The organism is Deltaproteobacteria bacterium HGW-Deltaproteobacteria-2, from assembly GCA_002840505.1.
Taxonomy (GTDB): Bacteria; Desulfobacterota; Syntrophia; order Syntrophales; family Smithellaceae; genus Smithella.
On sequence record PHBC01000001.1, the window covers coordinates 721928 to 779598 of the forward strand.

50 protein-coding genes (2 of these 50 running past the window's edge) are annotated in these 57671 nt (G+C 44.2%); 27 read left to right on the forward strand and 23 right to left on the reverse strand.

Annotated elements, in window-relative coordinates:
* The 8 genes from CVU62_03340 to CVU62_03375 all read right to left on the reverse strand — a co-directional run.
* On the reverse strand, positions 1-221 hold the 5' end (the start) of the coding sequence (locus CVU62_03340; GenBank protein ID PKN39240.1) for a hypothetical protein. Its footprint begins 772 nt before the window's first position; only the first 221 of its 993 coding nucleotides appear in the window; the start codon lies at positions 219-221; its stop codon lies off the left edge, out of view.
* Between the two features lie 184 nt (positions 222-405).
* Positions 406-1527 carry an ABC transporter permease gene (locus tag CVU62_03345; protein ID PKN39241.1) on the reverse strand — a complete coding sequence of 374 codons (1122 nt, stop codon included), beginning with the start codon at positions 1525-1527 and terminating at the stop codon, positions 406-408.
* Positions 1524-2678, reverse strand: coding sequence for a hypothetical protein (locus CVU62_03350; GenBank protein PKN39242.1), 1155 nt, complete (start codon positions 2676-2678; stop codon positions 1524-1526). Before CVU62_03350 ends, CVU62_03345 begins: the two co-directional genes overlap by 4 nt.
* Positions 2654-3409 (reverse strand): ABC transporter ATP-binding protein, encoded by a 756-nt coding sequence (locus tag CVU62_03355; GenBank protein ID PKN39243.1) that lies wholly within the window; start codon positions 3407-3409, stop codon positions 2654-2656. The genes CVU62_03350 and CVU62_03355 overlap by 25 nt, the downstream gene beginning before the upstream one ends.
* Positions 3390-4163 carry an ABC transporter ATP-binding protein gene (locus CVU62_03360; GenBank protein PKN39244.1) on the reverse strand — a complete coding sequence of 258 codons (774 nt, stop codon included), beginning with the start codon at positions 4161-4163 and terminating at the stop codon, positions 3390-3392. Before CVU62_03360 ends, CVU62_03355 begins: the two co-directional genes overlap by 20 nt.
* Before the next feature lie 11 nt (positions 4164-4174).
* Complete coding sequence (locus CVU62_03365) at positions 4175-5188, reverse strand: hypothetical protein (protein PKN39245.1); 1014 nt, start codon at positions 5186-5188, stop codon at positions 4175-4177.
* An 82-nt stretch (positions 5189-5270) separates the two neighbouring features.
* Entirely contained in the window at positions 5271-5918 is a 648-nt protein-coding gene (locus CVU62_03370) for a hypothetical protein (protein ID PKN39246.1), read from the reverse strand.
* A gap of 388 nt (positions 5919-6306) precedes the next feature.
* Complete coding sequence (locus CVU62_03375) at positions 6307-7212, reverse strand: acyltransferase (GenBank protein ID PKN39247.1); 906 nt, start codon at positions 7210-7212, stop codon at positions 6307-6309.
* Positions 7213-7581: 369 nt separating this feature from the next.
* Between CVU62_03375 and typA the strand changes: the two genes are divergently transcribed.
* The 6 genes from typA to CVU62_03405 all read left to right on the forward strand — a co-directional run bounded on the left by typA (position 7582) and on the right by CVU62_03405 (position 16018).
* Complete coding sequence (gene typA / locus CVU62_03380) at positions 7582-9399, forward strand: translational GTPase TypA (GenBank protein PKN39248.1); 1818 nt, start codon at positions 7582-7584, stop codon at positions 9397-9399.
* A 190-nt stretch (positions 9400-9589) separates the two neighbouring features.
* Positions 9590-10558, forward strand: coding sequence for a hypothetical protein (locus tag CVU62_03385; GenBank protein PKN39249.1), 969 nt, complete (start codon positions 9590-9592; stop codon positions 10556-10558).
* A 78-nt stretch (positions 10559-10636) separates the two neighbouring features.
* Positions 10637-12223 carry a peptide chain release factor 3 gene (locus tag CVU62_03390; protein ID PKN39250.1) on the forward strand — a complete coding sequence of 529 codons (1587 nt, stop codon included), beginning with the start codon at positions 10637-10639 and terminating at the stop codon, positions 12221-12223.
* Positions 12224-12367: 144 nt separating this feature from the next.
* Positions 12368-13765 (forward strand): hypothetical protein, encoded by a 1398-nt coding sequence (locus CVU62_03395; GenBank protein ID PKN39251.1) that lies wholly within the window; start codon positions 12368-12370, stop codon positions 13763-13765.
* 93 nt (positions 13766-13858) lie between these two features.
* Positions 13859-15481: a hypothetical protein gene (locus CVU62_03400; GenBank protein PKN39252.1), complete on the forward strand. Its 1623-nt coding sequence runs from the start codon at positions 13859-13861 to the stop codon at positions 15479-15481.
* Between the two features lie 195 nt (positions 15482-15676).
* Positions 15677-16018, forward strand: coding sequence for a hypothetical protein (locus tag CVU62_03405; GenBank protein ID PKN39253.1), 342 nt, complete (start codon positions 15677-15679; stop codon positions 16016-16018).
* 158 nt (positions 16019-16176) lie between these two features.
* Here the strand turns inward: CVU62_03405 and CVU62_03410 are convergent, their stop codons facing one another.
* The gene (locus CVU62_03410) at positions 16177-16359 is read right to left on the reverse strand and encodes a hypothetical protein (GenBank protein ID PKN39254.1); all 183 of its coding nucleotides are present in this window, start codon (positions 16357-16359) and stop codon (positions 16177-16179) included.
* 144 nt (positions 16360-16503) lie between these two features.
* Between CVU62_03410 and CVU62_03415 the strand changes: the two genes are divergently transcribed.
* The 4 genes from CVU62_03415 to CVU62_03430 all read left to right on the forward strand — a co-directional run bounded on the left by CVU62_03415 (position 16504) and on the right by CVU62_03430 (position 22355).
* Positions 16504-16908: an NADPH-dependent 7-cyano-7-deazaguanine reductase QueF gene (locus tag CVU62_03415; protein ID PKN39255.1), complete on the forward strand. Its 405-nt coding sequence runs from the start codon at positions 16504-16506 to the stop codon at positions 16906-16908.
* A gap of 24 nt (positions 16909-16932) precedes the next feature.
* Entirely contained in the window at positions 16933-20133 is a 3201-nt protein-coding gene (locus CVU62_03420) for a carbamoyl phosphate synthase large subunit (GenBank protein PKN39256.1), read from the forward strand.
* A 186-nt stretch (positions 20134-20319) separates the two neighbouring features.
* The gene (locus CVU62_03425) at positions 20320-21345 is read left to right on the forward strand and encodes a hypothetical protein (protein PKN39257.1); all 1026 of its coding nucleotides are present in this window, start codon (positions 20320-20322) and stop codon (positions 21343-21345) included.
* Positions 21345-22355: a pyruvate dehydrogenase gene (locus CVU62_03430; protein PKN39258.1), complete on the forward strand. Its 1011-nt coding sequence runs from the start codon at positions 21345-21347 to the stop codon at positions 22353-22355. Before CVU62_03425 ends, CVU62_03430 begins: the two co-directional genes overlap by 1 nt.
* A 42-nt stretch (positions 22356-22397) precedes the next feature.
* Here CVU62_03430 and CVU62_03435 read toward each other — a convergent pair whose 3' ends face one another.
* The 5 genes from CVU62_03435 to CVU62_03455 all read right to left on the reverse strand — a co-directional run bounded on the left by CVU62_03435 (position 22398) and on the right by CVU62_03455 (position 25535).
* Positions 22398-22727 (reverse strand): hypothetical protein, encoded by a 330-nt coding sequence (locus CVU62_03435; protein PKN39259.1) that lies wholly within the window; start codon positions 22725-22727, stop codon positions 22398-22400.
* Between the two features lie 25 nt (positions 22728-22752).
* Complete coding sequence (locus tag CVU62_03440) at positions 22753-23283, reverse strand: C50 carotenoid epsilon cyclase (GenBank protein ID PKN39260.1); 531 nt, start codon at positions 23281-23283, stop codon at positions 22753-22755.
* Between the two features lie 27 nt (positions 23284-23310).
* Positions 23311-24120 (reverse strand): hypothetical protein, encoded by an 810-nt coding sequence (locus CVU62_03445; GenBank protein PKN39261.1) that lies wholly within the window; start codon positions 24118-24120, stop codon positions 23311-23313.
* 107 nt (positions 24121-24227) lie between these two features.
* Positions 24228-24641 (reverse strand): hypothetical protein, encoded by a 414-nt coding sequence (locus CVU62_03450; GenBank protein PKN39262.1) that lies wholly within the window; start codon positions 24639-24641, stop codon positions 24228-24230.
* 108 nt (positions 24642-24749) lie between these two features.
* Positions 24750-25535 (reverse strand): hypothetical protein, encoded by a 786-nt coding sequence (locus tag CVU62_03455; protein ID PKN39263.1) that lies wholly within the window; start codon positions 25533-25535, stop codon positions 24750-24752.
* A 181-nt stretch (positions 25536-25716) separates the two neighbouring features.
* Between CVU62_03455 and CVU62_03460 the strand changes: the two genes are divergently transcribed.
* Complete coding sequence (locus CVU62_03460; GenBank protein PKN39264.1) at positions 25717-26169, forward strand: YbhB/YbcL family Raf kinase inhibitor-like protein; 453 nt, start codon at positions 25717-25719, stop codon at positions 26167-26169.
* A 234-nt stretch (positions 26170-26403) separates the two neighbouring features.
* Here the strand turns inward: CVU62_03460 and CVU62_03465 are convergent, their stop codons facing one another.
* The 5 genes from CVU62_03465 to CVU62_03485 all read right to left on the reverse strand — a co-directional run bounded on the left by CVU62_03465 (position 26404) and on the right by CVU62_03485 (position 35112).
* Positions 26404-27786 (reverse strand): hypothetical protein, encoded by a 1383-nt coding sequence (locus CVU62_03465; GenBank protein ID PKN39265.1) that lies wholly within the window; start codon positions 27784-27786, stop codon positions 26404-26406.
* A gap of 25 nt (positions 27787-27811) precedes the next feature.
* Positions 27812-29167, reverse strand: a complete 1356-nt coding sequence (locus tag CVU62_03470) for a B12-binding domain-containing radical SAM protein (protein ID PKN39266.1) — start codon at positions 29165-29167, stop codon at positions 27812-27814.
* Between the two features lie 146 nt (positions 29168-29313).
* Positions 29314-31659 (reverse strand): hypothetical protein, encoded by a 2346-nt coding sequence (locus CVU62_03475; GenBank protein ID PKN39267.1) that lies wholly within the window; start codon positions 31657-31659, stop codon positions 29314-29316.
* 63 nt (positions 31660-31722) lie between these two features.
* Positions 31723-33792 carry a hypothetical protein gene (locus CVU62_03480; protein ID PKN39268.1) on the reverse strand — a complete coding sequence of 690 codons (2070 nt, stop codon included), beginning with the start codon at positions 33790-33792 and terminating at the stop codon, positions 31723-31725.
* A gap of 102 nt (positions 33793-33894) precedes the next feature.
* Positions 33895-35112, reverse strand: coding sequence for a hypothetical protein (locus CVU62_03485; protein PKN39269.1), 1218 nt, complete (start codon positions 35110-35112; stop codon positions 33895-33897).
* Positions 35113-35409: 297 nt separating this feature from the next.
* Here CVU62_03485 and CVU62_03490 point away from each other — a divergent pair, with 297 nt between their 5' ends.
* The 16 genes from CVU62_03490 to CVU62_03565 all read left to right on the forward strand — a co-directional run bounded on the left by CVU62_03490 (position 35410) and on the right by CVU62_03565 (position 51752).
* A complete protein-coding gene (locus CVU62_03490; GenBank protein PKN39270.1) occupies positions 35410-35850 on the forward strand; it encodes a hypothetical protein in 441 nt (146 codons plus the stop codon).
* Between the two features lie 16 nt (positions 35851-35866).
* Entirely contained in the window at positions 35867-36595 is a 729-nt protein-coding gene (locus CVU62_03495) for a 3-oxoacyl-ACP reductase FabG (protein PKN39271.1), read from the forward strand.
* A complete protein-coding gene (locus tag CVU62_03500; GenBank protein PKN39272.1) occupies positions 36589-37230 on the forward strand; it encodes a hypothetical protein in 642 nt (213 codons plus the stop codon). Before CVU62_03495 ends, CVU62_03500 begins: the two co-directional genes overlap by 7 nt.
* Entirely contained in the window at positions 37227-37916 is a 690-nt protein-coding gene (locus CVU62_03505; GenBank protein PKN39273.1) for a hypothetical protein, read from the forward strand. Before CVU62_03500 ends, CVU62_03505 begins: the two co-directional genes overlap by 4 nt.
* Positions 37913-39397 carry a hypothetical protein gene (locus CVU62_03510; GenBank protein PKN39274.1) on the forward strand — a complete coding sequence of 495 codons (1485 nt, stop codon included), beginning with the start codon at positions 37913-37915 and terminating at the stop codon, positions 39395-39397. Before CVU62_03505 ends, CVU62_03510 begins: the two co-directional genes overlap by 4 nt.
* A gap of 68 nt (positions 39398-39465) precedes the next feature.
* Positions 39466-39735: an acyl carrier protein gene (locus CVU62_03515; GenBank protein PKN39460.1), complete on the forward strand. Its 270-nt coding sequence runs from the start codon at positions 39466-39468 to the stop codon at positions 39733-39735.
* 7 nt (positions 39736-39742) lie between these two features.
* Positions 39743-40981 (forward strand): 3-oxoacyl-ACP synthase, encoded by a 1239-nt coding sequence (locus CVU62_03520; protein PKN39275.1) that lies wholly within the window; start codon positions 39743-39745, stop codon positions 40979-40981.
* 7 nt (positions 40982-40988) lie between these two features.
* Positions 40989-41780 carry a 1-acyl-sn-glycerol-3-phosphate acyltransferase gene (locus tag CVU62_03525; GenBank protein ID PKN39276.1) on the forward strand — a complete coding sequence of 264 codons (792 nt, stop codon included), beginning with the start codon at positions 40989-40991 and terminating at the stop codon, positions 41778-41780.
* A 3-nt stretch (positions 41781-41783) separates the two neighbouring features.
* Positions 41784-42341, forward strand: coding sequence for a nitroreductase (locus CVU62_03530; protein PKN39277.1), 558 nt, complete (start codon positions 41784-41786; stop codon positions 42339-42341).
* 178 nt (positions 42342-42519) lie between these two features.
* The gene (locus tag CVU62_03535) at positions 42520-43125 is read left to right on the forward strand and encodes a hypothetical protein (protein PKN39278.1); all 606 of its coding nucleotides are present in this window, start codon (positions 42520-42522) and stop codon (positions 43123-43125) included.
* Between the two features lie 86 nt (positions 43126-43211).
* Positions 43212-44210 carry an oxidoreductase gene (locus tag CVU62_03540; protein PKN39279.1) on the forward strand — a complete coding sequence of 333 codons (999 nt, stop codon included), beginning with the start codon at positions 43212-43214 and terminating at the stop codon, positions 44208-44210.
* Between the two features lie 166 nt (positions 44211-44376).
* A complete protein-coding gene (locus tag CVU62_03545; protein PKN39280.1) occupies positions 44377-45534 on the forward strand; it encodes a hypothetical protein in 1158 nt (385 codons plus the stop codon).
* 133 nt (positions 45535-45667) lie between these two features.
* Positions 45668-45952: a hypothetical protein gene (locus tag CVU62_03550; GenBank protein PKN39281.1), complete on the forward strand. Its 285-nt coding sequence runs from the start codon at positions 45668-45670 to the stop codon at positions 45950-45952.
* A 226-nt stretch (positions 45953-46178) separates the two neighbouring features.
* On the forward strand, positions 46179-47846 hold the full coding sequence (locus CVU62_03555) for a hypothetical protein (protein ID PKN39282.1): 1668 nt from the start codon (positions 46179-46181) through the stop codon (positions 47844-47846).
* 86 nt (positions 47847-47932) lie between these two features.
* Positions 47933-49252: a hypothetical protein gene (locus CVU62_03560; GenBank protein PKN39283.1), complete on the forward strand. Its 1320-nt coding sequence runs from the start codon at positions 47933-47935 to the stop codon at positions 49250-49252.
* 121 nt (positions 49253-49373) lie between these two features.
* The gene (locus CVU62_03565) at positions 49374-51752 is read left to right on the forward strand and encodes a hypothetical protein (protein ID PKN39284.1); all 2379 of its coding nucleotides are present in this window, start codon (positions 49374-49376) and stop codon (positions 51750-51752) included.
* A 43-nt stretch (positions 51753-51795) separates the two neighbouring features.
* Here the strand turns inward: CVU62_03565 and CVU62_03570 are convergent, their stop codons facing one another.
* From CVU62_03570 to CVU62_03585, 4 genes are all read right to left on the reverse strand, one after another.
* Entirely contained in the window at positions 51796-54972 is a 3177-nt protein-coding gene (locus CVU62_03570) for a CusA/CzcA family heavy metal efflux RND transporter (GenBank protein PKN39285.1), read from the reverse strand.
* Between the two features lie 200 nt (positions 54973-55172).
* Positions 55173-56384 (reverse strand): efflux RND transporter periplasmic adaptor subunit, encoded by a 1212-nt coding sequence (locus tag CVU62_03575; GenBank protein ID PKN39286.1) that lies wholly within the window; start codon positions 56382-56384, stop codon positions 55173-55175.
* On the reverse strand, positions 56381-57661 hold the full coding sequence (locus tag CVU62_03580) for a hypothetical protein (protein ID PKN39287.1): 1281 nt from the start codon (positions 57659-57661) through the stop codon (positions 56381-56383). The genes CVU62_03575 and CVU62_03580 overlap by 4 nt, the downstream gene beginning before the upstream one ends.
* Positions 57645-57671: the 3' end of a hypothetical protein gene (locus CVU62_03585; protein ID PKN39288.1), read on the reverse strand. Its footprint extends 363 nt past the window's final position; the window shows 27 of its 390 coding nt (coding positions 364-390); its start codon lies beyond the right edge, outside the window; the stop codon is at positions 57645-57647. Before CVU62_03585 ends, CVU62_03580 begins: the two co-directional genes overlap by 17 nt.

Here is a 57671-nt window from a genome sequence, read left to right on the forward strand (position 1 = left end):
GGCTTCCCTATGCCAAACGCGTTCCAGTAACGCACTTCCTTTATAGTTTTAGAAAATTTCCAGATGTCCAATTCTTTTGACCAGAGAACTTTCGCAGAAAAACCTGCCCCCTGATGGCCTAATTTTACTTTTATCTCTTCATCAATAAAGGGCTTAAACTTTTTATTGAATTGTCCGGCGTATTTTTTTATGGCCGGTTGATCCGCTATGACTTTAAGCATAAATAAGCTTCCTGAAATGTTATTCCAATTCTAACTCTCTGTGTCATTTCGAAGTCCCGCATGCGCTGGATCATACTCCGCGAGAAATCTTGATTTTAAGATTCCTCATCCCGATAAATCGGGATTCGGAATGACATTGTTTATTTGTTTCATTGCCGGGGTAATATTATATGAAAAAATGCCACTAATCCAGCCGTTTTTTAGAGCGACTGATGGCGCCGGTAAAAACGATTGTCCCCAGTATGGTCAGCGCAAGGTATTGCGGCCAGAGCACATCAAATCCAACTCCTTTAAGGAAAATATCCCTAATGATTACCAGAAAAAATCTCAGCGGATTAAAATACGTAAGCCATTGCACAATTTCGGGCATGTTGGCGATGGGGAATATAAAACCGCTGAGCATGAAAAACGGCAAAACGAAAAAGAAGGCCGTCATCATGGCCTGCTGTTTGGTTGCCGCTATGGTTGATATAAAAAGTCCGATACCCATAGTGCTTAGCATAAAGAGGCAGGTGGCGATAAAAAGCAACAGGAGGCTTCCTTTAAAAGGTATTTCAAACCAGTAAACGGCAACCGCGGTAACGGCAAAAAGTTGAAAAAGAGATAAAAGAATGTAAGGAATTGTTTTACCGATGATAAATTCATACGATTTTAAAGGCGTGACAATAAGTTGCTCCATTGTACCGTCCTCTTTTTCCCTGATTATGGCGATGGATGTCAGGATAAAAGAGGTAAGCATAACCAGAAAAGCGACAATCCCTGGAACAAAGAAGTATCGGCTATTGAGGTTGGGATTGTACCATGTTCTGATGCGCGCATCCACCTTACCGTAACTCATGTTCATCGGATAAAGTTCACGCAAAGTTTCGCGGTTAAATCTATCCAAAATTGACGCTGTGTATGCCACTCTCATGGAAGCCATGTTGCTCATCGAACCGTCAACAAGGATCTGAACAGGGGCTGTTTGTCCCTTTCTGATAATGGAGGCAAAATCTTCATCTATTTTTATACCCATATCTACCTTTCCCCTAAGCAGTAGTTCCGTCATCTGACGTTCATCAGTTGTGTTATATGTGATATGGAAAATATTGCTTCCGGTAAAGTTATCAAGAAGCCTGCGACTTTCATGTGTTTTCGAATAATCCAGGACAGCCATCTGAATATTGCTGATATCGTAATTGACAACATAACCGAAAATCAGCATTTGAATAAAGGGAAAAATAAACATCAAAGCGCGATTCCGCCTGTCGCTGAGAAGCTGAATGAATTCCTTGCGTACCAGTTCTTTGATTCGAAGCCAGCTCATAGACCTTCCTTCTTCAACAAACGGAAATTAAAAATACTTAGCATGACAAACATAACCAGCAGAACCAGCATGCTCGGCCATAGATAAGCAAGGCCGAGATTGCGCAGATAGATACCCGATAAAATATCAATGAAATATCTTGCCGGAACTATCAGCGTTATATATTGAATAACTGTTGGCATGTTTATTATCGGAAAAACAAAATTGGAAAGAAGCAGCGACGGTAGATAAGTCGTCAGAATAGCAATCTGATTGGCCATCAATTGCGATTTGGTAAGGATGGAAATCAGCAAGCCCAGCGATAAGGCAACTCCCAGGTAAAGCGAAGCGGAAATTATCATCAACCAGAAATTTCCTTTCATCACTATGCCGAAAAGCAATTGTCCCAGCAAAATTGCTATTAAAACATCCGCCAGCCCGATAAAAAAATAGGGAATAGCTTTACCCAAAAGCAATTCGGCAGCCCTAACCGGCATGGACTTGATGGTTTCCATCGTGCCATTTTCGTATTCACGGGCGATAACCAGCGAAGTAAGAATAGCGCCAACAATCATAATAATGACGGCGATGATCCCCGGAATAATAAAATTGCGGCTCTCCAGATCTTCATTAAACCAGATACGTATGCGTCCGTCGACGGGTTGATTTAATTTGTCGCGCCCCTCCCTGTTGAGAAAATCTACCAGGATTTGCTGATTGTACTGTTTGATGAAGGAGGTAATATAACCGCGGATTATGTTTCCCGAAGTGGGATCGCTGGCATCAATAATAACCTGTAGTTGAATTTCCCGGTCAGCCGTGATGCTCTTCATAAAATCGGCTGGAATAACTATTACCACTTTTGCCTTATCATGATCGAGATAATCAACGGCATCTCTTGTCCGGGGAAGGTTTTCCGTGACATTAAAATAGGTTGACGCATCCAGCTTGCGAATAAAATCACGGCTGAGTTCGGTCCTGTCATGATCGACGAATACCGTTCCCACATTGTCTACATCAAGGCTCAGTGCATAACCAAACAAAATAATCAGTATCAGCGGAATAGCAAATGCCAGATACAGACTGCGGTAATCGCGAATCAGGTGATAGAATTCCTTGCGGACAATAGCTTTGAGTCTGATGAATCTCAATTGCTGTCCCTCGTCATCAATTTTATGAAAGCGTCATTCAGATCGGCATCCGGCTTATCCGGACAGGCGTTGTTGATAATCTCCGCCGGAGTTCCAGAAGCCACAATACGGCCTTCGTTAATCATCACGATTCTTTCACAGAAACGCGCTTCATCCATGTAGTGTGTGGTAACAAAAACGGTCATTCCAGCTGCGGCAAGCTGCTTGATGAAATTCCAGAAATGACCTCTGGTGACAGGATCAACTCCCGACGTAGGTTCATCCAGAAACAAAATGTCCGGTTTATGCAGGAGCGAACATCCCAAAGCCAGTCGTTGACGCCAGCCCTGAGGCAAATCTTTGGTTTTGCGGTTGCGCACGTCCTGCAGTTGCGCCATATTCAAAACCCAGTCGATGCGCTCCGTCCACTGCTTCCGGGGAACATTGTATATCCCCAGGTAAAATCGCAGATTCTCAAAGGGAGTCAAATCTTCATAAAGTGAGAATTTCTGCGACATGTAACCGATTGACTGTTTGATTTCTTCCGCTTCTTTTATTATGTCGTGCCCGGCTACTATTCCGCCGCCGGATGTGGGTGTAATTATGCCGCAAAGCATACGGATTGTTGTGGATTTGCCGGAGCCATTCGCACCCAGAAATCCAAATATCTCTCCTTTTTTTACTGAAAAAGTGATTCTGTTGACGGCAACAAACTGGCCGAATTTTTTCTCCAGATTATTGACAGTTATGGAATCAGAGCCGGAATGAGTCATTGGCAATATCCTTATCCACTTCGATGATGCGTGCAATTATTGATTGTTCCAGATCGGCATATTGTCCGCGCATTTTTGCCGGTGTCTCCGACGCCAGAATAACAGAACTGTGCATCAGCATCAGCCGGTCGCATTTTTCTCCTTCATCGAGGTAGGCCGTGGAGACAAGAATGGTCATGCCTTCTTCTTTCATACCGCCCAATATTTCCCAGAATTCATGACGTGATACCGGATCGACACCATTGGTCGGCTCGTCCAGTATCAACAGTTGCGGTTCATGCACCAGTACGCAGGCAAGTCCCAGTTTCTGTTTCATTCCTCCGGAGAGATTGCCGGCCAGCCTGTTTGTAAAAGGAAGAAGGTTGGAAAATCCCAAATATTTTTCTCGGCGGGTTTTTCTCTGATTGCGTGGCACATCAAAAACATCCATGAAAAATTGCATGTTCTCATCGACGGTAAGGTCCTGATAGAGACCAAAACGCTGAGGCATGTAACCGATAATGTTTTTGATTCTTTGTTTCTGGGTTACCACATCGAGACCGTTTACCATAATTTCGCCTTGCGTTGGTTCGATCATGGTGGCAATCAGCCTCAGGAGAGTTGATTTGCCCGCACCATCGGAGCCAACCAAACCGAAAATATTGCCTCTTTCAACATTAAAAGAAACGTCCTTAACTGCTTCAATATCATCAAAGCGTTTGGTAATGTTTTTGACTTCCACGATGTGGGAGGAATTTTCCAGGGAAGCGGCCATCGGGAACTCCTCTATTGCCGCAACCAGGCATCAGCCGGCATTCCTGCTTTGAGTTCAAAGTTAGGATTCTCAATGGACACCTTGACTAGATAAACCAGCTTTACGCGCTCTTTTTTCGTCTGGATTATTTTGGGAGTAAATTCTCCTTCCGGAGAAATAAAAGAAACTGTTCCGGTGTAAGTTTTACCGGGGAAAGTATCTATTTTTACATCTACCTTCTGACCAGGTCTGACTTTACCTATTTCTGTTTCATCTATAAATATTTTTAAATCAACACGGGAAAGATCGGAAATGGTAATGACTTCCCTGCCGGAATTTACGGTTTCGCCCGGTTCAATATTGCGGCTGGTTATTACGCCATCCATGGGCGATTTTAATTGTGTGTAAGCCAACTGAATGGATGCTTGACTTAATGATGCGTTCACCGAATTAATTTGCGCCGTGGCGACCTCGATATCTTGTTTGACGGCATCTATTTTGGTCAAATTACCCTGCGCAAGGTTCAGGACCGATTCACTTTCAGCTAATCGCGACTGGGCAACTTCATACGTAAGTTTCATACCATCGCGTTCTTTTTCTGTAATCACGCCCTTGCTGAACAAATCTTCGAAACGCTTGTAATTTTTTTCCGCATCCCTGAGCGTGTCCCGGGTGCTTTGCACATTCGCCTTGGCTCTGGCAACCTCGGATGGAAGAGTTTTTCTGCTGATCTCCAGCATTGTCTCCAGTTGTTTCTTTGTTTTTTGAGCTCGGTCCAGATTCGCTTTGGCCTGCTCATAACGTGATTCAAATTCCTCGCGATCAAGTTCAGCAATAATCTGGTCCTTTGTAACAGACTGACCTTCCTGAACATTGACTTTAACAACACGACCCGGAACCTGGAAGGATAAATTCGCCTGTGTTGTCTCTATTGTACCGGAATAATAAAGTCCCTTTTCACGATTATTTTTCTGGCCGAAATAAACAAGCAGCCCAACGGTCACAAAGAGAATTATAAAAACAATAATTATTATTCTTTTTTTCAACGTTCAAACCTCCCGTTTATGTTTTCATCTATAGCATTGAGCACTCATACAAACGCAGGTAGAATTAACTATTACCAGTTGTTCATCGCTTTATAGCCTTTAGCACCAGCTTAGCCACTTCCTCTCCTAAACTACCTTCTAATTTTTTATCACGGGCTTTAATCTCGGCAGGCAACCATGACTGTCTTTCTTTAATTGGCTGAGCCTTTTTATAAAAAAGAATTGTCCCCACGATCATCATATGGATGAGGAATGGTGATACTTCCATAAATATTTTTCTTTTTAGACCTTCGTCCACAATACCAAAAAGAATAGTCAGTACCGCAACTATATCTTCAGTGACAACACGAGGCAGATGAGCGCCGTCCGCAGCTATTTCCCGCATCATAATCGGCGGCCATTCCGGGTTTTTATCTATGGCATCAGCAATGTACATTATATAGGTTTTAAGTTTTTCTTCCGGATGATCAACTTTGGCCACGGACGCAGCAATATTCTGGGCAGTGTTACCCAGAACCTGATGGATTACATTGGCGTAAAGAGTATCTTTGTCACCAATCTGGTAATAGAGCGTCGCTTTATTCACACCGGCTCGCCTGGCAATTTCATCGACATGCGCCCCGTTATAACCATTTTCTGCAAACACAGCCCGTGCCGCTTTTAAAATCTTATCTGCAGTTTTACCCGTTTTTTTTATGTCAATTACCTTTTTAATCAAACGTTTCACCAATGCTCGTTGTCATTCCGTCTTCGTAAAAATCCTCAGAGGCAAGGCGCGCTAACCCTGAGACGTGAGGTGTATTTTTACATACATCGCAATAAGCCTGCCCCGGCGAAGGCCGAGAAAGGATGACGCGCAATCCCGATTTGATCGGGACATTATGAGTTTTTTACGAAGCCGGCATTTAACCGTACGGTTTAACCATACAGTTAAATATTATGAATTATATGTCAAGATTTTTTTATATTTACCCTTTATGAAGGCAGGACGACGAGACAACAATTTATGAGCTTTAAGTATGATTTATGCCGTTTCTAAAGATATTCCTTTAGAAACGGCAAATGAAGTTTCGGGTTATGAGGAATGCAAATTTATTAGGCAGGCAAAGTCTCTTGTATTACTTTGATTTTTCCTTTTTCAGCAGCTTTTGCATCTGTTTATCTTTTTCCTGCCACAACTTTTGCACCCATTTATGCATGGTGTCACGAAACGCCGGGTCTCCTTCATAATCACCCTGTAAAAGATGTTGAGGAATCTCTATTGTTCTCATACGCACAGTTATCCGCTTGACTTTGCCGCAGAGAAAATCGCCGAAACCCGGAATTCCATCCGGATAAACTATGGTAATATCCAACATAGAATTAAACTTCTCGCCCAGCACGTTTAACGCCAGTGCGAGTCCGCCTGATTTGGGGCGAAGGAGGAATTTATACTCGCTTTTCTGTTTATCGTGTTTTTCTTTGGTAAAGCGCGTTCCTTCCAGAAAATTCATCACGCTGGTAGGTATAGTAGCAAATTTTTCACAAGCTTTGCGCGTTGCTTCAAAATCCTTGCCTTGTTGTTCGGGGTGTTGTTTCAAATACTCTGAGCTGTGGCGATATAGGAAAGGATAATCCAGAGCCCACCAGGCAAAACCCATAAGAGGCACCTTGATAAGTTCTCTCTTAATAAAAAATTTAAGCAGTGGAATGCGTCGGTTCAGCAGGTGCTGCATTACCAGTATATCAACCCAGGATTGATGATTACTGACAACCAGATACCAGCCGTTATAATTCAAACCATCTACGCCCTGCACGTCCCACTGTGTTTTTTGAGTAAGCCACATCCAGCCGCTGTTGCCGGCAATCCAATTTTCTCCAATCCAATGAAGAATCCTGTTTATTATCCGAAGAAGCGGGGGCCAGGGCAAAAGGATTTTTGGAATGGAAAACACGAACAAGATAGTTACCCAAAACAAAATATTTACGAATAAAAGAAAACCCGCTATCACTCCCACAAGTTTTGAAGGCAGAAAATTCAGCATGATGATATTCCTAAGCTCCTAATTTATATTATATCGATCTTTCATAGTTGATATCGTTCGGCTATAAAGAAAATTCATAAACAAGTCAAGATAATTAGAGCAAACATTAATATGGCTTAATGTAAATAATTTTATTGATTTACCTGAATATAAACATAAATTCTCTCTTTATGTTGGTTTCTTAAATTCTTAAAGATCAGACGGTATAATATGTTCTGAAAGAAATAACTGGTCTAAACATAAGTTTTTTGTTATAAATTAATTAAGTAAAGGCTATTTTAACCATTCCTAAATAAAATTGGTTGTGTTCAAAACTGTTACAAATCAATTAATTCAGTTAAAAATCATGGCCCGGAAGGATTTAAAAGATTGAAGAAAAATCATTTACGCAATATTGCCATTATTTCCCACGTTGATCACGGCAAAACCACTCTACTTAACGCCATGCTGAAGCAGACTGGAGTGTTTCGGGTAAATCAGGCTGTCGAAGACCGCGTTATGGATTCGATGGATCTGGAAAAAGAACGCGGCATAACCATCACGGCGAAAAATACAGCGGTGGAGTATAACGGCGTAAAAATTAACATTGTCGATACACCCGGCCATGCCGATTTCGGTGGCGAAGTGGAACGCAGTCTCAATATGGTTGATGGAGCGATATTGCTTGTTGATGCCAGCGAAGGACCTCTGCCGCAAACCAGATTTGTTTTAAAAAAAGCTCTGGCACTGGGTCTGCCGATAATTTTAGTCATCAATAAAATTGATCGAAGTGACGCCCGCATTGACGAAGTTATCAATGAAACTTACGATCTCTTCATTGATTTAGGCGCGGAAGAAAATCAAATTGAATTTCCCATTCTCTATACCAATGCCAAAATCGGAGTCAGTCATAAAAAATTAGGTGATGACAGCGCCGACCTGCAACCTCTGCTTCAAACAATCATTGAACATATACCTTCTCCCCGGGGAAACGATGAAGCCATTACGCAGTTTCTGGTTACCAATCTGGATTATGATCCTTATGTGGGACAAATTGCTATAGGCCGTCTGCAAAGCGGCAAATTGGAAATGAATACCAATTACAGCCTTTGCACCGAAGATAAAATAATTCCAGGCGTCAAACTAACGGCCCTTTATACTTTTTATGGTCTGGCAAAAAAACCTGCCCAGTTCGTTGAGTCCGGCGACATTATCGCTTTATCGGGAGTTGAAAATGTCACCATCGGCGACACCATTTCATCTTTTATCGAACCACAGGCGCTTCCCCGTTTGCAGGTGGACGAACCAACGGTATCCATGATGTTTTACGTCAATGACAGTCCTTTTGGCGGGAAAGAAGGGAAATATCTGACCTCGCGCCACCTGCTGGAACGGCTGGAAAAAGAGGAGCTGAGAAATGTCGCCATTAAAATCAAAAAGCTGGATAGAACCGACGCATTTGAAGTTTGCGGACGCGGTGAACTGCAAATGGCGGTATTGATCGAAACCATGCGCCGCGAAGGCTACGAGCTGATGGTTTCGCGTCCCCAGGTAATTACCCGGCAGCAAAACGGCAAAACCTGTGAACCGGTGGAAAGACTCTTTCTGGATATCCCGGAGGAATTCGTGGGGAAAATTACCGAAAAGTTATCCATCAGAAAAGGACGCATGGAGAGTTTAGTCAACAAAGGATCCGGCAGAGTCAGCATGGAATTTTTAATTCCCTCCCGGGGATTAATCGGTTTTCGCAGTCAGTTTTTGACTGACACCAAAGGCGGTGGTGTAATGAATTCACTGCTCGAAGATTACGCGCCGTGGTTCGGCCCTATCCCGCAAAGAACGACAGGTGTCCTGGTTGCCGACCGTTCCGGCCGCGTTACACCTTATGCCAGCTATGCCATGGAAGACAGGGGCGAAATGATTGTGGAAATCGGAACGGAAGTTTACGCGGGAATGATTGTTGGAGAACGCAACCGCAGCAGTGACCTCAACGTAAATATTGTCAAAGAAAAGAAGCTGACAAACATGCGGGCATCCACATCCGACGCCACAATAATTTTAAGACCACCGCGTGTTTTTTCGCTGGATCAGGCCATCGAATTTATAGCTGAAGATGAGCTTGTGGAAGTAACTCCCAAAAACATCCGCCTGAGAAAAATGGAGTTGGACGCTACCAGGCGCCAAATGAAAAGTCGCAAAGAAGATTAAATCTAATTCAGCAACCTATCGTGACTGCTTTTTGCGTGCTGTGTCGTTATATATAAATAGAGGCTTTGTAAAAAGGCCAGAGGCAAGGCGCGCAAGTCATGAGGAGTGAGGCGTACTTTATGCGTACGCCGCAACGACGTCGTGACGCAGCGCAACGCAGTATATGGGTTTTTTACAAAGTCGATAATATATGATTAGTGAAATTGAGAAAAATTTTTACCGCATATCTTTACGTATGCCGTATCGCTTAAGACATGTGAACGCTTATCTGTTCGCACACGATAAGGAACTGGCACTTTTTGACACAGGATTAAATATGTCCGGTTCTTATGAAACACTCGAAAAAGATTTGAGCGATGCGGGCCTGGACATCAATAACATCAGACACGTTTTCTTGACTCATGTACATACCGATCATTGCGGTATAGCTGGTCTTCTGCAAAAAAATACAGGAGCGAAAATTTATCTTTCCAAGATCGCTTTTGACGAATATCAGCATTTTCGGCAACCGGATTCGGCAATAAAACAATTAAGAAATTTTTATTCGCGACGGGGTATGTCTCCCCAGCAGATTGATCTCGTCATCGAAGAATATAAATATATACGAAACATAATCACGGAATTTAACACCGATAGTTATTTACAGGACAAGGAATCACTCGAATTCGGCGACTGGAAATTTGAAGTTCTCTTTACTCCAGGACATGCCGCCGGACATGTTTGCTTTTTCTTCAGAGAAAAAGGTTTCCTGCTGGCCGGTGATCATGTTTTACCTTTTATAGCGCCGATTCTTAGCCCTGATATATTTGATGATAGTTTTCGTCCATTGGCGACTTATCTGGATTCGCTTAGCGATATTGAAAAATTGCCCATCTCCACTGTTTATCCGGGACACGGTAATTCTTTTGTTGATATAAACGAAAGATTGACAGACCTACGAGAACATCACCGAAAAAGAAAAAATGTTGTTCTTGGTCATGTGAACATACAACCCAAAACCACCTACGACATTTGCCATGAAATTATCAGTGCCACGCTTTCGGATTTCGATAAATTTTTAGCCTTGAACGAAACCCTCATTTATTTAAAGGAACTGAAAACCGAAGGCACCATCAACGAAAGCATCTCCAACAACGTTTTGGTTTACACCAAGGATTGAGGATAATTGTTGACAGATATTTAATAATGATTAATATACGCCGCCTGATTAAATGAGAATATTTAGGAATTTTTAAATTTGAGTAAGCAACTGCAAAAAGAAATCGACCGCCGCCGCACATTCGGCATCATCAGCCATCCTGACGCGGGCAAAACCACGCTCACGGAAAAGCTTTTGCTTTTTGGCGGAGCCATTCAAATGGCCGGAGCGGTCAAAGCACGCAAAGCTTCCAAGCACGCTTTGAGCGACTGGATGGCTATTGAGAAAGACCGCGGCATTTCCGTGACTTCGTCGGTCATGAAATTCGAATACGCGGACTGCGAAATAAATCTTCTGGACACGCCAGGCCATCAGGATTTTTCGGAAGACACTTACCGCGTGCTGACAGCAGTGGATAGCGCGCTCATGGTGATTGACGGCGCCAAAGGCGTGGAAACGCAAACCCAGAAACTTATGGAAGTCTGCCGCTTGCGTAACACTCCGATTATAACTTTTATCAACAAACTTGATCGCGATTGTCTGCCGCCACTGGACATTCTGGCGGATATCGAAGACAAACTGCAGATAGAATGCTCGCCGCTGTCCTGGCCTATAGGAATGGGCAAGCGTTTCAAAGGCGTTTACAATATGTACGATAAAAAACTGCATCTGTTCACGCCGGGGAAATCCAAACGTTCGGAAGGCGGAGTTGTCATCAATGATTTATCCGATCCGCTGCTTGATGAATTACTGGAGAGCCAGGCCTATGAACTGCGCGAAGAAGTCGCTCTTTTGGAAGGAGCGGCCAATCCATTTGATTTAAAAGAATATTTAAAAGCAGGCCAGACACCTGTTTTCTTCGGCAGTGCCATCAATAACTTCGGTGTCAAGGAATTGCTGGACGCCTTCGTGGAAATCGCTCCGCCGCCGGTCGCCCGTCCGACAACAACAAGAGAAGTATCTCCTGACGAAGATGACTTCTCCGGTTTCGTTTTTAAAATTCAGGCCAATATGGATCCGGCGCATCGCGACCGTATAGCCTTCATGCGAATTTGTTCGGGACAATTCCAGCGCGGCATGAAAGTCATTCATCACCGTATCGGCAAGGAAGTATCTCTCGCCAACGCCACAATTTTTATGGCGCAGGACCGCACCAATGTCGAAGAGGCATATCCCGGCGATATTATCGGCATCCACAATCACGGTACGATTAAAATCGGCGACACCTTCACACAGAAAGAACCGCTCAAGTTCACCGGCATTCCGCATTTCGCGCCGGAGCATTTCTGCCGTGTTCGGCTGAAAGACCCTCTGCGCATGAAGCATCTGCAGAAAGGATTGATTCAACTCTCCGAAGAAGGCGCCATTCAGGTTTTCAAACCTCTGTGGGGATCGGACAATATTCTGGGCGCGGTAGGCGCTCTGCAATTTGACGTGACGATGTCACGCCTTCAGGATGAATACAGCGTTTATGCTGATTATGAAAAAACTGATTACGCCGCCGCCCGCTGGGTTACCTGCGACGACGCCAAAATAATGGAAGATTTTCAGAAGAAAAATCAAACCAACCTCGCGCTCGATACTGAAGGAAATCTTGTCTATCTGGCGCTAAGCGAATGGCGCCTTTCGCACACCATGGAAGAGTGGCCGAAAGTTAAATTCCTCAAGACGATGGAAAAGAACTGATCTCTGTTTTATTTCGAATCAAAATCAATATTGAAATTATTATTCTAATCTGTATAATGCATTCCATTCTTTAAGCTATAAAGAATAATTACCACCTTGTAACAAATCCATTAAGTAGCAGTAAAAATATTTGGGAGGCTGAACATGAAAGTCAGAGGAATAGTTGCATCATTACTTATTAGTCTGATATTTGTCTTGATTTCCCTTGGAGGCTGCAGCGGAGGAGGAGACGAAGGCGCATCTGGTACTTCATCATCAAAAAAATGGACGCATCCGGCAAGCTTATCCGATAACATCAGCCCTGACGCACAGAATGCTGGATATCCTAGCGTAGCGATGGACAATAATGGTAATGCGATTATTGTCTGGCAGCAATCTGACGGTACCGGTTATGGCCTCAATACTCAGATATTCAAAAGTGAATATAGGAATGGCACATGGGCTAATCCTTCGAACCTTTCCGACAACATCAGCCCTGATGGCTCGCAGGTTCTTGCCCCAGAAGTGGCCATGGATAATAATGGAAATGCGATAATCGTTTGGATGCAGTATGATGGCGCCAATTATCAGGTTTTCAAAAGTGAATACAGAAATGGCTCTTGGACTCATCCGGCAAATCTAGCTGATAACATCAGTCCCGATGGACAGGATGCTGAATTCCCCCATATAGCAATGGATAACAACGGCAATGCCATTATCGTCTGGGACCAGAATGGTGGCACATTTAAGAGCGAGTACAGAAATGGCTCTTGGATTCATCCGGCAAACTTATCTGACCATATAAACCCTGCTGGTGGTGGAGCTTATAATACTGAAGTGGCAATGGATAATGACGGCAATGCTATTATTGTTTGGGAAGAATCTGACGGTTTTGATTCTCAAATATTCAAAAGCGAATACAGAAACGGTTCTTGGATTCACCCGTCTAGTTTAACCGATAATATAAGCCCCGACGGCAGTGATGCTAGAGTTTCTCATGTAGCAATGGATAATGACGGCAATGCGATAATCGTGTGGATGCAATATGACGGCCCCAATTATCAAATTTTTAAAAGTGAATATAGAAATGGCATTTGGACACACCCCTCTAGTTTAACTAACAATATAAGCCTCGACGGGACTGATGCTGAATACCCCAACCTAGCAATGGATGACAACGGCAACGCTATTATTGTATGGAATCAATCTGATGGTACCAATAGTCAGACATTCAAAAGCGAATATAGAAATGGTAGCTGGACTCACCCGTCAAGTTTAACCGACAATATAAGCCCCGATGGATATGATGTCTACCTATCGCCACATGTTTCTATGGATAACAACGGCAATGCTATTATCGTCTGGGATCAAAATGGCGGCACATTTAAAAGCGAGTACAGAAATGGTTCTTGGACTCATCCGGCAAATTTATCTGACCATATAAATCCTGGTGGTGGAGCTAACAATACAGAAGTGGCGATGGATAATAATGGTAACGCTATTATTGTGTGGTCTCAAGATGATGGCACCAATTATCAAATATTCAAAAGCGAATACCGCTGATTAGTATTAAAGTTTTCATCCGGGCAGGAGATGAAAATATCCTGCCTTTAATAAAAAAGTTTATGCTCCAAGAATAAATTGGGGGGGCTGACCATGAAAGCCAGAGGAATTATTTTATCATTAATTAGTATTCTGATATGCGCGTTGATGTTTCTTAGCGGATGCAGTGGTGGTGGAAGTGATTCGCCATCATCGACAAAAGCGATTACCGAATATTCTCTAAACGATATTGCCGGAACGATCAATGAAACAGAGAAAACAATAGCAGTTACCGTGCCTGTTTCAACAGATCTATCGTCTTTAGTGGCGACATTTACCACAACCGGTACCAGCGTCAAAGTGGGTTCAGTCGATCAGAAAAGCGGAACGACGGCAAATAACTTTACCAATCAGGTAGTTTATACAGTAATAGCGGCAGATACTTCGACACAGGATTATATAGTAACGGTAACCGTGGCACTATCATCGGAAAAAGCCATTACGGCATTTTCTCTGAATGGATCTGTCGGAGCGATCGATGAAACGAACAAGACTATAGCTGTAACCATTCCTAGCGGCACATATCTAATGGATTTGGTGGCGACCTTTACAACGACCGGCGTCAGTGTCAAAGTTGGTTCAACCATTCAGGTAAGCGGGACAACGGCACATAACTTTACGTCGCCCGTGATATATAAGGTGACTGCGGCGGATGGAACAACCGTTACCTATACTGTTACAGTAACCCCTTGGTATCATCCGTCAAGTCTCTCCGATAACATCAGCCCCGATGGGCAGGATGCTTATTTCCCGCAAGTAGCGATGGACAACAAAGGCAATGCCGTCATTGTCTGGCAACAGTCCGACGGATCCTATGATCAGATATTCAAAAGTGAGTATAGAAACGGCGTTTGGACTCACCCGTCAAGTCTCTCTGATAACATAAGTCCTGATGGACAGCATTGCCACTTGCCCCAGGTCACAATGGACAATAATGGCAATGCTTTAATCGTCTGGTATCAATCCGACGGCACTAATTTTCAGATATTCAAAAGCGAGTATAGGAAAGGCGTCTGGACTCATCCGACAAGCCTTTCCGACAGTATCAGCCTTGACGGTCAGACGGCCTACAATCCTCAAGTGGCGATGGATAACAACGGCAATGCTATTATTGTATGGCAACAGTCTGATGCCTCCATGTATCATGTTTATCATATATTCAAAAGCGAATACAGAAGCGCCATATGGAAGCATCCGACAAGTTTATCCGACAATATAAGCCCCGACGGGCAGAGGGCTTGGAACCCTCAAGTGGCAATCGACAACAACGGCAATGCCATAATCGTCTGGTATCAATATGACGGTTCAACCGGCGCGTTTGAGGTATTTAAAAGCGAATACAGAAGCGGCGCATGGAAGCATCCGGCAAGCATTGCCGACCATATCAGCCCCGACGCAGTTAATTCATTGAATGTCGTTCCACAGGTAGCGATGGACAATAACGGCAATACCATTATTGTATGGGGTCAAACTAACGGCGCCACGGAACAGGTATTTAAAAGCGAATACAGAAGCGGCGTATGGAAGCATCCAGTAAACTTATCCGACAACATCAGTCCTGACGGAAAACCTGCATGGAATCCTCAAGCCGCAACAAACAATAACGGCAACGCTGTTGTTGTATGGTGGCAGTATGACGGTACCAATCATCAAATATTCAAAAGCGAATACCGCTGATTAGTATTATTGTTTTTACCCGAGGAGGGAGTAAAAATTTTCTACCCGATTTTTTTAATTGATGTTTTTATTAATTTAACGTAGTCACATTGGCGTAAGTAGTGATCCGAAAAAGAGGAGGCCGTTTAGCTTAACAGTTTCCGTTGTTTTTTCGGGGCATATGAAAACCAAAGCCCACACACAAGGAGATAAAAAATGAGTAACGGCGGACCCAAAATAGCGGAGATTAAAATTGATCCCAACAACCTCTACAAGGAAGAAGCATTTACCGATCTGACTTTCGCCACAATCAGACGACTTACGCCCGTAAAGATTGACGGCTCGCCGGACGAAAGCCGAGAACCTATTTTTACCGGCATGACCCAGCTTATGTCACCCAACGGTCCAATTCCTGTTCAATGCCTTATTGAAGGCGCAAAGACTCTTAGCGAAGCGGTGGATAAACTACCGGCAGCCATTGATAAAACTGTTCAGGCGATGATTGCCGAGGCTAGGGAAATGGAACGGCAAGAAGCATCGAAAATTATTGTTCCCTAATTCCAAGTTCCTTCTTCGGCTAACTTTGTTGGCATAGCCTGCCCCGGCGCAGGCCGGGGTCGGCTTCCTCGACGTATTAGTTATACGCCTGCGGAGCCTCCTCCTTGCCGCCGCGTTATCCTTTGAATGAAACTTGGAATAAAGACTTTAAAATAATTTTATTTTAGTCTTTTATCCATTCCTACAAATCCGCAATCCGGTTGGTAGCAGGTCACGTTCAGAAATTCGCATTTTTGCTTACAGGAAGGGCATATTTCCGGCGGCTGAATTTCTACAACTGTATTGCCGCAATTACTGCATTTCCAGGTATTTTCGGGAACGGGTGTTTTTTTGTCAGTCATTGCCGTATTTTCTCCTTATTGCTTTTTCATAAATCCAATGTAAAAATAACAAGATAGATATTTTTTCACTTACGTAACGAATGTACTTGATATTATACCTTACTTTCGGTAAACGAATATACTATTTTTATTCGGAGCAACGTAATGCCGAAAAACACCAAAAAAAATGATCTGGCGGGATTGACTCTGTTGGGCAAACCTGCAAAACCTACGCGCAAGCTGGAGACATTTCCTAATCACAACGACAGCCGCGATTACGTGGTCACTCTGCAAACAGAAGAATTTACCTGCGTCTGCCCTAAGACAGGACAGCCTGATTTTGCTAAAATAAAAATCCAATACATACCGGACAAGAAAATTATAGAATCCAAATCGTTGAAATTGTATCTTTGGTCTTTCCGCGATGAAGGCGTTTTCCACGAACATGTTACCAATATAATTCTTGATGATCTGATCGCTGCACTCAAACCCCGCTGGTGCAAGGTAAGCGCGGAGTTCGCCGTGCGGGGCGGTATCGGAATCACTGTTGATGCTGAATATAAAAAATAATCCCTTATAAGGAAAGGAAAATAAATGGGAAAAAGAACAGATATAAAAAAGGTTTTGATTATCGGCTCCGGGCCTATTGTTATCGGTCAGGCTTGCGAATTCGATTACTCGGGAACCCAGGCCTGTAAGGCTTTGCGCAAACTCGGTTATAAAATAGTGCTGGTAAATTCTAACCCGGCGACAATCATGACCGATCCGGGCATGGCTGATGTCACTTATATTGAACCTCTTAATTTACAGGCATTGACGGAAATAATCGAAAATGAAAAACCGGATGCGATCCTGCCAAACCTCGGAGGCCAGACCGGTCTTAATTTAACTTCCGAACTGCACCGCAAAGGCGTTTTAAAGAAACACGGGGTCAAGGTAATCGGCGTTCAGGTTGACGCCATCGAACGCGGCGAAGACAGAATCGCGTTTAAAGAAACCATGAACAAACTGGGCATCGAAATGCCGAAGAGCGAACCAGCCGTTACCGTGGAAGAAGCGGAAAAGATCGCCGCCAAGCTCGGCTATCCTGTCGTTATTCGTCCGGCCTACACCATGGGCGGAACAGGCGGCGGCATGGTTTATAACCTGGAAGAATTGCGCCTCATCGCCAGCCGCGGCATTTCGGCAAGTCTCATCGGACAGATCCTGGTGGAAGAATCGGTAATCGGATGGGAGGAACTGGAACTGGAAGTCGTCCGTGACGCGAAAAGCCAGATGATTACCGTCTGCTTTATTGAAAACGTTGACGCTATGGGAGTGCATACCGGCGATTCCTACTGCACAGCACCCATGCTGACCATTTCTCCCGAACTGCAAAAACGACTGCAGAAATATTCTTACGACATTGTGGAAGCCATTCAGGTAATCGGCGGAACCAATGTCCAGTTCGCGCATGATCCCAAAACAGACCGCGTAGTGGTCATTGAAATCAATCCGCGCACTTCACGTTCTTCGGCGTTGGCATCGAAAGCTACAGGTTTTCCCATTGCGCTTATTTCTTCTATTCTCGCTTCCGGTGTGACGATGGATGAAATTCCTTACTGGCGCGACGGCTCTCTGGAAAAATACACGCCGTCAGGCGACTATGTCGTCGTGAAATTCTCCCGCTGGGATTTTGAAAAATTCCCCGGCGCAGAAGACAAACTGGGCACGCAGATGCGCGCCGTCGGCGAAGTCATGAGTATCGGTAAAAATTATAAAGAAGCCTTTCAAAAATCCATCCGCTCTCTAGAGAAAAAACGCTACGGTTTGGGTTTCGTCAAGGACTTCAATACAAAATCGTTGGAAGAATTGTTGGAAATGCTTTCCGAACCATCCAGCGAAAGACAATTCATTATGTATGAAGCTCTGCGCAAAGGAGCTTCAGTGGAAAATCTTTCCGCCAAAACATATATTAAAAAATATTTTATCGAACAGATGAAGCAACTGGTAGAACTGGAAGAAAAGATTCTTAAATACAGGAACAAGAAACTGCCCGATGATTTGCTGATTCAGGCGAAAAAAGACGGCTTTGCCGACCGTTACCTGGCGCAAATTCTGGAAAAGAAGGAAGATGAAATTCGCAAACAGCGCCTTTCCTTAGGAATGACTGAATGCTGGGAAGCAGTGCCAGTCAGCGGAGTAGAAAATGCGGCTTATTATTTTTCCACCTACAACGCGCCGGATACAGTTTCCGTAACCTCCAACCGCAAGATTATGGTTTTGGGCGGCGGACCTAACCGAATCGGACAGGGAATCGAATTCGATTATTGCTGCGTGCACGCAGCATTCGCCCTGCGCGACGAAGGAATCGAATCCATCATGGTCAATTGTAATCCGGAAACTGTTTCCACTGATTACGACACTTCCGACAAACTTTATTTTGAGCCGCTCACAGTGGAAGATGTTTTGAGTATTTACGAAAAAGAAAAACCCGAAGGCGTTATCGTCCAATTCGGCGGACAGACTCCGCTCAATATCGCGGCGGATCTGGCAAAAGCCGGAGTAAATATTATCGGCACATCGCCCGAAACTATCGACCTGGCGGAAGACCGCGACCGTTTCCGCAAAATGATGGATAAGCTGGGCATTCCCATGCCTAAATCCGGCATGGCCAGCAATCTGGAACAGGCGCTCAAAGTTGCGGGCGGCATCGGCTACCCCTTGATGGTTCGTCCCTCTTATGTATTAGGCGGACGCGGCATGGAAGTTGTGCATGATGAAGAAATGCTCAAACGTTATGTCAATGCGGCCGTCGGCGTCACACCGGATAGGCCGATTCTGATTGACAAGTTTCTGGAAAACGCCATCGAAGCCGAAGCCGACGCTATCTCGGACGGTACGGACGCCTTTGTTCCGGCAGTGATGGAACACATCGAGCTTGCCGGTGTCCATTCCGGTGACTCCGCCTGCGTTATTCCGCCGGTCAGCATTCCCTTGCGCCATATAGACACAATTAATGAGTACACGAAAAAAATTGCTGTAGAGTTCGGCGTAGTAGGATTGATGAATATTCAGTACGCTATTGCGAATGACATCGTTTATATTCTGGAAGCCAATCCCCGCGCATCGCGCACGGTGCCTTTGGTCTCGAAGGTTTGCAATATTTCCATGGCTCGTCTGGCAACGCAAATCATGCTGGGCAAAAAACTCAAAGACTTGAAACTGAAAAATAAAGTCTTCCACCATTTCGGTGTGAAGGAAGCGGTCTTCCCCTTCAATATGTATCCTGAAGTTGATCCAATTCTGGGACCGGAAATGCGCTCCACCGGTGAAGTTCTGGGACTTGCCGATTCCTTCGGCCTTGCTTATTACAAAGCCCAGGAAGCGACACAACAGAATCTTCCTTCGGAAGGCACTGTTTTGATTACTGTGGAGGAAAAAGACAAGGGCGGCGTTCTGGAAGTCGCCCGCGCGTTTAAGAAAATCGGTTTCAAGATCAGAGCTTCGGAAGGCACTTACAATTTCCTGAAAGACAATGGAATAGCTTCTGAGAAAATTCTAAAAATGCATGAAGGAAGACCCAATATTGTTGACGCCATCAAAAACGGCGAAATTCAACTGGTGATTAACACTCCGGCGGGACGCCTGAGCAAATACGACGATTCCTACATCCGCAAGGCGGCGATTAAATACAAGATACCTTATATAACCACTATCGCGGCGGCGGTTGCCGCGGTGAAGGGCATTGCCGCGTTCCGCCAAGGGCATGGCCGTGCTAAATCTCTGCAAAGCTATCATGCGGAAATAAAGTAACGTAAAATTATTGCCGGATTCCTGATTCCGGGAATCCGGCAAAGTCTCAAAATCACCTGATTTCAAAATCTAATATTCTCTTTTTATTTTTGCTGAAATAAAGTAAAATCATGTAAACGTTTCGAAAAAGCCAATTGGGCATATATTAAACCTTAGCCGTTAATTTACGACGAAAGAGAGATAATTATGTCACCCGATTTATGGTCTCTTTATTCACTCATGCTTAAGTCCCGCTTGTTCGAAGAAGCCACAGCCAAACTCTGGCACGAGGGTTTGATCTCCGGCGAGATGCACCTTGGAACAGGCGAAGAAGCAATTATCGCCGGTGTCGTTTCCCACCTCAAAGATGGCGATGCCATGGCATTGGACCATCGCGGCACTGCGGCAATGCTCATGCGCGGCATAGAACCTGTGCCACTCCTTCGCGAATTTCTTGGTTACAAAGACGGCCTTTGCGGCGGCATGGGCGGACACATGCACTTGTTTTCCAAAGAACATCTGGCCGCTTCCTCGGGAATCGTGGGCTCCGAAGGACCGGCCGCAGCTGGTTTTGCCCTGGCAGCTCAATGCTTGCGTCCGGGAGCAATTGCTGTTGCCTTTTTTGGTGATGGCGCCATGAATCAGGGAATGTTGATGGAGTCGATGAACCTTGCTGCGGTTTGGAAACTGCCGGTATTGTTTATCTGCAAGGACGACGGATGGGGCATAACCACCAAATCGGAAAGTTCGACTGGCGGAGATTTGAATGAGCGGGCGCGTGGCTTGGGAGTCCCCGCGGTTGATATTGACGGATGCGATGTCTCGAAGATGTGGGAAGCTGCAGGAATAGCGATTGAACGAATCCGTTCAGGCCAGGGGCCAATTTTTCTCCATACCAAATGTGTTCACTTCGAAGGCCATTTTCTGGGATTTCAACCGATAAGAATCGTACGAGATCCCTTAAAAGAAATGCCGAAAGTTGCCATCGGCCTTACAAAGTCAATACTGCGATTTGACGGTGCTGCTATACGCGAGCGAATTGCCGGTTTAAAGAATGTTATGTCTTCCGTTATCTCAACACTGCGCGACCCGCGACGTGATCCAAACAATGATCCAATTACTCGCACCCGCGTGTCCTTACAATCAGAGCCGACAAAACTGAAAGAAATGGAAGACCAAATGGAAAAAGATATAAATAATATTTTGACAACCGTACTTGGGGAGGTGCAGTAATGAAAACAATGTCTTTCATACAGGCTGCTGATGACGCTCTTGCCCAGGCTATGGCTGAAGATCCTAACATTGTTGTCTTTGGCGAAGATATTCCGTTGCTCAGGCGTGACCTTCTGGTGCGCTTTGGACCTAAACGCGTGAGGGGAACGCCGATCAGCGAAAGCGCTTTTTTAGGGGCGGGGGTGGCAGCTGCCATGGCTGGATTACGCCCGGTTGTGGAAATGTATATGGTGGATTTTCTCGGAGTGTGCTGGGACGCTCTGCTCAACCATGCCTCTAAAATTGAAGCCTTTTCAGGAGGAAAATGGACCGCGCCTGTTGTGGTGCGCGCTCCTTGCGGCGGAGGATACGGCGACGGCGGCCAGCATGAACAATCTTTGTGGGGTATGCTGGCGCATATTCCGGGACTGACAGTAATGGTTCCGTCTACGCCCGCTGATGCTGGTGGCCTGATGCTGGCAGCGTTAAAACATGATGGTCCTGTTATTATCCTCGAGCATAAACTTCTTTCAGAGACATGGCTAGAGTTCCTGGGATCAGGAGCGCGAGAAACCGTTCAATTTGATATCCCTGCCGAGGGAACAAAGGGAGAAGTGCCGTCTAAGTGGGAACCAATTCCCATCGGCAAAGCCGTTCTTCGCCGGGAAGGAAGTGATGTAACAATTGTCAGTTTAGGTCTAAGCGTGCACCGCGCTCTGGAAGCCGCAAAAACTCTGGAGACTGAAAGAATTTCAGCGGGCGTGCTGGATTTGCGAACCGTCTCTCCGTTGGACAAAACGGCAATCTGCAAAGAAGTTAAAAAAACCGGACGTCTTTTAGTGGTTGATGAAGATTATGAAACTTTTGGTCTTTCGGGTGAATTGTCAGCGATCATTTTGGAGGCTGGCATTGCCTGCAAATACGCCCGTGTCTGCACTCAGACAAGCATCCCTTACAGCCGTAATTTGGAAGATCAGGTTCTTCCTAACGTGCAACGTATCTGCACAAGTGTCCGCCAGTTGATGAAATGATTATTATAAAAATATCAGGGAAACGACTATTAACACCAATTTTTAATTTTTTTCCAGAAAATCCAGTTCCTGTAAAATTTCTCTGGCCCTCTGAACATCTTCGGCTTTAACCAGCAGGCGAGCGTAAGCGCCCGCCCAGCCGATAAGAATTGGACTTTCTCCTTCAAAAATATACGTGATGCCCTCACCGTCAAGAACAGATTTTATGAAAGCTATATCGCCCTGTTGATAAGTAGAATAAACTTCAACGAGATTGACATAACTCACTTCTTCCATAAGTTCCGGCGGCTCTTCAGCAACCAAATCTGTTCCACAATCGGTGCACTTATAAAAACCTTCTCTGTATTCGCTTTTGCATTTGGGACAGAACATATTATTTGCTCACATATTTAGCAATTTATGGCAGATACACACCGGTCCCTATAAAATAGTCTGTCCCTGGAATAGGTTCAACATAACCCAGTTTTTTCTTTTCACCTTTTGTACCGGGCTTCACCCAATAGAATTCGACGAATCCGCCACCTTTCTTTGCGGCTGCACTCAATTCGCGAATAACATATTTCCCTTTTACATCTTTATGATCATAAAGATTCTTGCCCTGTAAATCTTTTTGTGTCGCGTGAGCAATATTCACGCACTTGAAATCATAACCATAAAAATATCCCGAGTTATCCGGATAAAAACGTATGGGACTGACAAAGGCGCGGATCAGAACAATACGTTCGTCTGCAGTCTTCACATCTTTTAAAATTTCACCTAATCCCAAAGCGGTTGCATGTACGACTGTTTTTGCTATTTCTTTGTAGCATTTGATAGATTTGTCTTTATCTGCCGAAAAACAAGTGTTTGTGTTGATGGAAAAAAATACAGCTATAAGCAATATAGTTGCTCCAATTATTCCATAACTTTTAAAACTTTTCTTCATCATGGTAATCTCTCCTTATTGTGTTGGCGGTTATTGTTTTACTTCCTTATATGCCACAACAATCCAATCGTTATTAAAGAAGTGAATTGTTTTCCAAACAGCCTGCTTCTTTACGACATTTTTTGTTCCTTGAGCCTGAAAAATATAAAATCCTTTCCCCTTGTTCTTTTTAATCATCTTCTTGCCCAGAGAAATCAAGTCAGGATAATCTTTATAAAGAGGATCGGAAAAGATGTTCAACCCGATCTGGATCACATCTGTTTCATAAAGAATCATACCGTCTTTCTGCATTACCCAGCATTTTACCCCGAATTCCTCTTCAATTGACGCCGCAACAGAATGAATTACTTCGTCCGGTTTTACCAGTATGCTGACAGAACCAAGAAACTTCTTTCCTTTTGAAAATATAGGGTGTTCAATATCAATCGATTTTATGCCTTCGACGGAAAGGAACAAATTCCCCATGCGTGGTTTTTTTGTCTTCATCATTTTAATGATAGCTTCCTGCTTAGAGATATCTGAGCCTTCATAACGACGGTATTTGCCTGGTTCGATAATTTTCATAACACCTTTATTATCAATGAATGCGGAATCGATTACAAAAGGTTTGCCTTCATTGACATTTTTCTGAAGAAGCTTTCTTATTTCAGTTTCATTATTGATTCCAATCTTTCCTGTTTCCTTCGCGACAAGAGAAATAGTATTACCTAGATTATTCAGGATACTCAAGATGCCTGTTTCGATTCTTGAGGCTGCATTGTTTAGATTATTCTCGGCAAATACCTGTCCCGCTGTGGAAAAAACCAGGCATGCTATAATAACAAGCGCAAGACGTTTCATATATCCCTCCTTATTTTTTATTGAAAACAAAAATTATCCTTTTCAAGAATGACAAAAACCAGCACAGTAATATTATATGTTTTGCCAGGTATCATTGCAATTTTTCCTCAGAATGAATATGTGCCCGACGAGAAAGGGACGCTTGCCATTCCAGCACAAATTTTCCATTTTTCATTTTCTTTAACAAGCGTCAGAGCGTAACGAAAAAGCGTTTTCACTTTTTCCTCATCATTCTTATAAGAAACAGGCATTTCAACAATCACGCAGGCAAGCGTTGGAGAAGCTTTAACATAGAGATTGCGACGCTTGCCCCAGCGGATATCACTCATGCTTTCGAAATCCTTTTTGAAGGCAGCTCGAACATCCTTAGTTGTTTTAAAAATTTCGTTGTCATTAGTGCCCAGCACCATTATTGGTTTTGATTTTGTCAGCACGGCCAGGCATCCCTCGATATCTTTTTTCGAGTAACTGTTGAGAAAAATTGTAACAGCTTTCAACGCAGCATTTTCCTCCTTAGTCATTGTTAACCTCCTTCTTTTGTTGGTACAGTGTTTTAAAATGCATAATATTAATTAACAATACCTGTATTGATTTGGCGATTAATAATTATTTGAGTCGAAAACCCGTTGTCAAATGGCTTTAGAAACACAAATACGGTAATGAAGATAGGCAACAAAACCATCCGGCGTAAGTTGAAAAACATTTTCTATTTCTCCAAACTGTCCCTTGACCCTGCCGCAAATTTTCTCCAACGATTGCAAATCGAGCCCGTATCGCTGTCCCAGTGCTTCAGAAGTTAATTTCAGTGGCGGCGCTGGACATGTATCAATCATTTGCCAATCAGTAATTGCCATATTATCGTGCAGTTCACTGATTGTAGGATACCATTTTTGAGTACGCATTTCTCTATACAGAAAATTGATACAACGGGCTTCTTCCGCATTTTCAAAGCAGGCGGTTTGATGGATGAAAATTTCATTTTCCCGAGCCTGATTGCGAATGTGACGCAATATAGAAATCAGTCCATCCTTGCCGAAATAATGCAACACCGATCGCATAATGAAAAAAACATTTTTATCGATGGAGGTCAGATCATTTCGGCTAAAGTCGGAAATCGAACGATTTACGCAAAAGATACCGCTTTTTCCCATTGCTTCCAGTTGAGTTTCGGAGCAGTCGAGATTTACCGGAATTATATTTGTCGTTATGCCCTTCGTAATCAGTTCCAGGAGTATAAAACCAGTTCCTCCTCCCAAGTCCACCAGCAAATCCGTATGCGACCCTAAAAGATACTTGGTTATAGTCGCTACAAGAGGATGAGCGATAACGGAGCTTGAAAAATATCCTTCATGCATTTCATTCCATTTTTGTCCGTGAACGCCTATTTCGCGATTTATCTGTTCATTTATATTCATATGCAACCTTGTCCATCAATTAATGTAGTAATGATACCACAGGAATCATACGTGTCAATCTGGTTCACAAGAGCTATTGACTGCTCGATAACCTTCGGTTAGAATGTCACATTAAATTTATCTCAGTTGTTCAAACACGAGAAAGAAATAAAATTGATGCTAATAAAAAGGAGGGGAGATTATGGAAATAATAAGTTCGTCGTTTAAACATGAAGATATGCTTCCAGCTAAGTATGCCTATGAAAATCAAAATGTTTCGCCGTCACTTTCCTGGAGCGGTGCGCCAAAAGAAACTAAAAGCTTCGCGCTCATCTGCGATGATCCCGACGCGCCCGTAGGTACCTGGGTACATTGGGTAATTTTCGATATACCGGCAAATATTAACTCTCTGCCGGAAAATGTGTCTAGGCAAGAGGAAATTGCGGGGACAGGGAAAAATGGCAAAAATTCTTACGGGAATTATGGCTATGACGGCCCTTGTCCTCCGGGCGGCACGCATCGTTATTATTTTAAGTTGTATGCTTTGGACACCATGTTGAATCTTAAAGCGGGATTAACAAAAGAAGATTTGCTCGCAGCAATAAAGGGACATGTGCTGGCGGAAGCGCAGGTTATGGGCAAATATAAAAGATAATTCCCCAATTTTAAAGGAAGTTTTCGCCATATTGGCGAAAACTTTCGGCAAGGTAAAGGTCTATTAATTATGCGCTCCCCTCAAAGGGATGCGCTTCCGATCAAAGCGCTATTTTTGTTGGCACAGCCTGCCCCGGCGTCGGCCGGGGTTGTCGGCTTCCTCATCATCTTTGATTTAGAAATGGGGATATGGAATAGGGGATGATATCATTAACATTAATGGCCGCATGATGATCTAAGCTGGCTTTTTGCCATCTACAAATAATTGCTCAATCCGGCGACGATCAATTTTACCGGTGGCTGTTCTGGCTATTGAAGAAACAATTTTAATGCGACGGGGAACTGCGTAAGGTTCCAGCATATCAATTAAAAGCTTTTTTACGTGGGTTTCAGTCAGATCACAGGCAATGACCGCTGCAATTAAACTTTCCCGTCCTTTATCCGTTGGCATCGCTATCACAACAACGTCGCTGACTGTAGGCAATGTTTTTATTTTATTCTGTACATCCAACAGGTCAACTCTTTTTCCGGCGACTTTTACAATGCCGTCGGCTCTGCCCAGAAGAACAAAACGGCTATCCTTGTCTTCACGTGCATCATCACCGGTCATACAGAAACCATTAGCATCACGTTCCATTTCTGACGAAGCAAAATCGGATTTAACAGACAACCTGCGGCCAACCAACTTCCATGATACAACATCAAAAGCCTTCCAGCTATCTGTATACTCACTAATACAGCGCGCAGCAATGCCGCCTGTTTCCGTGGAACCGTAGATTTCCGTAATTCCCACTCCTGTTTTTTTTAGGAAATACAAACCATCGGAACGATTCAGAACACCGGACGAAGAAAACGCGATTTTGAGAGAAGGAGCGGACAAATTATCAACTTTCAGGGCGCGGTAATGAATGGGCACGCTGACCAGGACAGACGCTTTATGTTTATTGATCGTGGAAATAATTTCCTGCGGGAATGTATAAATATCCGGCAGTACCCGCGCATGAGCGACAAGGGGAACCAGAACAGAGAAAAGCAACCCATAAATATGATAAGGCGGAATAGTGGCTACAAAAAGGTCCTTATCCGACAGAGCAAATTTTTCCTGCAAATAAAAAGCTTCCGCTAATAGATTTCGTGGAGTTTTAGACCAGACTTTCGGTTTGCCTGTTGAACCGCCGGTGAAAAGACGTAAAAATGGTTTGTCCGGATCGCGGACTAACTCCGATTTAATGTTTTCTATTGCAGCGGTAACCGGTGTTATTACTTTTACACCCATCGGCATTTCTTCCGGCTGATCAGCAATGGCAAAGTCAAAACCTACAGCATCATACATTTCCGCCAGAGCATGAGCGGACAAGGAATAAGGCAGAATTAGCTGACAGGAGCCGGCCAGTGAGGCCAGTACGCAAGCGGCGGTAACCGCTTTGTTTGTGGTGCAAAGGCAAAGAGTTTTTTCTGTGCCGTGACGTGCCAAAGTTTTCTTAAGGCCTGCGGCCAATTCAAACACATCGTTGTAACTGTATCCGGAAGAAGTAAAATCTTTCTGAAGAAAAGTTTTGGATGGCACCAGAATTTTTTTGTATAATTTGATAAAAGAATCTTTTTTTGCGTCGGTCATATCTAATAAATAATATTATTTAATCTTATAATGTATGATGGTACTTTAAATAATAATGCGAATTTTGCCAACTCGTTTTCCCCGCCTGGTTTAACTTCATCACTACATAGAAATTAAATCGATTTAAACAAACAAATGATTTCAGAAGACGATAGGGATAGGCCGGAAAGGAATAAATATTTTTTTTAATAAAATTATCCCCCCTATAAACAGTTTCTTCCTCAACACCTCTGGTTTTATGAACGACATGAGAAAATCGATATTTTTCCCAGTCTTTCGGAAAATCTGTATGAATCAGACGCCCCTCATTATCTAATTTTTCCATTAATTCCGTGCCCGGAAGCGGGGTCAGTATGGTGATCTGAACAATATCGACTCCGGAAGTTATCACATCTCTGGCCATTTTCTTATAATAATCAGGAGATTCGAAATCGTTACCCACGATAAAGGCCCCAAAAACCCCTATGCCGTATTTATGAAAAGTATCCACTACCTTCTTATAATTCTCAGACCCTGTCTTAAGATTAATTCCTTTTTTCATGTCTTTAAGCATGTCCGGATTGGTCGTTTCAAAACCTATAAACGCGAACATACAGCCGGCCTGTGCCGCCAGCTTAAGCAGCGGTTCATCTGAGGCTGCATTGATCGATGTCTGCATTGCCCATTTTTTATTGAACCCCCTTTTGATCATGCCTTCAAATAATTCCTTGGCCCTTTTTCGGCTTTCAGGGCTATAGCCGATCAGGTTGTCATCGAGAAAAAGAACGAACCTCCCCTGAATTTCGTCGAGTTCTTTTAATACATCTTCTGGGTTGCGTTGCCGATAGTTTTTGCCCAGGTAGTTGGAAACCGAACAAAAATGGCAGCTAAAAGGACAGCCGCGGGAAGTTTGGATTGGACTCCAGAAATAATCAGGATGAATTAAATCGCGCCGGGGAGTAATCTTTGATTGTGCCAAATCAAGCCTGGGACCTATGTATTTTGGTTGCAGGGTATTATTTTCAAAGTCACTGATCACTTTATCCCAGATACCTTCCACCTCACCCACCACTACGGCATCTCCATACTTTAAGGCTTCATCAGGTACCATAGAGACATGAATTCCTCCAAAAATGACTTTGATTTTCTTTTCCCGGTAAATCGCGGCTATTTCATAAGCCCTGTTGATATTGCTGGTAAAGGCCGTGATTCCCACCAAATCCGCTTCTTCAAATTCAAAGGGAGTAAAGTTCTCATCCCATATTTTAACCGACCAGTTTGAAGGGGTAACGGCAGCTACATAAGCTAGGCTTAAAGGAGGGATATTGGAAATTTTGCTCAGAGCCATTCCACTCTTGCGGCCCATCGGATTTATTAATAACAGTTTCTTCATGGTTACCATCTCTATTTTATTCTATAAAATATTGCTTGTTCATGGTTGGACTATAAGAAACCCTGTCTATATGTCAATTCTATCCTATTCTGAAACATCCTCTGTGCCTTCCATCAGCTTTTTCAGGATACGGTGTGTTTTCGTTAAGACAGGGTTTACACCCAATAAGCATTGGCAGATGATTCGTCTTCATCCAGCTTGAAATTGAAACCTTTTCGTTCAAAGAGGCTTAGACAGGCGTCTACAACCAAAGCGTCGAGAGTGGAGCCACGCTGCTTTCTGATTTCTTCCAATGCAAATGTTATCCCCCGTGCCGGTCTGTAGGGCCGGTTGCTTGCCATGGCTTCCACCGTATCTGCAACAGCAACAATCTTTGATTCTAAAAATATTTCATCACCGGAAATCCCTAATGGATACCCTAAGCCATCTATTCTTTCGTGGTGTTGATGAACAATATCAACAATAACCGGGATAAAATCAACCTTATTCAATATTTTGTAACCTACGGAGGGATGAGATCTCATCATCGCAAATTCAAGGTCGCCTAATTTTGATGGTTTTGTCAGGATGGAAGCGGGAATATATATTTTCCCTATGTCATGAATCAGGCCACCCATCCGAATCAATTCAATTCTTTCTTCCGTTAATCCTAATTCCTGGGCTATAGCCACGGCAAGCTTAGCGACTCGCCTCTGATGACCAGCCGTGTAAGGATCCCTCGATTCAACAATCATAGAAATGGCGTCAATGGTACTGCTCATGGCTAATTGAAGCTTCTCTAGGCTCCTTTTCAGTTCCATTTCCGATCTTCTGATATCGGTCAGATTTTTAAATATTCCAACCAATCCGATAAAATTTCCTTCTGAATCAAAATTCGGAGCACCGCTGATACTGAAGTATCGCTCTGTACCATCTTTATGAAGAAGGATACCTATCTCTTCTTTAAGGGTTTGCTTCTGATCCCTAACCTGCTTGAAAGATTTAATATATCTAAACACATCTTCTTTTCTGGCAACATCCACAAAATATTTGCCGATAATTTCCTCAGGCCGGTATCCTAAAATCGGTTCAATTGCCGGGTTGATATATGAAAATTCCCCGTTGATACCTAAGGTATAAATTATATCCGGCGCATTCTCGCTGAGAGACCGGAAACGCTCCTCGCTCTCTTTTATTTTCTGATAAGCTATGGCATTATTAATGCTGATACCGATCTGCGGGGCAATGCCCATCAAAAGACTCATATCCGTCTGACTCAGAGGCTTCTTTGATTGCACATTATCCACAATCAGGATTCCCATAGACTCCCCTTTATAAATAATAGGAACGCAGATAAAAGACCGGGAGCCCATGGCACGGACGAAATCAAGACTTTTAACTGAAAGATCACTCTCGATTTCGGAAACATCATTGACTAAGATTGGTGTTTGTTTCCTGAAAACATCTACCGCCGTACCCTTGGAGAGAGGATTATCAAGATGAAATTTAATGCTCTTCAGGTAATCTTCATCTTTCGGATTGTGTCCATAACCTACCGTATAAACGAGACAGTCTTTTTGCTTATTGGCAAGCATGATCATGCCCCGGTCGAAATCCAGCCTTTTCTCCAGAGACTCCATTACGAATTTGAGCAGTTGATCAATATCCAGGATCATGGAGGAAGCCTGGCCGATTTCCTGTATCAATAGGGTCTCATTATATCGTTTATTGATCTGATCCAGCAGGCGGTCAGCCGAATCACCTTGATTCTGGATGTTGGCAAGTAACTCCTTCTTTTCCAGATGTTCACTATAAATAGTGATGCCCATAGCTATGACAACAAAAAATAAAACCATTCTATCCCAGTAAACAGGATTGAGAAAACTCATGGAGATCAGGCAAATCAGAAAGCTAATAATAAAAAAATAATTGCGGATCTTTTTCCAGACAAAGGCGCGCGTTTTTTCCCAGGTGACAATATAAAGACAGCAGTCGCCGCCTTTGTGAAGACAGATAGGATGTTCTATACTGGCAAATTTATTTGTGAAAAGTTTCGCCAGCGATTCCAGCGAACCAAACCGGTTAAGACATTGATAAGGCTTTTCAACCACTCCCGGCTGTGGTATGATTTTTACTTCAATTTTTTCAGCCCCAATGGCTCTAGTCTTTAAAACGACTCCCCGGCTGAGACGAGCAGTAATTTTTTCCAAAAAGGCATAAGCCGTTGCCGGATTAATGAAGCCCAGCAAATATTGTCCTAAGGCTCCGGAAGCGCGGGAGGTGGCTATAAAGCGTCCTACTTTTCTGGAAATGTCCGGGTCATCAGTCTCTTGAGAAAGCATCAGGTGAAAACGATCAACCTGGCTTTGAGTCAGCCAATGACCTTCATCTTCCAGTTGATAGAATTCAATATCAGCATATTTTAAAAGAGGAGCTATATCTATATCGGGAAGATATCTGTGCAGATATTCCACGTAACTCTTAATGATTCGGCTGCTGTAGAGGGGGAGTTCTTCCATCATTTTTTCAGATACTTCTCTATGAAAAAACAGATGTAGAATTTAAGAGTAATTTTATATTTGCCATCATGTACCCCCCGTCATGTATTCACCGTACTCTTTTCCATAATACACATCCAGTATCCATAGGTTATATTTCTTTTCAAAAGGAACGCCCTTAGCTTCCAAGTAACTAGAGGGATAAACCAGAACAGGTATTTTGTCAATCGTAAAACGGCCGGCTAATTGGGAAATGGCGGCGGATAGCTTCTCCCATGGCAATCCGGCCTCATCATTGACTATAATTTTAATCCCATTGAGAAAATCTGACAAGCTAATGCCCGGATCCGATTCGTTTACAATAAGCACAGCTTTTAGCTTTCCGTTATACTTCAGAGAGAAGCTTTGATAGCTTCTTTTAAACCCATGCCGGGCATATAACTCCGACAGAGATTCAGTATTTTCCTGTTCTTTGTCCAGACGCAAAACCTTTAGCAAGAGGCCTCCGGAAACATTTTTGTAAAAACGATCTAATTCACCGATATCAGATGTCATAAATGGCCCCAGTGACCACTCCGCAGGAAGCGGTTGAGGGGCACCGGATGTCGGATAGCTAAGATAGGAAAACAGATCGAGGGAACACGCGCCAGGATTATTGAGATGCCTGGCAAAGCCACCGAAGAAATGATCGGGGAAAATGTTTTCGGGACGAAAATAAAATATCATATAGTCCATTCCGAATGAGGGAAGACGATAAAGGCCATCAAAATAACGAACGATTTGTTTCAGAATTTGCAGGCCGACCCGTTTATTGTCCAACGTTGTGGCAGCAAGATGATGAACCATCCAGGTCCGCTCATAAGACCGAATCATGGAAACATGTCCGTAAATCCGGCCGTTTCGCTGATAGGTTACCTGGGTGATGATTTCCGGATTATCACGATAAAGCCTTTTATAAGTTTCTTTCATGGACTGCCGGTGGGCGTGAACCAGATTATATTTTTTAGGATAAATGAATCCGCTCTCAAAAAGAAATTTCCACAACTGATCCACATCTACTTCATCGGCAATATGAGTGTTAGGATCAATAATATTCATTATAATATGACTCAGACGGTTATAATTGACAACATCCATATCCAGAATGACAAAACCATAGCGTATATTTCCCTTTTCCGCCTCACTACGATAGAGAACCTGAGCCTTGCACTGTATTTTTAAGGCTCCACCATAATTAATGGTTAAATCAGGAACGATCAGCCCGGCCATCAGAACATCTTCTTCGGCCGAAACATTAACGGCGAAGCCCGATGTTGAAAGATCATAAATATCCAGTTGAATTTTCTTCCTCGTTGTTGGGTGATCAAAAGTAATATTCGGCATGGGGGTGACTCCAACGCGGGGAGTGCGCGACTTCTGCTTAAGAACACGACTTATTTGGTTGATTGCCGGCGCAAAGACAATATCCCGCGCTGCCTGATCAGATGTCTGCCTAATGCATTGACAGGATGCTGAAAAAATCATCAGCCCATTCCGATAAAGATGGACTGTTGATGGATTGTCGACATTAAACCAACGAAAAGAACCAACTTCCTCAGGGCTGACTTCAACGCTAAAGGCCAAGGCACTGAAATCAACAAGCCGTCCTTGAGCCCAAAAACCGTTCTGCACAACTTCGACCTCAATGCCTTGGCAAAGATAGCGTCTGGCCCGGCGCTGACCCAATGCATAACCCTTTTCAGGCAGGTGAATTGTAAAATGATCCTGTTGAACGTCCTTGATTTGGGTGGGGATGAAAAAAACCGAACGGCCATCCGTGAAAATGATATTTAGAATTTCCGCATTTTCCACAATGTCGTGGCTTTCCTCCATCCAGCGACAGGTCATCGAACTACCGCTGCAAGGTTCCGGATGTGCCCAAACAAGAATATCTTCCTTATACTGAGGATGACTAAGCTGTACGTATACCATGCCCTCGGTGAAGTGATGACTATTCCAAAGATTAATCAGTTTTTTCTGTTTGATAATCTTGGCGGATTCGAGATTTTGGAGAAGTCCCTTATTTTGAAAACGCAAGGGAATAGATATTTCGTCGCGTTCAATCAGATCTTCACACAACCTGAATATTGGTTTTACATTTTGATCTATACTAAACATATTAAAAACCTCCGTTGTTGACCATGCTTCCCAATTTATCACTGGCTTTCTTGTACAAAAAGGGAATCAACAAATCCGATTCTTATAATGAATCTTCTTCTTTCATCGGTTCTTACAAATAAAGGTTAATTTTTCTTTTTCTACTTCGGTCATGAGAGACATGCTACACTGCATCCCAAATCCTATTTTCCAGTTTTCGACCGGAATGATCTGAAGTCCCTGATCCGTTTCGAGAGAGTATGGAGAATTCAAATCCAGCAAACCATGATGGCCGAATTTTAACATCGGGCTTACCGGTTCCCGTTCTACCAGATAATCGCCAAATGCACCCTCATGGGCAAGAAGACTATTTCCAGCAGCACCGGAAACCACAAGAGCAGCCCTGGTGAGTAAAGAGGTTTCACCCACATGGCATCCAATTATGATCGGCCAGCCCATTTTTCTTAACTCTTCTATAATTTTCAAGGCTCTTATTAGACCACCCACCTTTGACACCTTGATATTCGCTACAAATGATCCTGCCACCTTTCTGTAAAGGGATAAATCATCGAGAGTACAAAGACTTTCATCCAAAATAACAGGAAGCCCCGTAGCAGTGCTGAACTTGCTTATGTCTTCGGCATTTTTTGCCCCCACCGGTTCTTCCATGGCAAATACCCGCCCAGTTCCCAGCATCATTGTGTAATTGATTGCTTCGTCACAGCGATCTTTCCATAAATTATTGGCATCAAGACGAATACGTATGGATTTGGCATGATGCTGCACAGACAATTTTTCAAGAATGTCTATCTTTTCAATATCACGTTTCAAATTACCGCTTAACTTAATTTTAAAATCAGAAATCCCACGGATCAGATATTGAGCCAAGAGTGCAGTATATTTTCTTTTCGGGTCGTTTCCCAATACGGCCGTATAGCGGCCACACAGTTTACCATCTTTCAGTCCCAATATCTTTTCAACAGTACAACCCTTCTCCCTGGAAAGCAGATCAAGCATTGCCACTTCTATGGCACACCATGCCGACGGGTAGTTGTCGATTTCTTTTTTATTATCTTCCACCCATTGTTTCAGTTCCGCCAAAGTTCCAAAATTCATTTTACCGGAAGAAATTTTTTTCTTTATCCAGACAAGACTAGCTTCAAGATCATCGCCAGCCACGTAAACTCGCGGACAACCCTCGCCATATCCGATTTTTTCATTTCTCTTGGCTTGAACCAAGATGCTTTCGCCCTTGTTCCTGACTGCCGAGGCATGACGAACGGTCGTTTTTAAATTCAACCGTAATGGTTTTGCTTCTATGCGCAAAGGTCGCTGCTTCATTATATGATTTTCTCCCCTATATCGTCATGGCCGTTTATTTATAACGACAAATGTGAATTCAGTTTTTTATTCATTATAGTTTTTATGAACTTAGAAGTATATGGGTGCTATTTTTACTTGTCAAGGGATATTATACGTCCAAGAGTAGAGTTTAATTATTGATTTAAACGAATTATCATAGCAATATCTGGAAGAAGTAAAACCTTCTTTACTTATTTACCAAAAAACAAGAACAATTCTTGTTGACTTCTCTGCTGTTTTTTCATTTATTATCTAATACTTTTCTAAAAGATGCCTATGCTTAACATTGATATTGAAAGCTTGATTCCCCATCGGGAAAAGATAAAGATTATCAGTGGAATTCTGGAAATTAAAGAAACCACTGCCATTAGTACAGCTATGGTAAATCCTAACTGGCCTCTTTATGATGGAGACGCAGTAAACTCGCTGGTTTTGATTGAGGCCATTGCGCAGACCGCCGCTATTGTCGAGGGTTACAAGAGAAAACAACAGGGGAAAGATGGCGTCAAGGGCTGGTTAGTTGGCATCAAGAGCGCCGAATTTAATATAGCGAAAATCCCGGTAAATACAAACCTAATTATTATGATTGAAAGCAAGTATTCGTTTGATAATTACGGTGTAGTGGAAGGGGTAGTTAAAACCGGGGATAAGATATTAGCTACTGCCACTCTTCAGGCCCTGCGCATGAATGAAGACAATAAAATAAATATTTTTTAAGGAGTTCTGTTAAAATATGGATGATAAAAAAACTGCGATAATCACGGGAGCAAGTCGTGGAATTGGCCGTGCTACAGCGATAGAACTGGCTAAGACCGGGTATTTTGTAATCATTAATTTTAAATCCAATGAAGCTGCGGCACAGGAAACATTAAACCTTGTACGATCAGCCGGCGGAGATGGAGAAATTTCTCAATTTGATGTCGCCGATAATACACAGACTAAAGAAGCAGTTAAAGCCATTACCGAGCGTCATAAAAATATTCAAGTGCTCATCAACAACGCCGGCATCACCGCTGATGGGCTTTTTATGCTACTGGGCGAAGATGAATGGGACAGCGTTATTAACACAAGCTTGAAAGGCTTCTATAATATGACGAAGCCTGTTTTGCGGGAAATGGTCAGAAAAAAGCGCGGTTCTATCGTCTCTGTTTCTTCTCTTTCAGCATTGATGCCTAATCGTGGACAGGCAAATTATGCCGCAGCCAAGGCGGGAATAATTGCCGCTTCCCGTTCACTGGCCACAGAAGTGGCGCGCTTCGGCATTCGCGTTAATCTTGTGGCTCCGGGTTTAATTGAAACCGACATGATCAAGGAAGCTCCCGTCGAACAAATCAAACAAATGATTCCCATGGCACGCCTGGGAAAACCGGAAGAGATTGCCAACGTCATTCGTTTTTTATGTTCTGATGACGCCTCTTACATTACAGGACAGGTTATCGGAATCAACGGTGGAATATGCTGATGCAAGTTCGCTACACCTTATGTAATCTGGTTTGTATCATTGCAGGCATTTTTTTAGTCATGGGCCCGCTGAATTGCGCTCATGCAACTGACTTCGAGCAATTGCGTAAAGAATCGGCCAATATCAAAACGATTCAGGCCCACTTTGTTCAAAAGAAATCCTTGAAAATTTTATCTAAACCCCTTGTCTCGGAAGGCCGTTTTTATTATTCTGCCCCCGATTCATTCCGTTGGGAATATTTTAAGCCTTTAAAGAGCGTCGTCATTACCTATAAAAACAATACCAAACGCTATATCGCTTCCGGCGGGAAAATGGTGGAAGACAAGACCGGCGGCGCACAGGCGATGAAGATTGTACTCAATGAAGTTACCGGCTGGATGAACGGCAAGTTCGACCAGAATCCGTCATTTAAAGCAACCATTAATGAAGGAACAAATACCAAAATCACGCTGACGCCCACAGAAAAAAACATGACTGGCATGATTGAGAAAATTGAAATTACCCTTTCTAAAAAATCAGCAACTGTTAAATCTGTAAAAATTATTGAAGGCGCAAACAACTTCACGCAGATAGATTTCGACAATGTAGAAATCAATAAGGCAATTAATTCCTCAGTATTTCAGGATGTGGAATGAAGGGCGTATTTGTTTTAATATTATCTTTTTTTCTTTTATCCTGCCAGACCTTGCCGTTGATCAATTCACCTGTTTCTCCGGCAAAGGAAAAAGCTTTAACTTGTCCTTTTCCTTTTTTAAAAGAAAAATATAGACTGGTACACTCCATTGAGAACCGTATGTTTGGCGAAACACAGAGTGTAATTATCGGAGTAACTTTGGCCGATCCTTATACCCGCGTCATATCCTGCGCAATTATGACCGCGGAAGGAATGGTGCTGTTTGAGGCCGAATCCGGTCCGGGCACACTCAAAATCAATCGGGCGTTGCCTCCCCTGGATTCGGCAGATTTCGCGAAAAATATGATTGAAGACATTAAGCTGATCTTTTTTGCGCCGGAAGGAAAGCTTCAGGTGAAAGGCTCTCTTCCCGATGGAACAACTGCCTGCCGCTACAAAGAAGAAAACGGTGACTGGATCGATTTAATTAACGATAAATCGGAAGACACGATAATTAAACGCTACTCTTCAGTCGGCACTCTGAAACGTCAGATCAAGTTTAGCAAAACGACGGGAAATATTTATCAAACCATTGAACTACAGGCAAATGAAACATTTAATTATTCGCTCTTGATGACTCTCATTGAAGCCCAACCTGTAAAAAAGGAATTCCTGCAAAAAAAACAGCCCAGGAAAACTAAAAAATGAGACATCCTGTCGAAGGCAAAAATATTGTTGTTATCGGCTCCGGTATCGGCGGTCTGAGCGCGGGCATTCTTTTGTCACTTTTAAATTTTAAAGTAACCGTTGTGGAAAAAAATCCTCTGCCCGGCGGTTTGATGCGTTCTTACCGTCGCGCTGGAATTGATTGCCCTGTCGGCGTGCATTATGTCGGTGCTCTGGGCAAGAACGAACTTTTAGGAAAAATGTTCCATGTTCTCGGCATATCGGTTGATGAACTTTTTACCCCTATGGGGCAAGAAGGCATTATCGACCGTTATATTTTTGATGATTTAACTTTCGATTTGCCTATAAACGTTGACTCGTTGGAAAAAAGTCTGAGAATTGCTTTTCCTAAAGACACGGAAGCTCTGAACGTAATAATGAAAAATTTGCGCGAAATTTCCCGACAGATGATGGACGATTCTTTTTTGTTCAGTCAGGGCAATCCCTTTCAGAATATGGACTACTATCTTCCCATGGGAGAATTACTCGACTCTCTGGAAGTGACGGCCGGTTTGCGGGCAGTTTTAGCTGTTCCCTGCAATCTGATCGGCGTAACACTTGGTGATTGTCCGGTAATCTTTCATCACATGGTTTTAGCCAGTTATCTTTTTTCATCCTGGCGATTAAAAGAATGCGGTAGCAAGATGACAGATACTTTTGTTCGTCGTTTTGAAGAACTGGGAGGAAAGCTCATCTTGAATGACGGTGTAAAAAAAATATCTTTCGCCGAAGGCAAGGTAACCGGGGTTATTTTGGAATCGGATACCGCACTTTTAGCTGATGGTGTCGTTGCTGCAATACATCCAAAAACACTGCTCCAGTTACTGGATAAGGATGTCTTGCGCGATTCCCACCAACGGCGCATTCAGGGACTTAAAGAAACAGAAGGCGTTATTGCCGTTCAGGTAAGCGTCGACGCCGTGGCTCATCCGAAAATCAATCACAATATCTACCGTCTCAGTAGAAACGAAAAAGGTATTATCGAAGATGGAGTATTTTATCAAGTACAAGGCACAAACTCTTCCGGTGTCAATCTACTTTCCATAATTACAAAATCTTTATACAGTGACTGGAGCCAATGGGAAAATACCTCTACAGGCAAACGAGGACAGGACTATGAAGAAAAGAAAATGAGCATCGCCAGGAATTTGCTTAATAAAGCGGATGAAATTTTTGGCAACCTGAAAGACGCCAAAATACTTGATGTTTATACTCCCCTGACTATTCGTGATTTTGTAAATGCTCCTGAAGGCGCCTGCTACGGCATAATGCGTTCGTCCCGTCAGTTGCTAAAAGTCGTTTCACTAAATAACATCCCTCTTCACGGCTTGTGCCTTGCCGGACAAAATTCTATTGCCCCGGGGGTTTTGGGCAGTATATTAGGTTCTTTCAACGCGGCCAGACAAATTATCGGCCAAGAGAGATTTGCCCAGGCAATCAAATGGGATACGCAGAAAATATAAATCATTGAAAAGCAACGTGATATTTGTTAAAAGCGACAAAATCCATTCAGGAAGTTACATCAGATAAAATGACACGTCAGGAAATAGAACTCGAAGTAAAAAATGTTTTTCAACGGGAATTTGAAATCGCAAATCCGGACATGGATGCTGATTTGCGCGAAACTTACGAATTCGACAGCATTGATGCCATTGAACTTTTGCTGGCAATAGAAACTTTTCTGGATACGGAAATTAGCCAGGAAGAAAAAAAACAGGCCATCAATATCCGCACAATAAATCAGATTTGCGACTATATTGAAAAGATCGCGCAAAAACGAAACCTTTTTTCACCGGCATAGAATAATTATGGAACGCAGAGTTGTTATTACAGGTATGTCAGCTATTACGCCTATCGGTCATGGAAAAGACCGGATAGTGGAAAGCCTGTTAAACGGAGTTTCCGGAATAAAACCATTGCGCGCAGAAGAGTTTCTCAGCCATTATATTCATTCCAAGGTTTATGGGACAGTAGATTATCCCGTTGAGTATGATTTTAAAAGGATTCACCGCAAAACCATGGGACCGGTGGCCTATTACGCCTGCCAGGTGGCTAAGGAAGTTCTGGAGCAGACCGGACTGACTGAAGAGTTCATTACATCCGGAAGGCTAGGAGTGGCCTTCGGTTCCATTCACGGCTCTCCAACTGTGCAGAGAAATATTTACCGCATCTTCTTCGGAGCCACCGATAAATCAGCAGTCAAGGAAATCGGCGCAGTTGATTATTTGAAATCAATGGTGCACACGACCGCCGTCAATATTACCAAGATGTTCGGTATTACTGGTCGCGTTATAGCTTCGGGAACCGCGTGCACCACAAGCTCCCAGTCAATAGGCTATGGTTATGAATCCGTCAAATTCGGTATGCAGGATGCCATGCTTTGCGGCGGCGCCGATGAATACGATACAACCACGGTAGCCGTTTTCGATAATCTGCTGGCGTGTTCCACGGCGTTTAATGAAACACCTCAGAAAACGCCTCGTCCTTTTGATAAAGATCGCGACGGTCTGGTGGTGGGTGAAGGCGCCGGCGCGGTCATGCTGGAAGAATACGAATTTGCCAAAAAACGTGGAGCAAATATCCTGGGTGAAGTCATCGGTTTTGCCTGCAACAATAACGGCGGCGATATGATTCTACCGAATTTAACAGGCATAACAAACACTCTGAAACTCGGCGTGGAAAACGCGAGAATCAATCCTCAGGCAGTTGACCTGATCAGCGCCCATGCCACCGCCACAAAGATGGGCGACATTATTGAAGCACAAGCTATCAGCGACGTCTTTGGTAACAATCCTTATGTCATAGGCTTGAAAAGTTACACCGGCCATACCATGGCCGCCTGCGGCGCTATTGAAACAATCATGTCTCTCTATATGATGCAGGAAGGATTTATCGCGCCGACATTGAACCTCGAAGAAATCGATGAACGCTGCGCGATGCTTAAACACGTACAGAAAGTATTGCAGCAACCAGCGAATATAGCGGCCATACAAAATTTCGCCTTCGGCGGAGTCAATACCATCTTACTGATAAGAAAATTTTCCTGAGATTAAAATGTTTCTTGCCCGGTTTTTTCAATGCATAATTGATCTGCTCGTAACATTAATCCTGTGGAGTTATTTTCTTTTCGGTTATCTGTTTATTTTATTATTTTTTTATATACCCTTTTATCTTGCCGCGAAAAACAAAACAACAGCCTTGCAAAACATAAATCACGTTCATTTAAAGATTTTTTTTGCATTGGCACAAATACTTGTTCCCCGAACTAAATTTAACATTCCCGAAAATGTGCGGGAAATTCGTTCATCGGTTATTATTTGCAATCATCTATCCTATCTTGATCCTATCCTGCTCGTATCGCTTTTTCAAAGACAGCGGACAATTGTAAAGAATACTTTTTTCAAAGTCCCCGTTTTCGGCTGGTTTTTAAGAAATTACGGTTATATTTCCTCCGGTTCCGATGGAATAACCGGATCGGCAATGATCAACAATCTGGAGTCCATCAAGCAACATTTGAAGGAAGGTGGAATTTTATTTGTGTTCCCGGAAGGAACCAGAAGCCGCGATGGAAACCTTGCGCCTTTCAATAAAGGAGTTTTTACTATCGCCCGTTACTGCAATGCCCCGCTGAAACTTATTTTAATCACCGGAACGGATAAATTATTTTCACCGGGCCATTTTTTATTTAACACCCGAGACTTTAATCACATTCAACTGGAATTAATTGGCTCTCTGGAACCAAAATACAAGGATAATAATTATTCCATTTCCGCTCTTGCCGATGAGGCCAGAAAAATTTTCGAAGAAAAAATAGCCAATTTAAAATCAGAAAAAAAAGGAGAGTAAGCTATGGAATTGCAGGAAGCTATTTTAAAGCGACGAAGTGTAAGAAAATTTACCGAAGAAATTGTAACCGACGATGAACTTCGGCAAATATTCGAAGCCGTCCGATGGTCGCCTTCCTGGGCAAATACTCAAGTGTGGGAATTTATAGTTGTCCGTGATAAGGAGATAATCAAAAAGGTAACGGGTACTTATTCAGAACACAATCCAGCCACCACATGTTCACTTACCGCTTCAGCTTTAATCGTCGCCTGTGCCAGGACTGGCGTTTCCGGATGCTACGGTGGTAAGGAAGCCACAGCAATTCAAAACTGGTACATGTTTGATTTGGGCATGGCTGTTCAGACTTTATGTTTGAAAGCTCATGAACTGGGTTTAGGAACTGTAGTGGTAGGTTTGCTGGACCATGAAACCTGTAAAAATATTCTCGATGTTGGGGAAGGCTATAAAGTAGTCGCTGTTATTCCCATTGGACGGCCTGCCATACCGCCAAGAGAAGGTCCTGCGCGCAAAGATCTTTCTGAAATTATTCATCTGAACAGTTTCAATAAAGCGATGTTTTGATATAAATCCTTTGAGACTGTGACGAAAATTTCTTCTATTGAAACGAGAAGAGCTTTTTAGCTAGTAACATCCATTAATTCCAAGAGTATATTTCTATAAAACGCAGCATACAATTTCAGCTAAAAAAATCATTGACTCATCAGAAAATATATCGTAGAAGGGAGACCGGTCGGTCTGTATGATAAAAGAAACAGCAACATTAAAAGAACGGATCATTGAAGAGTCGCTTAAACTCTTTTCAGTTAAAGGGTATACTAGCACTTCAACGACTGATATCATCGAAGCTGTCGGCACTTCCAAAGGTGGATTTTACAACCATTTTAAAAGCAAGGAACAGCTTTTTCGTGAAATGCTGAGCGCGGCCAGAAAAATCTGGCGCGAAAGAAATCTTTATAAAATAGATGATGAATCAAGGCCTCTTTTAAAAATACAAAAATTGCTGGAAAACTACCGAGACCGTTATCTTGCGGATTCAAAAAATTTCCCCGGCGGCTGCATTTTTGTAAATCTGGCGGTTGAACTGAGCGATCAGGCGCCGGACCTCGCCAAAGAAGTCAATACCGGATTCATCCGGTTGGGAAAGATGATCAAACGCCTTCTGGATGAAGAGAAAAAATCGGGAGGCATCGACAGGAACGTGAATACCGAAGATGTAAGCAACATCGTATTTTCCGGCCTCCTCGGCGCGTGCGTATTGTACACATCCGACAAATCGAAAAAAAGGCTGAATTCGACAATCATTTCTCTCATTTCGTATCTTCAGAGCATAGATTCGAAAGGGTAAGGTTTGATTTCATGAATAATGCCGTGTTTTTATATTAGTTAACTTAGGCCGGTCGGTCTTGAATCAAAATTTACAGGAGGTCCATCATGGAAACAAAAAAATACCGCGCGCTTGTTATACGGGAATCGGCAGATAAAAAATTTTCAAGCGCCATAGAGGAATTATCGACAGAAAATCTTCCCGCGGGAGATGTTCTCGTCCGCGTACTCTACTCATCGCTTAATTTCAAGGACATGCTTTCTGCTTCGGGAAACAGAGGCGTTACAAAAAAATATCCGCACACGCCGGGCATAGACGCCGCCGGAATTGTGGAAAAAAGCAGTTCGGAAGACTTTAAGCCGGGCGAGGAAGTTATTGTCACAAGTTACGATCTCGGCATGAACACCTCAGGCGGATTGGGACAGTATATCCAGGTTCCGGCTTCATGGATTGTCAAAAAACCTGCAAAGCTGGCTCTGCGCGAAAGCATGATATTCGGCACCGCGGGGCTTACCGCCGCACTGTCCATTCTTAAACTCACCGATCACGGATTAAGAGAAGGCGCCGAGATTCTCGTAACAGGCGGAAGCGGCGGAGTCGGAAGCAGCGCCGTATCGATACTTTCACACGCCGGTTACCAGGTTACAGCGGTCAACGGAATTTACGACGAAAGCTCTTTTATTAAAAGCATGGGCGCGGCTGAAGTCATTGAGATACCCGATCCGGCCGAATCGGCGGGAAAACCTCTTCTTAAGGAAAGGTGGGATGCCGCCGTTGATACTCTGGGAGGCAATCTTCTTACTTTTGCCTTGAGATCGGTAAAGAGCAACGGAGCGGTTACCTGCTGCGGCAATGCGGCATCGGCTGACCTATCGCTTACGGTATATCCCTTTATCTTACGCGGCATCACGCTGTACGGAATCGACTCCCAGAACTGTCCCATGCGAACAAGGGAAAGGGCGTGGGAACTGATGGCAGGCCTTTGGAAATACCCGTGGATCGAATCCATCGCCACGGAGGTAAAGCTTCAAAACGTTATCCCCGAAATTGAGAAAATAAAAGCAGGCAAACACAGAGGAAGAATAATTGTCGATATGCAGGATTAAATAATCAGCTAATGCAACACTCGTTCTACAGTAAATCTGCACACGTTGCAGAAGAACGATTAGCGGAGAATATTAACTCATAGCTTACCTGGGAGCACAAGATTCGTGATTGACATACAGGATACTTCTTCCTATACTCTGTTGCGTCAAAACTAACTTTTTCTAAATGAAAATTGAAGGAGCAAATATGAATATTGATGAAAAATACAAAAAAGCCGGTGAAATAATCAGTACAGCAGGAGGAACTCCGATTCCTGTTAACGATACTCTTATTAAAATTTTAAAATATTTCATCATGGAAGATGAATTGGATTTCATCACCGCTTTCAGCGACAAAAAATCTCAAACCATGGAACAGTTGAAGCAGTCGAGCGGATTATCGGAAGAAGAAATCAATAAAAAAGTGAAGAATCTGTCGCACAGAGGCGTTATCTTCAATCAGCCCAACAGCAAGGGGCTGATGGTGTTTAGATTACTGCCTCTGGTAAACGTGGGAACCTTTGAATACACTTTTATGGGCAAGATTGAGAAGAACGAACGAAACAGGGAAATATCCCTGTTATTCGATAAATTGTTCGCGGAATTAGAGCAAATGGTCCAGACTAATTATGATGCGCTTATTCCTCACCTATCGACTTTACCACCGGTCGACAGAACAGTGCCCATTTTTGATAACAAACCCAAAAACGAGAAAATAAAAATTGTCATCGATCAGGAAATCAGCGCCGCTGCCGATAAAATTGTCCCAACCAAAAAAGTTGAGGAATTAATTCAAAAATTTGATGAAATCGCTGTGGGACATTGTTTTTGCCGACATCATAAAGACATGTCCGGAACTCCCTGCAAACAGACGAATGAAAGAGAAAACTGTTTTACTTTCGGCAAATCGGCAAGATTTACTTCAGAGCAGGGTTTTTCAAGAATGATTTCAAAAGATGAAGCCCTGGTTATCTTAAAGAAAGCCGAGGATGCAGGACTGGTACATAAGGCCTATCACCCGAATTTCGACACAAGTAAGGACGAAACAAGTATTTGCAATTGCTGCCGCTGCTGCTGCGCTAACGGCGTCGATAACATGATCATACCGATTGCGAACGCGACCAATTTCCTATCTGTGGTTAATACCGATCTCTGCATCGGATGCGGCAACTGTGTTAAGCACTGTCATACATACGCGGCTTATTTAACTGACGATAAAAAAGCCGGCCGCAAAGCGGAACTTTGTATTGGCTGCGGAGTTTGCGCGCATTTATGCCCGCAAAACGCGATATCAATGATTGAAGGCAAAGAAAGAATCGTAAGGATTAAGCCGAAAAAGAAATAGCGCTTTGATCGGAAGCGCATTCCGTAAGGAGAGCGCATAATAAAGATGACCTTACATTGCCGATAATTTTCGCCAATATGGCGAAAACTTTCTTTATAATTGGCATTACCTATTCTATTAAAGGAGAAGATGTATGTTTAATAACAAATTATTCTGGTCTCTTTTTATGATGCCCGGCGCAATTCTCGGATGGATTTTTACTATTTTCGGCTTTGTCTGCCCGATCGAAAATGAAACATTGCGAATAGTCTGGATTGTCGTCGCCTGTATATTTTGTATAGGACATCCTGTGGAATTACTGACGTCAATTCCCATCGGCAAAAAAGCGGGAATCAGTACCGGCACAACTATCCTGAAGACACTGATCTTCGGATTTACATGGTGGCTACCTGTGAAGATGGGCGTACTGGATAAATAATGTTCAAAGGTTAAACGATCAATTGTTTACGAAAAGGCAGACACAGTTCTCAATGAATTAGCATCCACCATGAAAAAAGATGGATAAGCTTTAGCCGGAACAACTCCAAGTCTCAAGTTGCATTATGATTAAATGGAGATGAGTATAACTTCCTGTACTCTTCAGTTGATGAGCTCTATGAAATATGCAAGATTTCAACCAATAATTATTGGCATGCGGCCGCGCCATGAAATCCGGCTTTAAACATCGGGGCTATCTAATGCATAAATCTCATTTTATTTTGCTGGTTTTGGCTATATTATTGATTGCTATCGGCTTTCTGGCCGTCTTGCCACCTTTCGAAGGCTTCGATGAAACTGCCCATTATTCTTCTATCCAGCAGATAGCTGACACAGGAACAATTCCCCGTTACGGCCAAAGTTTCTTGAGTCTCACCGTCGTAGATTACGGTCTACATGGGCCATTGCCTTACAGTTCTCTCACGCCACCTTTTGATAGAAATAATGGCATGACTTACGCAGTTTTTTTTGTTTCACCCGATCATGTTGCTGCCTATAAAAATTTATATCGCAATCCGTTCGTGCCCAGATCGTTCAAACCGAGTAAAAAAGCGAATTGGCAGTCACAGCATCCGCCACTTTATTATTTACTAATGGCTCCCTTGATGAAGGCAACGGCTTCCTGGTCGTTCGTGACACAACTGTTCGCGTTGCGCCTGGTGTCTTTTCTATTTGCCTTTGCTGGCCTCATGATCGGCTTATACGCCAGCGTTACCCATTCGGCACCAACATTACGCCGCTCAATGTTATTAGGATTTCTGTTGTATCCATTAATGGTACCAATGTTTTTTGCAGAGTTTGCCCGTCTTGGCAATGATTCGCTCTGTTTGCTATTGTTCGGTATGATATGGGCGGTGTTATTGCGCTGGCTTGAAGACGAGTATGATAGCAAAAGATCATTACTACTGGGAATTTTGCTGGGACTTGGCCTATTAACCAAAGCTTTTTTTCTGCCCATCACTTTTGGCATCGGCTTATTTATGTTATTCCGCATATGGCGTGAACGTAGCGATCATAAAATGTTTGCGTCGAGATTAAAACATTTTGTGCTGATGTTTGGGCCACCATTACTGCTGGGAGGAAGCTGGTATGTCCACAATCTCCTGCTTTATGGATCATTTGTTGGCGGCAGTGATTTTATTACCTTGACACGTCGGGGAGGATTACTAGCAAATCTTAAGGGAGAGCTGACGTCATTTGCTTTTGTACGAGGCATTGTGGCAACTTTGGTCACATGGTCTTGGGGCGGTACGTGGTCGCTGACACGGATAAATGAGGTGTTTCGTATCCCTTTACTGGTGCTGACCGGATGGTTGTTCTTTAATTACATAAGTCAAGCGCGTCGCCACATATTAACACATGTTATTTGGTTACCGGTGTGGTTGTCCGCAACTTTTTTTATTGGATTAATATATCATGTTTTTGTGGGCATTGCTTTGACTGGGAGCGGCAACACACCAGGTTGGTATCTTCATATTGTGGCACCCCTCTTTGCTTTTGTGTTCGCGTTCGGCTTAGCTGAAATTGAAAACGACGGGATATGGAAACGAAGATTATTTAATAGTTTACTTGCCTATACGGTATTTTTTCTGATTATCATTAATTGGATGCAGATGGTCATGTTTGCCGGGTTGGCAATTAAAGGCGATAATAAATATTATCAATTTCAGGACCATTTCGCGTGCCTGACGCGAGCGGCTGACGTGCTAAAACGCCTTGATATACTCGGCTGGCCGCTTTTGGCTGTCATCTGTTTTGGTGGTGGACTATTATGCGTGGTCTTAAGTTTAGCAGGAATATTCCGCACTCAAGCACGGGTGAATATTTCGGATTAGCTGAGTAGCACTACAATTCCAGCATTGACAGCAGTACTCGCCATATGAAATAAAACAATCGACTAACATTATTGGAGAAAAAAGAATTGCCAGATACTGCGCAATATATTCGGCAAATTAAACAGAGCCTTGATCGTGCGATGATTGCGGATTACTACAACATTATCCGCGAGCTTAAATATATTGAGCAAAATAAATTTAAAGATGAAACAGTTTTTTTCAAAAAAATAAACAGGCTCAAAAGAATCGTATTTCTTTCCAATAAGCGTTATCTTGCGCGGGCACAAAATATCCCCCCTCTCAGATTTCCACACGAATTGCCTATATCAGCCAAGAGACAGGAGATCATTGACGGCATTAAAAAACATCAGGTGACCATCATTACCGGTGAGACCGGATCGGGAAAGACAACGCAAATTCCCAAAATGTGTCTTGCCGCTGGCTGCGGACGGCGCGGCATTATCGGCCTTACCCAGCCAAGGCGCATAGCCGCTACCAGCATTGCCCAGCGCATTGCGGCAGAATGCGGTAAGGAGTGCGGGAAATCCATTGCCTATAAAATACGCTTTGAAGAAAAGACATCCGCAGAGCCGTTGATCAAAGTCATGACCGACGGCATCCTGCTTGCCGAAACGGTTAAAGACCGTGACCTGCTGGCCTACGATACCATCATTGTGGATGAAGCCCACGAACGCAGTCTGAACATCGATTTTATTTTAGGCTATCTGCGGACACTGCTCACCAAAAGAAAAGATTTAAAGGTGATCATCACTTCGGCCACGATCGATACGGCCAAATTCTCCGAGGCTTTTGATAACGCGCCGGTCATCAAAGTTTCCGGCCGGATGTATCCGGTGGAAGTCCGCTACCGGCCGGTTGATCCGGTCAAGGAAGAAAAAGGCGAAACAACCTACATCGACGAAGCCGTTGCCTGCGTGGAGAGTTTACAGCGGGAACGCCGTTATGAAGATATTTTGATATTCATGCCGACCGAGCAGGATATCCGGGAAACCTGCGGGCTTTTAGACAAAAAATGTACCGGCCTGGTCCTGCCTTTATACGCGAGGCTTTCCGGCTCTCAGCAAAGACTTATCTTTAACGCGGCCCCTGAGCAAAAAATCATTGTCGCGACAAACATCGCGGAAACGTCCCTGACAATTCCCGGAATCAAGTATGTCATTGACGCGGGACTGGCGCGTATATTGGAATATAATCCCCGCAGCCAGACCACCGGCCTGCCGATCAAACCCATATCATTGAGCAGCGCCGAGCAGAGAAAGGGACGCTGCGGCCGCGTGCAGAACGGCATTTGCATCCGCCTCTATTCGCAGGAAGAGTTTTCGCAAAAACCTCTTTACACGCCGCCGGAGATCATGCGTTCCAATCTGGCCGGCGTCATTTGTTGACCGGCCCCAGCCCAAAAGCATCCGCGACGGCATTGATATTCTGGATGATCTAGGCGCGCTGACCAGAGATGACAGTTCCGAAGAAACAAATCTCTATAAGCTGACTGAAGTCGGGCGGACAATGGCCGAATTTCCGCTTGATCCACGGGTTTCCCGCATGCTGATTGAAGCGCAGAAAGAAAAATGTGTAAGCGAGATTGCCGTCATTGCCGCGGCTCTCTCGATTCAGGACCCGCGAGAACGGCCCTACGATCAGGCCGATCAGGCGTCAAAAGCTCACGCTCTCTTCGCGCATCCCGAGTCGGACTTCCTGACCTATCTCAACATCTGGAATCGCTATCATGGCTCGCTGGAGAGTCTGCCGTCACAGAGCAAACTGAGAAAATTTTGCCACGATCATTTTCTTTCATACAAGAGAATGATCGAATGGCGTGACATCTATCATCAGATACTGGATATTATCGAAGGAACAAACAAAACGGCAAAGGGCAAGAAACACGTCAAGATAGAAATAAATCAGGAAATATCCGATAAAATTCATCGCTGTATTCTCAGCGGTTATCTTTCCAACATTGCTCAAAAGAAGGAAAAAAACTTTTACAACGCGGCAAAGAGCAGGCCGGTAATGATTTTCCCCGGCTCCGGTTTGTTCAATCGCGCGGGCAGCTGGATTGTGGCGGCGGAAATCAGCCTGACCTCGCGGGTTTTCGCCCGCAATGTGGCCAATATAAAAAGCGAGTGGCTGGAGGAGCTGGGCGGTGACAACTGCCGCCGCACTTACGCCGCCGCCCACTGGGAAAAAAATCGCGGGCAGGTTGTCGCTCTGGAAAAGGTAACGCTTTTCGGTTTGACCATCGTGGAGAGCCGACCGGTCGCTTATGAAAGAATTAATCCGGAAGAAGCCCGATCGATATTTATCCGGGAAGCCCTCGTTACCGGAGAGGTTCCCCGCCGGATTCCTTTTCTGGAACATAATTTGTCTTTATTCGATCACGTCAAAACGATGGAAGAAAAAGAGGATTTGATTGCCCATGAACCGGATCCTGATGAAATATTTCAATATCCCGATCAGATAAAAATCGGCGACGCGGCTCTGGCCTGCCGTTACAATTTCGAGCCAGGCCAGAGCGATGACGGCGTGACCATCAATGTTCCTCTGGGACTCGTTTCCCGGACTGCCGAAGAAAATATCGACCGCTACCTGCCGTCATTACTGCAGGAGAAGGCCTTTCACTTATTGAAGTCGCTTCCCAAATCACTGCGCCAGAAACTTCCCCCGCCTCTCCAAATCGCGCAGGCATTGCTGGAGGACAAATCAAATTTAAATAAATCTTTGCCGCAGGCTTTGAGCCGGTTCCTGCACGATCAATACAAAGTAACCGTTCCCCGTGATGCCTGGGCGCTGGACAAACTACCGGATCACTTAAACGTCCGCTTCAGTGTGATTGATGAAAAAGGAAAGGAAATAAAAAACAGCCGGGACATTAATCTCCTGCAGAAGGAGCTTGCCGAAACGATCAATACGTCGGCGCTGGATAAAATCAAAGGGGATTGGGAAAAAGAAGGAATCACCCGCTGGGATTTTGGTGAATTACCGAAGCAGATTCCTCTCACCGGCATTCAGGGTCTTGTCGGTTATGCCTATCCGGCCCTGCAGGTCATTGACGATTCCATAAATCTGCGGCTTTTTTCCGATCGGAAAGAAAGCGCCGCCAGTCATATCCGGGGCATCGCGGCTCTTTATGAAATTCACTTTGCCGACATACTGAAGCAACTCAAAAAGAACGTTACCCTGAGCACCGGGATGAAAGCCATTGCCGCAAATATCGGCAATCCTAAGCAATTGGAGCAATCGATCATCAACAGAGTCAAAAAAGATTTATTCTTCAAACCATGGCGCAGGCAGGAAGATTATGTTCGACACGCTGATGCTCTGGATTCTAAATTTCTGCAATATGGCCAGCAGGTACTTGTTTCCATTGAACCGGTATTGAAAGCCTTTGATGAGATTCATGCCTGTGTGCAAAAACTCATGAAGAAAAATACCAGCAATCAACCAGTGTTGAAATTCCTCAAAGAAATCCAGACAGAACTACAAAGCTTTGTACCGATTGATTTCCCCGAGTTCTATATATTTGAACGCATGAAGGATTTACCGCGATACTTTAGGGCACTTGCTTTGCGAGCCGAGCGGGGAAGCCTCAATCTCGCCGCGGCACAAAAGAAAATGCAGCAAGTTTTGATTTATTCCCGGCAGCTGCAACAAATGATTACATCAGATAAAGAGCCTATACCTCAACACATCGGGATTAAGGAAATCAGCCGCTTGAAGGACGATATTTCAGTGGATTATCCGGAAGAAAAAAAGACGCTGATTGAAGAATTATTCTGGATGATTGAAGAATACAAAATATCACTGTTTGCACAGGAACTTAAAACTCCCTACCCTGTATCACCAAAAAAGTTAAATCAGTTGATTGAGGAAATCGAAAAATTTTAACTGAAATCTTCCTGCCAAAGGAAATATTGATTCGGACAACGACTTAATCTTTCGCTAAGCTTCTCCCCCTCCAGATCATATAAATCGCGGGATAAATAACCAATTCAAGAATAGTCGAGGTTATCACGCCGCCGACCATGGGCGCGGCAATCCGCTTCATGACATCGGCGCCGGTGCCGTGGCTGAACATGATGGGGATCAGGCCCGCCAGAATGACGCTCACCGTCATGATCTTGGGACGGATTCTCTTTACGGCACCGTACATGATGGCCTCTTTCAGATCGGAAGCCTTGACCATTTTTCCTTCTTTTTTCCACTTCTCATAGGCAAGGTCAAGATAGAGAAGCATTACTACACCAGTTTCCGCGTCGAGCCCCGCCAGCGCGATGATTCCCACCCAGACGGCAATGCTCATGTTGTAATTGAGAATGTAGAGAAACCAGAAAGAACCGACAAGGGAAAAGGGAACGGCAAGAAGCACAATCATTGTTTTGACCGCTGATCTCGTGTTCAGGTAAAGGAGAATGAAGATGATGAAAAGGGTCAGAGGAATGACCATCTTCAACCGCTCATGGGTCTTTGTCAGATTTTCATATTCCCCGCTCCAGATAAGCCGGTAGCCTTCGGGGATCTCCAGCGTCGATGCTTTTTGTTTTGCCTCCTCCACATAGCTGCCCATGTCCCGTCCGGAAAAGTCAATGAAGACATAAGCGGTAAGAAGTCCTTCTTCACTTTTGATGGCTGTGGGACCCTTAACGATTTTTATATCCGCCACCTCGCCCAGGGGTATCTGCGTAACCTGCGGCGTTGCCGCCATGCCTCCCGGACCAGGCACAGCCGGCACAGCACGATTGGTCATCATGACCGGTACTAGAATCCGCTTGAGTTGTTCCACATCGTTGCGCAAATTTCGGGGATAGCGAATATTGACGGGATACCGCGCCCGTCCCTCAACGGTCACTGTCAGGTTCATGCCCCCGATGGCCGTCTGAATCACCTCGCCCACATCGTCCACGGTAAGACCATATCTTGCAGCCTCAGCGCGTTTTATGGCGATATCCAGAAAGTAACCAGTTGTCACCCGCTCCGCATAGACACTTCGCGTACCGGGGATATCTTTTAAATGATGCTCCAGGGCCAGGCCTATTTTTTCAATTTCTTCCAGATTCGGCCCCAGTATCTTTATTCCAACGGGTGTCCGAATGCCTGTAGCCAGCATGTCGATGCGGGCTTTGATCGGCATGGTAAAGGAATTGGCCACGCCGGGGATGGTCAGTGCGTCATTCATCTCGTCTTTTAGTTTTTCTACCGTCATCCCTGCGCGCCACTCGGATTCCGGCTTCAGGTTGATCACCGTCTCGAACATTTCCAGTGGCGCCGGGTCTGTGGCCGTCTCCGCTCGTCCCGCTTTTCCGAAAACCTGGGCAACTTCCGGAATTTTTTTTAGGATCTTATCCTGAATCTGGAGCAAGGAGGACGCTTCGGAAATGGATGCTCCGGGCATGGTCACCGGCATATAAAAGAGCGACCCTTCGTAAAGAGGGGGCATAAATTCCGAACCGAGTTTCATAAATGGATAAATAGTCAAAATCATAATAATGATGGCGGCAACGATAACCGTCTTTTTGAATCTCAAAGCAAGCCGGGCGACGGGTTCATATATTTTGTGCAGGACGATGCTGATGGGATTTTTTTCTTCCGGCCGGATTTTTCCACGGATGAAAAGCGTCATCAAAACCGGTGTCAGAGTAATCGCCAGAAAAGATGAGAAGAGCATGGCGAATGTTTTCGTATAGGCCAGAGGCTTGAACAGCCTGCCCGCTTGGGCCTGCAGGGTGAAGACCGGGAGGAATCCCACCGTGATGACCAGCAGAGAGAAGAAAAGAGAAGGGCCGACTTCTTTGGCCGCGTCGACAATTACATCTACGCGGTTCCCCGGCTTCCCCTGATGTTCCCACTCTTCGAGCTTCTTGTGGGCATTTTCCACCATGATGATGGCGGCGTCCACCATAGCGCCGATAGCGATGGCGATGCCGGACAGACTCATCACGTTGGAGGTAACACCCAGATAATACATACTGATAAAGGCCATAAGAATGGCGATGGGTAGTGTGACGATAACCACCAGGGCGCTGGGCAGGTGAAAAAGAAAGACCAGACAAACCACGCTCACCGCGATGATAAGTTTGATAATCTCTTCTTTGAGGGTAGACATGGATCGCTTGATCAGGTCTGACCGGTCATAGGTCGTGACAATTTTTACGCCTTGAGGAAGACTGGGCGCAAGGTCACTGTTGATCTTTGCCTTAACCCGCTCGATCACATTCAAAACATTTTCACCCGTCCGGACAATTACAATCCCGCCGGCAACTTCTCCCCTGCCATTCAGATCTGCAAGACCTCTGCGGATTTCCGGTCCCAGTTGGATACGGGCTACATCCTTTAAATAGATTGGCGTTCCGCCGGGGTTCGCACCCACGGCGATACTTTCCAGATCTTGAAGCCCCTTGATGTATCCCCGTCCCCGGATCATGTATTCCACGCCGGATAGTTCAAGGACGCGTCCTTCCACATCCTGGTTGCTCTTTCTGACTGCCTCCATGACCTTCGTAATGGGAATATTGTAGGCAAGAAGGCGGTTAGGATCGACGGTTATCTGGTACTGCTTTACAAAGCCGCCGATGCTCGCAACTTGCGAAACGCCGGGAACGCTTTCCAGTCCCAGTTTAATTATATAATCCTGAATGGAGCGTAGTTCGGAAAGATCATGGCCGCCTGTTTCATCGACGACGGCGTAAGAAAAACCCCAGCCCAGGCTCGTCGCATCAGGACCCAGGACCGGATTGACATCGGAAGGAATTTTGTTCTTCACGGCCTGGAGATATTCCAGGATACGGCTTCTGGCCCAATAGATATCAGTCCCTTCTTCAAAGATAACGTAGATGAAGGAACTGCCTAAAAATGAAAAACCGCGCACCGCCTGAACCTTCGGAGCGGCCAGGAGGGTGGAGGAAATAGGGTAGGTAATTTGATCTTCCACCAGATCAGGGCTGCGGCCCGTCCATTCGGTGTAGATGATAACCTGAGTGTCACTCAAATCCGGAAGGGCGTCGAGGGGTGTATTCTTTACCGCCCAGTAACCCCAGATAATGGCCAGGGCCATCATGAGAAAGACTGCGAATTTATTGCGGGCGGAAAATTCAATTATTTTGGCAATCATAGTGAGACTCGCTTAAATATTGTGATTTCGCGATCAAATCTCATAAAGGAAAGGAATATTACTTTCCTGTCCCATATTTTCCCCCTTTCTTAAAGGGGGATTGAAGGGGATTTTTTTATTAAATCCTCCCCGACCCTCCTTTAAAAAAGGAGGGCAATTCCTTTCTTCAAAAAAAGAGAGGAATTATATGAATGACAATATCATTTCCTGCGCAGGGGTTTTATGCCCTTAAGTTGAGCTTCGGAATCAATCAGGAAATTGGCCGAAGAGGCCACCTTTTCACCGGCTTTAATTCCACGCAGCACTTCTACCAAGCCATCCGCCCGCAGGCCAAGCTCTACTTCACGTGGTTCAAAGGCGCCTTCTCCTTTATCCACATAAACTACCTGCGATGTGCCGGTATCGATTACTGCTGACTCCGGAACGACAAGCTTTTGACCAAGGCTTATCCTGATTTCCACATTCGTGAACATCTGGGGTTTCAACTGGCCTCCCGGATTGGGAATCATTAGGCGGATTTTCGCCGTCCTGGTATCCGCGGCAATTGTGGGATAAATATAATCAATCTTTGATGATAATTCTTTACCCGGAAAATAACTTAGGGTAATTTTGGCCGGCTGGCCGACTTTCACAAAAGGCATTTCGTATTCGTAAATATCAGCGATGATCCAGAGCGTGGAGAGATCGGCAATGTCAAAGAGCTTTTCTCCCGGCATAACTTTCATGCCCTGAACGGCCATCTTCTGCGTAACAAACCCGCTGACAGGACTGTATAAAGTCAACGTACGGACAGGTTTACCTGACTGCTGGATTTGTTTGATCTGTTCTTCCGATATATCCCAGAGCCGCAGCCTCTGTCTTGCCGCATCCAGAGCGGCGTCGGCATCCTTGGCCAGCATAAGGCTGAGCGTGTCATCTTTTTTCTTGTCATCCGGTTGTTTTGCCCATTTTAAAATTCCCAGGAATTCCTGTTGTGTCGCCAGAAGCTCCGGGCTGTAAATTTCCACCAGCGGATCTCCTTTTTTGACGTAGCGCCCTGTGTAATCTACGTGGAGCTTCTCAATCCAACCCTCAACCTTCGTATTGATAGTCGCCTGCTTGCGCTCATCAGCCTCAATCCGTCCCACGGTGCGGATGACTTTCGGGATAGGTTTTAGGGAAGCCTTGACGGTCTTGACCCCGATTAGTTGCTGTTGTTCTGAAGAAATATCCACCTGAGGAGTTTCTTCTGTCATCTCTTCCGGTGGAGCCGGTTGCGGCGCTTGAGGTTTTACGGTCTTCTGTTTTTCCGCCGCCGGGGGCGGCATGGTATGTCCGGCATGCCCCTGGGCGTAAACGGCATTTGCCGTCATGAAGCTCATTAAAAATAACAAGCAGATAGCCGATACAGCGAGAAAATTCCGATCTTTCATTTCTTTCCCCCTCCCGGCGCTGAATTCAGGCCTTGAGTAATTCCCTGAAGTCTCGCGATGGCTTTTTCTCTTTCCACAAATTGATTCCAGTATAGAATTTGATAATCCAACAGCGTCTTGAGACGGGAGATCACGACAATCAAATCCGTCCTCCCATTGGAGTATTCCGTCAGAGCCAGATCCACATCCTGTGTATTCTTGGGAATCAAACCGTTCGTATAAAGATCCATCAGCTTTTCCGATGATCTGAGCATGGAAAAATTATCCTTTATCGCCGCCGCAATCATCAGCTTTACGGCCTCCAGTTCCTGTTTCGCCTGCGCATAAGACGCCTTCGCCTCGTAAACCGCCGGTTCCTGCTTCGTTTTGAAGAATATAGGAATGTTTATCGTTGCCGTCGCGCTCCACATATCTTTGAAATCACCTGAACGGTTGGAATATCCGGCGTTAATACTGAAATCCGGATAATACTCCTTCTGTGTCATGCGAATTTTGGTGTCGGCTGCCTCTATGATTTTATACCGTGCTTTTATTTCAGGAGAATTGCTCAGCGCTGTTTTCACGGCATCATCCGCATCGAGATAAAAAGGTTGATATACCGGATCTATGGGTCTTCCCAGAGGCGGTCCGTTTTCTCTCCCGATCGCGGCTTTCAGCATGGCTTCCAGCGACTGTATCTTCTGTTTGAACATCTCTTCTTTTTCCAGAAGCATGTATTTTTCCGTTTGCGCCATGAGGACTTCCTGCTGTATGGCTTTACCTGCCGCATAGCGGACCAGCGTCAGATCCTCTATTCTGAGAAACAGTTTCAGTTTGTCCTTGATGAGGTCAATATTCTTATAGGCCAGGAAGAGATCGAAATAAAGTTCTTTGACTCGTGCCACGGTTTTCAGTTTCAGAAGCTCATGCATGGCTTCCATGCTCTCGGCATCCCGCTGTACCATCTCCCCTTTCAACGCGCGCTTGCCGGGAAAAAGAAACTGCTGCGATGCCGAAAACATCCACTGGGAACCCTGTTCTTCGCCGTAGGTGTACTTGTCAAAGCCCTCGTTCTGATAGCCGACGGAAAACATAGGGTCAGGAAGACTCGCCGCCTGAGGAACACGATACCTGGCGGCCCCTATCTTCGAGAGCGAGGCTTGAATTTCAGGGCTGTTCTTCAAGGCCTCTTGCGTAAGATCAGAGAGCCTTAAATCCTGGGCAAAGGCAGACGTGCCCAGAAGAAAGACCGCGATTGTGAAAACAAATATGTGCGTAGTCTTAACTGACATCCACATTGAGTTTTAC

What these genes read in the sequence shown, in the direction of transcription:
- CVU62_03345 (PKN39241.1), bottom strand. Translation starts at nt 1,527, where the DNA reads ATGAGCTGGCTTCGAATCAAAGAACTGGTACGCAAGGAATTCATTCAG.
- CVU62_03355 (PKN39243.1), bottom strand. Translation starts at nt 3,409, where the DNA reads ATGACTCATTCCGGCTCTGATTCCATAACTGTCAATAATCTGGAGAAA.
- CVU62_03360 (PKN39244.1), bottom strand. Translation starts at nt 4,163, where the DNA reads ATGGCCGCTTCCCTGGAAAATTCCTCCCACATCGTGGAAGTCAAAAAC.
- CVU62_03375 (PKN39247.1), bottom strand. Translation starts at nt 7,212, where the DNA reads ATGCTGAATTTTCTGCCTTCAAAACTTGTGGGAGTGATAGCGGGTTTT.
- CVU62_03385 (PKN39249.1), top strand. Translation starts at nt 9,590, where the DNA reads ATGATTAGTGAAATTGAGAAAAATTTTTACCGCATATCTTTACGTATG.
- CVU62_03395 (PKN39251.1), top strand. Translation starts at nt 12,368, where the DNA reads ATGAAAGTCAGAGGAATAGTTGCATCATTACTTATTAGTCTGATATTT.
- CVU62_03400 (PKN39252.1), top strand. Translation starts at nt 13,859, where the DNA reads ATGAAAGCCAGAGGAATTATTTTATCATTAATTAGTATTCTGATATGC.
- CVU62_03405 (PKN39253.1), top strand. Translation starts at nt 15,677, where the DNA reads ATGAGTAACGGCGGACCCAAAATAGCGGAGATTAAAATTGATCCCAAC.
- CVU62_03410 (PKN39254.1), bottom strand. Translation starts at nt 16,359, where the DNA reads ATGACTGACAAAAAAACACCCGTTCCCGAAAATACCTGGAAATGCAGT.
- CVU62_03415 (PKN39255.1), top strand. Translation starts at nt 16,504, where the DNA reads ATGCCGAAAAACACCAAAAAAAATGATCTGGCGGGATTGACTCTGTTG.
- CVU62_03420 (PKN39256.1), top strand. Translation starts at nt 16,933, where the DNA reads ATGGGAAAAAGAACAGATATAAAAAAGGTTTTGATTATCGGCTCCGGG.
- CVU62_03425 (PKN39257.1), top strand. Translation starts at nt 20,320, where the DNA reads ATGTCACCCGATTTATGGTCTCTTTATTCACTCATGCTTAAGTCCCGC.
- CVU62_03430 (PKN39258.1), top strand. Translation starts at nt 21,345, where the DNA reads ATGAAAACAATGTCTTTCATACAGGCTGCTGATGACGCTCTTGCCCAG.
- CVU62_03435 (PKN39259.1), bottom strand. Translation starts at nt 22,727, where the DNA reads ATGTTCTGTCCCAAATGCAAAAGCGAATACAGAGAAGGTTTTTATAAG.
- CVU62_03440 (PKN39260.1), bottom strand. Translation starts at nt 23,283, where the DNA reads ATGATGAAGAAAAGTTTTAAAAGTTATGGAATAATTGGAGCAACTATA.
- CVU62_03445 (PKN39261.1), bottom strand. Translation starts at nt 24,120, where the DNA reads ATGAAACGTCTTGCGCTTGTTATTATAGCATGCCTGGTTTTTTCCACA.
- CVU62_03450 (PKN39262.1), bottom strand. Translation starts at nt 24,641, where the DNA reads ATGACTAAGGAGGAAAATGCTGCGTTGAAAGCTGTTACAATTTTTCTC.
- CVU62_03455 (PKN39263.1), bottom strand. Translation starts at nt 25,535, where the DNA reads ATGAATATAAATGAACAGATAAATCGCGAAATAGGCGTTCACGGACAA.
- CVU62_03460 (PKN39264.1), top strand. Translation starts at nt 25,717, where the DNA reads ATGGAAATAATAAGTTCGTCGTTTAAACATGAAGATATGCTTCCAGCT.
- CVU62_03465 (PKN39265.1), bottom strand. Translation starts at nt 27,786, where the DNA reads ATGACCGACGCAAAAAAAGATTCTTTTATCAAATTATACAAAAAAATT.
- CVU62_03470 (PKN39266.1), bottom strand. Translation starts at nt 29,167, where the DNA reads ATGGTAACCATGAAGAAACTGTTATTAATAAATCCGATGGGCCGCAAG.
- CVU62_03475 (PKN39267.1), bottom strand. Translation starts at nt 31,659, where the DNA reads ATGATGGAAGAACTCCCCCTCTACAGCAGCCGAATCATTAAGAGTTAC.
- CVU62_03480 (PKN39268.1), bottom strand. Translation starts at nt 33,792, where the DNA reads ATGTTTAGTATAGATCAAAATGTAAAACCAATATTCAGGTTGTGTGAA.
- CVU62_03485 (PKN39269.1), bottom strand. Translation starts at nt 35,112, where the DNA reads ATGAAGCAGCGACCTTTGCGCATAGAAGCAAAACCATTACGGTTGAAT.
- CVU62_03490 (PKN39270.1), top strand. Translation starts at nt 35,410, where the DNA reads ATGCTTAACATTGATATTGAAAGCTTGATTCCCCATCGGGAAAAGATA.
- CVU62_03495 (PKN39271.1), top strand. Translation starts at nt 35,867, where the DNA reads ATGGATGATAAAAAAACTGCGATAATCACGGGAGCAAGTCGTGGAATT.
- CVU62_03500 (PKN39272.1), top strand. Translation starts at nt 36,589, where the DNA reads ATGCTGATGCAAGTTCGCTACACCTTATGTAATCTGGTTTGTATCATT.
- CVU62_03505 (PKN39273.1), top strand. Translation starts at nt 37,227, where the DNA reads ATGAAGGGCGTATTTGTTTTAATATTATCTTTTTTTCTTTTATCCTGC.
- CVU62_03510 (PKN39274.1), top strand. Translation starts at nt 37,913, where the DNA reads ATGAGACATCCTGTCGAAGGCAAAAATATTGTTGTTATCGGCTCCGGT.
- CVU62_03515 (PKN39460.1), top strand. Translation starts at nt 39,466, where the DNA reads ATGACACGTCAGGAAATAGAACTCGAAGTAAAAAATGTTTTTCAACGG.
- CVU62_03520 (PKN39275.1), top strand. Translation starts at nt 39,743, where the DNA reads ATGGAACGCAGAGTTGTTATTACAGGTATGTCAGCTATTACGCCTATC.
- CVU62_03525 (PKN39276.1), top strand. Translation starts at nt 40,989, where the DNA reads ATGTTTCTTGCCCGGTTTTTTCAATGCATAATTGATCTGCTCGTAACA.
- CVU62_03530 (PKN39277.1), top strand. Translation starts at nt 41,784, where the DNA reads ATGGAATTGCAGGAAGCTATTTTAAAGCGACGAAGTGTAAGAAAATTT.
- CVU62_03535 (PKN39278.1), top strand. Translation starts at nt 42,520, where the DNA reads ATGATAAAAGAAACAGCAACATTAAAAGAACGGATCATTGAAGAGTCG.
- CVU62_03540 (PKN39279.1), top strand. Translation starts at nt 43,212, where the DNA reads ATGGAAACAAAAAAATACCGCGCGCTTGTTATACGGGAATCGGCAGAT.
- CVU62_03545 (PKN39280.1), top strand. Translation starts at nt 44,377, where the DNA reads ATGAAAATTGAAGGAGCAAATATGAATATTGATGAAAAATACAAAAAA.
- CVU62_03550 (PKN39281.1), top strand. Translation starts at nt 45,668, where the DNA reads ATGTTTAATAACAAATTATTCTGGTCTCTTTTTATGATGCCCGGCGCA.
- CVU62_03555 (PKN39282.1), top strand. Translation starts at nt 46,179, where the DNA reads ATGAAATCCGGCTTTAAACATCGGGGCTATCTAATGCATAAATCTCAT.
- CVU62_03565 (PKN39284.1), top strand. Translation starts at nt 49,374, where the DNA reads ATGGCCGAATTTCCGCTTGATCCACGGGTTTCCCGCATGCTGATTGAA.
- CVU62_03570 (PKN39285.1), bottom strand. Translation starts at nt 54,972, where the DNA reads ATGATTGCCAAAATAATTGAATTTTCCGCCCGCAATAAATTCGCAGTC.
- CVU62_03575 (PKN39286.1), bottom strand. Translation starts at nt 56,384, where the DNA reads ATGAAAGATCGGAATTTTCTCGCTGTATCGGCTATCTGCTTGTTATTT.
- CVU62_03580 (PKN39287.1), bottom strand. Translation starts at nt 57,661, where the DNA reads ATGTGGATGTCAGTTAAGACTACGCACATATTTGTTTTCACAATCGCG.